The sequence below is a fragment of the Paracidovorax cattleyae genome, from assembly GCF_900104515.1.
Taxonomy (GTDB): Bacteria; Pseudomonadota; Gammaproteobacteria; order Burkholderiales; family Burkholderiaceae_C; genus Paracidovorax; species Paracidovorax cattleyae.
Genome location: NZ_FNJL01000008.1, coordinates 56,592 through 110,943, shown reverse-complemented (window position 1 = coordinate 110,943; position 54,352 = coordinate 56,592). Strand labels below are relative to the sequence as shown.

The window sequence follows — 54,352 nt, the reverse complement described above, 5'->3', positions numbered from 1 at the left end:
TGATCTCCTCGAAGGCCTTGGCCAGCGTCTTGGACTCGTATTCATGCGTGGTGAGGGTTTCGGAGACGACCGAGATGTCCTTCACGCCTTTGGCCTGCAGCTTCTTGGCGGCGTCGATGAACCACTTCATCTCGGCCATCTGCTGGTCCTTGCTGAGCGTCGAAGGCTGGAATTCGCTGTCGATCCACTTCTTGGCCTCCGCCTCGCCGGCCCATGCGGCCTGCCCGATCACCAGGGCCGTGGCGGCGAACGCCAGGGCGGTCAAACGCATCTTCATGACTGTCTCCTTGTTAGGTGGGTGTCCCCTGCTGCCGTTGCAACCGGCCGGCGGCCCCGGGGAGCGGGGGGCTGCGCGTCCGCGGAAAAAATCAGCCTTTGCGCAGGATCAGCGCGAGGACCAGCATCGACAGCACGAAGCTGATCCAGACGGAAGGCTCCTGCTCCAGCTTGAACCATTCGGCGAACCTGGCGCCCAGGCCCACGAAGATGAGGTTGATGTAGGCGGCCGAGAGCAGGCCGATGAAGAGCCGGTCGCCGCGCGTGGTGGCGATGGGCAGGAAGCCCTTGCGCAAGGTGGTGGGGGACTTGACCTCCCACACGGCCATCCCGGCGAGCATGAGCACGATGCCAACGAAGAACACGGCCACCGGGGTGGTCCACGCCATCCAATCGAACATGGCTTATTCCTTTCAGACGCGTCCCATCGCGAATCCCTTCGCGATGTAGTGGCGCACGAACCAGATCACGATGGCCCCCGGCACGATGGTGAGCACGCCGGCAGCGGCGAGCGTGGCCCAGTCCATGCCCGAGGCGCTCACCGTGCGCGTCATGGTCGCCACGATGGGCTTGGCGTTCACGCTGGTGAGCGTTCGCGCCAGCAGCAGCTCCACCCAGCTGAACATGAAGCAGAAGAACGCGGCCACGCCCACGCCGGCCTTGATGAGCGGCAGGAAGATGGTGAAGAAGAAGCGCGGGAAGCTGTAGCCGTCGATGTAGGCGGTCTCGTCGATCTCGCGCGGGATGCCGCTCATGAAGCCCTCCAGGATCCACACGGCCAGCGGCACGTTGAACAGCAGGTGCGCCAGCGCCACGGCGATGTGCGTGTCCATGAGGCCCACGGTGGTGTAGAGCTGGAAGAAGGGCAGCAGGAACACGGCCGGCGGCGTCATGCGGTTGGTCAGCAGCCAGAAGAAGACGTGCTTGTCGCCCATGAACTGGTAGCGGCTGAAGGCGTAGGCCGCCGGCAGCGCCACGGCCAGCGAGATCACCGTGTTCATCGCCACGTAGATCAGGCTGTTGATGTAGCCCGAGTACCAGGACTCGTCGGTGAAGATGGTCCTGTAGTTGTCCCAGGTGAAGTGCTGGGGCCAGAACGTGAACGTGGAGAGTATCTCGGCGTTGGTCTTGAAGCTCATGTTGACCATCCAGTAGATGGGCAGCAGGGCGAAGACCAGGTAGGCCAGCAGGAAGATGGTGCGTTTGCGGAAGCGGCGCTCAGTCATGGCGGCTATTCCTTCTCTCGTGGATCGGCATCGGCGTCGTGATCAGATGGCGGCTGTCGCATCAGTGCTCCACCTCGGGCTGCTGGGTGCCCACACGCTGCATCCAGTTGTAGAGGATGAAGCACAGCAGCAGGATGATGAAGAAGTAGATGAGCGAGAAGGCGGCGGCCGGCCCCAGGTCGAACTGGCCCACAGCCTTGGTGGTGAGGTACTGGCTGAGGAAGGTGGTGGCGTTGCCCGGCCCGCCGCCCGTGAGCACGAAGGGCTCGGTGTAGATCATGAAGCTGTCCATGAAGCGCAGCAGCACGGCGATCATGAGCACGCCGCGCATCTTGGGCAGTTGGATGTAGCGGAAGACGGCGAACTTGCTGGCGCCGTCGATGCGGGCGGCCTGGTAGTAGGCATCGGGGATGGAGCGCAGCCCGGCGAAGGCCAGCAGCGCCACCAGGGGTGTCCAGTGCCAGACGTCCATCAGCAGCACGGTGAGCCAGGCCTGGGTCTCGCTGCCGGTGTAGCTGTAGTCGATGCCCAGCTGCTGCAGGGTGCGGCCCATGAGGCCGATGTCCGCGCGGCCGTAGATCTGCCAGATGGTGCCCACGACGTTCCAGGGAATGAGCAGCGAGAGGGCGACGGTGACCAGCACGGCGGACGACTTCCAGCCCTGCGCGGGCATGGCCAGGGCCAGGCAGATGCCCAGCGGGATCTCGACCAGCAGCACCGACAGGGAGAAGCCGAGCTGGCGCAGTAGCGCGCCGTGCAGCTCCTCGTCGCGCATGACCTGGGCGAACCACTCGGTGCCCACGAACACGCGCCGCTCGGGCGAGATGATGTCCTGCACCGAGTAGTTGACCACTGTCATCAGCGGCAGGATGGCCGAGAAGGCCACGCAGAGGATGACGGGCAGGATGAGGAACCAGGCCTTCTGGTTCACGGGTTTGGTGGTTGTGCTCATGGCGGCAGCTCCTTCTCAGGGCAGCAGTTGCTCGTCGCGGTAGAAACAGGTGTGCGGGCCCACCACCTGCAGCCATACGGTGCCTCCGGGCGCGGGCAGGGCCTCGGTGGGTGCCACGCGGGCCTTGAGCGGCTGGCCGTCCAGCCGCGCCGTGAGGAGCTGGTAGGTGCCGATGTCCTGGACCTTGTCCACCACGCAGGGCAGTGCGCCCGGCGTGCCTTCGGCGGCGATCGCCAGGTACTCCGGCCGCACGCCGAGCTGCAGCGGACCTTCGGGCAGTTCGCGCGCCGGGCCCGGGAGGGTCCGGCCGCCGACGCGCAGGCTGCCGGCCTGCAGTTGCGCGGGCAGGAAGTTCATGCCGGGCGACCCGATGAAGTGGCCCACGAAAACGTGCGCGGGCCGCTCGAAGAGCGCATCGGCGGAACCCACCTGCACGGCGCGGCCGCGCGTCATCACCACCACTTCCTCGGCGAAGGTGAGCGCTTCCACCTGGTCGTGGGTGACGTAGATGAGGGTGAGCCTGAGTTCGTGGTGGATCTGTTTCAGCTTGCGCCGCAGCTGCCACTTCAGGTGTGGGTCGATCACGGTGAGCGGCTCGTCGAACAGCACGGCCGAGACATCCGGGCGCACGAGGCCGCGGCCCAGGGAGATCTTCTGCTTCTGGTCGGCCGAGAGGCCGGCCGCGCGCATGTCCAGCTGGTGGCTCATCTCCAGCATCTCGGCGATCTGGCCCACGCGCTGGCGGATCTGCGCCTCGGGCACCTTGCGGTTCTTCAGCGGGAAGGCCAGGTTCTGGGCCACGGTCATGGTGTCGTAGATGACCGGGAACTGGAACACCTGGGCAATGTTGCGCTCCTGCGGGCTGGCGCGCGTGACGTCGCGGCCGTCGAACAGCACGCGGCCGTGCGATGGCACGAGCAGGCCCGACATGATGTTGAGCATGGTGGTCTTGCCGCAGCCCGAGGGGCCCAGCAGCGCGTAGGCGCCGCCGTCGCGGAACTCCATGGTCAGGGGCAGCAGTGCATAGTCGCTGTCCTGCTGCGGGTCGGGCTTGTACGAGTGTGCGAGCTCAAGTTGGATGCGGGCCATGTCAGTCTTCCGTCGTGCTGCGCGCCATCCGCAGGGCGGGAGTCCGGCGCTGCCGTGCGCGTCCGGTGCCCGCGGAGCAGGCCAGGGTGTGTGTCGTCATCTCAGCGGCCTTTGCGCGCCGGGGCGCGCAGCAGTTCTTCGCCGGCGCCGAATACGTAGGCGTCGCCGGGCTGCAGGTGCAGCGTGAGGGCGGAGCCGAGCGCGAAGTCGTGCACGCCGGTGAATTGCGCGACCATCTCGCCCCAGGGCGTGTGGGCATGCACGAAGGTGTCGGAGCCGGCGATTTCCGCCAGTTCCACCGTGCCGGCGACCGCGATGTCGCCGGGCCGGGGCGTCACGCGCAGGGCGCTGGCGCGCACACCGACGGTGAGGCCGCCGGCCGCGCCGGCGGGCAGCGGTTCCGGGAGAGGCAGCACGTCGCGACCTGCCACGCGCACGCCTCCCGCCACGGCCTCGGCGGCCAGCAGGTTCATGGGCGGGTCGCTGAAGGCCCGGGCCACCCGCAGGGAGGCCGGCGCATGGAACACCTCGGCGGTGGGGCCGTACTGCAGCAGTTCGCCTTCGTGCAGCACCGCCGTGTACCCGCCCAGCAGCAGCGCCTCGCCAGGCTCGGTGGTGGCATAGACGACCGTGGAATCGCCCGCGGCGAAGAGCTGGCTGAGCTCGTCGCGCAGTTCCTCGCGCAGCTTGTAGTCGAGGTTGACCAGGGGCTCGTCGAGCAGCATGAGCGGCGCGCCCTTGGCCAGAGCCCGCGCCAGCGCCACGCGCTGCTGCTGGCCGCCGGAAAGCTCGGCGGGGAGACGGTCCAGGAACATGTCGATGTGCAGCCGCTCGGCCAGGGACCGCACGCGCTCCATGGCGTTCTTCTCGCCGCGCAGCCTGAGCGGGGAGGCGATGTTGTCCGCCACCGTCATGGAGGGGTAATTGATGAACTGCTGGTAGACCATGGCCACGTTGCGCTCGCGCACGGGCATGCCCGTCACGTCCGCGCCGTCCACCAGCACGCGCCCTTCGGTAGGCGCATCCAGCCCGGCCATGATGCGCATGAGGCTGGTCTTGCCGGCCTGCGTGGCCCCTAGCAGCACCGTCACGGCCCCGGGCTGGAGCGCCATGTCCATGCCGCGGAGCCAGGTTTGCGCACCCACCGTCTTGCCGATGCGCTCGAGTACCAGCTGCATCCCCGCACCTTTCGTGTTGTATGGAGCCGCAGGGCTTCAGCCCGCGTGTTCTTTGCCGAAACGCGCGTTCAACGCACTGATACGTTTCGATTTCGTTCATTTTTGTTCTTTTTGATTCGGTTTACCTCCAGGTTTACCCTCGGTTTTTTCCTTTTCGTTCGTTTTAAAGTCAGGCCTCCATCCGACCGACGCTCTGCGGCACAGCCCCCTCTCCTTTTTCGCGTGAACACCAACCCCCGACAGCTCCTGCTTCTCGAAGAAGTCCGCACCCGCCGCACGGCCACCGTCGAACAGCTCGCGGAAACGCTGGGCGTGACGCTGCAGACCGTCCGGCGCGACATCCAGCGGCTGGCCGACAGCGGATTGCTGCTGCGGTTCCACGGCGGGGTGCGCGTGCCGAGCTCCACCACGGAGAACCTGGGGCATACCCAGCGGGAAACGCTGCATGCCGAGGGCAAGGCGCGCATCGCGCGGGCCGTGGCCGAGGCCGTGCCGCACAACTGCTCCCTGATCCTCAACATCGGCACCACCACCGAGGCGATCGCGCGGGCACTGCTGCACCACCAGGGGCTGCGCGTGATCACCAACAACCTGAACGTGGCGGCGATCCTGGCGGGCAACCCCCAGTGCGAGGTGATCGTGGCCGGCGGCGTGGTGCGGGCGCGGGACCGCGGCATCGTGGGAGAGGCGGCGGTGGACTTCATCCGCCAGTTCAAGGTGGACATCGCGCTGATCGGCATCTCGGGCATCGAGCCGGACGGTTCGCTGCGCGACTTCGACCTGCGCGAGGTGAAAGTGGCGCAGACCATCATCGCCCAGGCCCGCGAGGTATGGCTCGCCGCGGACCACAGCAAGTTCGACCGGCCCGCGATGGTGCAGGTGGCCACGCTGGCGCAGATCGACCGGATGTTCACGGACGCGGCCCCGCCCGATCCCTTCCCTGCCCTGCTGCGCGACGCCGGGGTCGAACTCGACGTGGCGGCGTGAAGCCGCCCTTCCCACTCTTACAACACCGCATACCCTCCGGACGCCATGACCTATCTGCTCGCCCTCGACCAAGGTACCTCCAGTTCGCGCAGCATCGTTTTCGACGAGCATGGGCACATCGTCGCGCAGGCACAGCAGGAACTCCCGCAGATCTACCCGCAGCCCGGCTGGGTGGAGCACGACCCGATGGAGATCTGGCGCACGCAGCTGGCCACGGCCCGGCAGGCAATCGCCCAAGCGAAGATCGGCCCCGCAGACGTGCGGGCGCTGGGCATCACCAACCAGCGCGAGACCACGGTGCTGTGGAACCGCCGCACCGGGCAGCCCGTGCACCACGCCATCGTCTGGCAGGACCGGCGTGCCGAGCCGCTGTGCGCCGAGCTGCGCGAGCAGGGCCACGAGCCGATGATCCAGGAGCGCACGGGGCTGCGCATCGACGCGTATTTCTCGGCGACCAAGCTGCGCTGGCTGCTGGACCACGTGCCCGGCGCGCGCGCGGCGGCAGAGGCCGGCGAACTCGCCTTCGGCACGGTGGACAGCTGGCTCATCTGGCAACTGACGGGCGGCAAGGTGCACGTGACCGACGTGAGCAATGCCTCTCGCACCATGCTGTTCAACGTGCATTCCAACACCTGGGACGAAGACCTGCTGGCGCTGCTGCGAATTCCACGCGAACTGCTGCCGCGCGTGCAGCCTTCGGCGAGCGACTTCGGGGCCACGGACGCGGCACTGCTGGGCGGCGCCATCCCGATCGGCGGGGTGGCAGGCGACCAGCAGAGCGCGCTGTTCGGCCAGGCGTGCTTTTCCGCCGGCATGGCCAAGAACACCTACGGAACGGGCTGCTTCATGCTGATGCACACGGGCAGCAGCTTCCAGACCTCGCGCAACGGGCTGCTGACGACCAGCGCGGCGCAGATCACCCCGCGGGGCGGGTCCGGCCAGGGAACACCGGAGCCGGCCTTCGCCATGGAGGGCAGCGTGTTCGTCGGCGGCGCGGTGGTGCAATGGCTGCGCGACGGGCTGCGCGCCATATCGACCAGCAGCGAGGTGCAGTCGCTGGCCGAGAGCGTCCCGGACTCCGGCGGCGTGATGATGGTGCCCGCCTTCACCGGCCTGGGCGCACCCTACTGGAAGCCGGACGCGCGCGGCACCATCACCGGACTCACCCGCGGCACGACCATCGCCCACATCGCGCGCGCGGCGCTGGAGAGCATCGCCTACCAGAGCGCGGCGCTGCTGCAGGCGATGAGCCGCGACGCGGTGGCGGCCGGGGGCGCGCCCGTGAGCGAGTTGCGGGTGGACGGAGGCGCCTGCGTGAACGACCTGCTGATGCAGTTCCAGGCAGACCTGCTGGGCATTCCCGTGGTGCGGCCGGCGGTGATCGAGACCACGGCGCTGGGCGCCGCCTACCTGGCGGGACTCTCGAGCGGGGTCTATGCGGGCACGGACGCACTGTCCGCGCTGTGGCGCGCCGAGCGGCGGTTCCTGCCCACGCTGAGCGCCGCACGCGCCCAGGAATGCATGGCGCGCTGGGAGCACGCTGTGCGGCAGGCTGCGCTGGACTGACCGGAAGGAAGCGCTACCATCCGGTGCCGCGGCCTGCGGCGGAGCTCCGCTGCGGGCCTTCCCATCTTCCTCGGGCCGCCCGCCGGCCCCCCGCCCTTTCGCACGCATGACGCCCGACACCCCCTCCCCCGCATCCGCATCCGACCAGCCCGCGATCGCCTTCATCGGTGGCGGCAACATGGCCAGCGCCATCATCGGCGGGCTGATCCGGCAGGGCATGCCGGCCTCCGCCATCGAAGTGGTCGAGCCCTGGGAGGAAGCGCGGGTCGCCCTGCGCGCGCACCACGGGATCGAAGCCCTGCCGGAGGCCGGGACGGCCCTGGAGCGCGCCGGCGTGGTGGTGTGGGCGGTCAAGCCCCAGACATTCAAGGAGGCGGCGCGGCAGGCACGTCCCTGCACGGCGAATGCGGTGCACCTCAGCGTGGCTGCCGGGATCCGGTCGGACAGCATCGCCGCCTGGCTGGGCTCGGAATGCGTGGTGCGCGCCATGCCCAACACGCCCGCGCTGATCGGACGCGGCATGACGGCGCTCTATGCCCGCCCGCAGGTGAGCCCTGCGCAGCGCGCGGCCGTGCAGCAGGTGCTGTCGTCCACGGGTGAGCTGCTCTGGGTGGACGAGGAACCGCAGCTCGACGCCGTGACCGCGCTGTCGGGATCGGGCCCGGCCTATGTCTTCCTGTTCCTGGAGGCGATGGCGCAGGCGGGGGTGGAAATGGGCCTCGCGCCCGAGCAGGCGCACCAGCTGGCCGTGGGCACGTTCACGGGCGCGTCGGAACTGGCGCGCCGCTCGGACGAGTCGCCCGCGGTGCTGCGCCAGCGCGTCACCTCCAAGGGCGGAACCACCTTCGCGGCCGTCCAGTCGATGGAGCAGGCGGACCTGCCAGGCCGGTTCATCCGTGCGATGAAGGCTGCCCAGGCGCGCGCCCGGGAACTGGGGGACGAATTCGGCAGGTGATCCCGGCGAGCGGGCCGTGGCCGGCAGTGGTATCGGCAGGGCGTTGCCACTTTTACAATCGCGGGTCCTTCCACCAGAGCCCGCAACGCCCGCCTGCATGTCCGTCGCCACCACCGCACCGTCCAGCATTTCCTACAGAGCCGTCGCACTGCTGGCGGCGCTCTACGTTCTCGCCTGGTCGCTGCTGCCTCCCCTGCTGAGTCACAGCCTGCCGCTGGACGTGGTGGAAAGCCTGTCCTGGGGGCGGGAATGGGAGTGGGGCTACTACAAGCACCCGCCCCTGTCCCCCTGGGTGCTGGAGCTGTCCTACCGCGCGTTCGGCCGGGCCGGGCCGTTCCTGCTGAGCCAGTTCTTCATCGCCGCCACGCTGTGGCTGGTGTGGATAACCGGGTGCCGCCTGGTCTCGCGCGAGCGCGCCCTGCTGGGCACGCTGCTGACCATGGGGGTGGCCTATTACACGCGGCCGGCGCTGGAGTTCAACCACAACATCGCGCAGATGCCGCTGTGGGCGGCAGCGGGCTACTGCCTGCTGGTCGCGCTGCAGGAAGGCCGGCTGCGGCACTGGCTGCTCCTGGGCATCGTGGCGGGCCTGGGGCTGCTCACCAAGTATTCGGTCGGCCTGCTGCTGATGGCGCTGGCGCTGTACCTGCTGCTGACGCCCGCGCGCCGGGTGCTGGCAGGCCCGGGGCCGTGGCTCGCGCTGGCGGCGATGCTGCTGGTCTTCGCTCCCCACCTGCACTGGCTGCGGGAGTCCGGCTGGCTGCCCATGGCCTATGCCAAGGGCCGCGCCGCCGTCGAGGGCGCCGGGCCCATCGCGGCCCGGCTGGATGCACTGTCTTTCCTGGCCACGCAGGCGCTGAACCACCTGCCCATGGCCCTGATCGTGCTGGCGGCGCTGTGGAACACGCGCACGCAGCGCACGGCGGCACCTTTGCCCGGCGGGTGGCGGCTGCAGGCCCGCATGCCGGGCTACCTGCTCGTCCTGGCGCTGGGCCCGTGCCTGCTGGCCTGCGCACTGGGCATCGTGATGGGGCTGCGGCTGCGCGACATGTGGGGCGTTCCCATGTGGGTGTACAGCGGCCTGCTGGTGGCGGCATGGCTGCCCGAGGCCTGGCTGCCGGCCCTGCGGCCGCGGCTGCTGCGCGGGCTGGCCGTGTGGCTGGTGCTGGTTTCCGTGCTGACCGGCGCGTTCCTGGCCTATGGCGCGCAATGGCGCAAGCGCCCGGCACGCACGGACTGGCCGCAGGCCGAAGTGGCGCGGCAGGCGCGGTCGCTTTGGGAGGCGCATTCGCGCTGCCCGCTGGATTCCGTCTCGGGCGATTACTGGGCGACCGGCCTGGTGGCGGCACAGCTGCCCGACCGGCCATCGGTCTTCATCACCGGGGACGACCGGTTCTCTCCTTGGATCACCCTGGAGCGCCTGCAGTCGAATGGCACACTGTGGATCGGCCTGGGCGACCAGCCCCCCGTGCCGGCACTGCTCGAGCGACTGGATGACACCCCCGGAATGCGCGTGCACCAGGGACAGGTGCAGGTGCACTGGCCATACCGGGGCGCCGAAGCCCCGCTCACCATGCATTGGCGCGCCTACGTGCCCGACGCATGTGCCCGCTAACCCCGAACACCGGAATTGCTGACATGACGGCCTCCCCCTCCGACATCCTCGCCCCCCACTGCGGCAGGAAGCACGGCCTGACCGATGGCGTCCGGATCACCGGGTGGTGCCGCAACGCAGCCAAGTGGCACCCGATCGACCTGGCGGTCCGCAGCGAAGACCACGGCCCGCGAACCTGCGAGTGGCCGTGAACCAGCCGCGCCATACCGTCCTGTCCGTGTTGCGGCGCCTGCCGCAGGAGCTTCAGTTCGTCCTGGTGGGCGGAGCCGCCGCCACCACGCACCTGGCCGTGGCTGTCTCTTTGGTGGCGCTCGCCGGCATGGCGCCGCTGGCCGCCAACGTGCTGGCCTTCCTGGTGGCCTTTTCCGTGAGCTACAACGGCCACGCATTGCTGACGTTCTCCAGCGCCCGGGCAAAGGGCCCTGCGGTGGTGGCGCGATACTTCGCGGTCGCAAGCCTGTCCTTTGCCGCCAACGAACTGTTGTACTTCGTGGCGCTGCACGCCCTGGACTGGCATTACGCCTGGAGCCTGGTGGGCGTGCTGCTGCTGGTGGCCACGGGGACGTTCCTGATGAGCAAGTTCTGGGCGTTCAAGACTTACCCGGGTCCGCGGCCGTGACGCGCGCCGTCATCCTGTGCGCGGATGATTATTCGCTGCATCCGCTGGTGGACGCAGCAGTGGAGCAACTCGTCTTGGCTGGCCGCCTTTCCGCCACCGGCTGTATGACCACCGCACCGCAATGGCCCGCTGCGTCGCGCCGCCTCGCGCACCTGCGTCCGCGCCTGGCCGTTGGCCTGCATTTCAACCTGACCGAAGGCCACGGAGGTGCGCACGCAGGAGCCCTTCCCCTGGCGAAGGTGATCCTGCGGGCCTACGCGCGCCAGCTGTCCGCCGCGTCGCTGCGGGCCGCATGGCGCGCGCAGTTCGATGCGTTCGAGCGGGAGACGGGCACGCCGCCCGACTTCGTCGACGGCCACCAGCACGTGCACCAGTTGCCCCGCGCACGCGACACGCTGCTGGCCGAGCTGCAGGCACGCTATGCGGCCCACGAACGCCCCTGGGTGCGGTCCACCGCTCCCGCTCCCGGGCTGTGGCGCCACCCGAAGGCATCCATCATCGCGATGCTGGGCGGCTGGACGGCCACGCGGTACTGGCGCCGCGCGGGGCTGGCGACGAATCCCGGCTTCGGAGGGGTCTATGGCTTCGATGCGCCCGATGCCGCGGCCTATGGAGCGCACATGGCGAAGTGGCTGCCGCACCTGCCGGACGGCGGGCTGCTGATGTGCCACCCGGCCACGGATGTGGTGCATGGCGATGCCATCGGCGCGCAGCGGCCGGTGGAGTTCGCCTACCTGATGTCCGAGGCCTTCGGTGAACTGCTGCGACTCAACGGCCGGCACGTGCAGCAGGGGCCGTCCGCGCCGTAGCGCGAAGGGCCGGCTCCGGCGGCGGCTCAGCGCAGCGCGAACCCCGCCACGACGCCCGCGAACAGCGTGAAGCCCAGCCAGTGGTTGCTGGTGAACGCGCGGAAGCATCCCTCGCGGGTCCGGTGCCGGATGAGGCGCCAGTGCCACGCCACCTGGAGCAGCATGGCGGCCAGCGCGGCATGCAGGGGCCAACCCAGGCCGAAGGGCGCCAGCGCCCAGGCCCAGAGGGCCACGAAGGCCAGGTAGAAGGCCATCACGGCCGGCACGTCGTGGCGCCCGAGGGTGATCGCCGAAGTCTTCATGCCGATCTTCAGGTCGTCGTCGCGGTCCACCATGGCGTACTCGGTGTCGTAGGCCAGCACCCAGCAGAGGTTGCCCAGCACCAGCCAGGCGGCCAGCGGCGTCACGCTGCCGCCCAGGGCCGTGAAGGCCATCGGGATACCCATGCTGAAGGCCACGCCGAGCACGGCCTGGGGCATGGAAACGAAGCGCTTGGCGAACGGGTAGGCGATGGTCACGGCCAGCGCAGGCAGCGACCACGCGATGGTGGCCGCATTGGTGGTGAGCACGAGCAGGAAGGCCGCGAGGGCGAGCACGGCGCCCACGGCCAGGGCCTCGCGCACCGACACGGCGCCGCTGGTGACGGGGCGCTGCGCGGTGCGCTTGACGTGCCGGTCGAAGTCGCGGTCGGCGACGTCGTTCACGCAGCATCCCGCGCTGCGCATGAGGATGGTGCCCAGGGTGAAGACGGTCAGCAGGTGCCAGCCCGGAAAGCCCCCGGCCGCGACCCACAGCGCCGACAGCGTGGGCCAGAGCAGCAGCAGCCAGCCGGCGGGCCGGCTCCAGCGGATCAGGTCGAGGTACAGCGACAGGCGCGAGGGCTGGGGGGGGCGGTGCGGGGCGGTGCTCTGCATGGGCGGCGGGAATGAAAAACGCCCGCGGCGGGCGGGCGTGGCTGGAGCGGGAAGGACTCAGTCCTCCAGCAGCGAGCGCAGCATCCAGGCGGTCTGCTCGTGCACCGTCAGGCGCTGGGTGAGCAGGTCGGCCGTGGGCTCGTCTCTGGCCTTGTCGGCCACGGGGAAGAGTTCGCGTGCGGTACGGGCCACGGCTTCATGGCCTTCGACCAGGATGCGCACCATGTCCAGCGCCGCGGGCGGCGTGCCGGGCACGTCGGCCAGCGACGTCAGGCGGCCGAACTCGGCATAGGAGCCCGGGGCGGGATGGCCCAGCGAACGGATGCGCTCGGCCACCGGATCGACGGCATTCCACAGTTCGGTGTACTGCTGCATGAACATGGCGTGCAGCGAGTTGAACATCGGACCCGTCACGTTCCAGTGGAAGTTGTGCGTGGTCAGGTAGAGCGTGTAGGTGTCGGCGAGCAGGCGCGAGAGGCCCTGCGCGATGGCGGCGCGGTCCTTGTCGCTGATGCCGATGTTGATGCGCGGCGCGCTGGCGGGGGACCGGGTTGAGACGGACTTGCCGGAGGCTTTGGCCATGGAGGAGCTCCTTCGTTGGATGGACTGGGAATCGGAGGAAACTTTATCGCAATCGCACCGCCCCCGGCGCCCTGCGGGCCATCGGGGCAGGCCCGGGCTCCTCAGGACAGGCGGGTGACGCCCGGCAGCTCGCAGGCGTACACGGCGTTGCGCAGCGCCGCGATCGCCTCGTAGCGCGTGAAACTGCGGCGCCAGGCCAGGACCACGCGGCGCATGGGCGGCGGGCTGCCGTCGGCTTCCTCGATGGGCAGGTAGCGGATATGGGTGTCGTCGCTCTTGCGGCGCTTGGTGCCGGTGTGCAGCGCATCGCGCGGCACGGACAGGCGCGGCACCAGCGTGACGCCCATGCCGGCCGACACCATGTGCTTGATGGTCTCGAGCGACGATCCCTCGAAGGTGCGGCGGATGCCTTCCGCGTTGCTCGCGTAGCGCGCGAACTCGGGGCAGACCTCGAGCACGTGGTCGCGGAAGCAGTGGCCGGCGCCCAGCAGCAGCATGGTCTCGCTCTTGAGCTCGGCGGCCGAGATGCTTCTGCGCTCGGCGAGGGGGTGGGACGAGGGCACCGCCGCCAGGAACGGTTCGTCGTAGAGCGGCGCCATGGCAAGGCCCGTGTCCGGGAACGGCTCGGCCATGATGGCGCAGTCGATCTCGCCGGTGCGCAGCATCTCCAGCAGCTTCACGGTGAAGTTCTCCTGCAGCATGAGCGGCATCTGCGGGGTGCGGGCGATGGCGTGCCGCACCAGCTCGGGCAGCAGGTAGGGGCCGATGGTGTAGATCACGCCCAGCGTGAGCACGCCGGCCAGCGGATCCTTGCCGCGCTTGGCGATTTCCTTGATGGCCGCCGCCTGCTCCAGCACGCTCTGGGCCTGGCGCACGATCTCCTCGCCCAGCGGCGTCACCGACACCTCGCCCGCGCTGCGTTCGAAGAGCTTGACCTCCAGCTCGTCCTCGAGCTTCTTGATCGCCACCGAGAGGGTCGGCTGCGACACGTAGCAGGCGTCCGCCGCGCGGCCGAAGTGCTTCTCCCGTGCAACGGCGACGATGTATTTGAGTTCTGTGAGGGTCATTGTCTGAAGATCGGCAATGCGGAAGGTGCGATTGTGCGCCCGCCACGCGGAAACCCGGACGGTGCAGGCAAGCCGCCAAGTCTGCCACGGAAGCAGGGCCGCCGGATCAGGCCTTGAGGTAATCGGCCTTGCCACCGAGCCAGCGGCCCACGTGGCGAAGCGCGTCGCCAGGGTGGCCGTCGAGCATGCGCGGTGCCGTCTCGCGCGCCCATTCCAGCAGAAGGGTGTCGGTGGCGAGGTCGGCGAAGCGCAGCATCGGCGCGCCGGACTGCCGGGCGCCGAGGAATTCGCCCGGGCCGCGGATCTCCAGGTCGCGCCGCGCGATCTCGAAGCCGTCCTGGGTCTCGGCCATGGCCCGCAGGCGGTCGCGGGCGGTCTCGCCCAGCCGGCCGCTGTCGCCCGTCGAATAGAGGAGCACGCAGGCCGAGGCTGCCGACCCGCGGCCCACGCGGCCGCGCAGCTGGTGCAGCTGCGAGAGGCCGAAGCGCTCGGCATGCTCGATCACCATGAGCGAGGCATTGGGCACGTCCACGCCCACCTCGATCACCGTGGTGGAGACGAGCACGCCCATGGTGCCGGCGGTGAACAGCTCCATGACGGCCTTCTTCTCGGCCGGGGGCATGCGCGAGTGCAGCAGGCCGACCATGACCGGTGCCTGCCCGTGCGCCGGATCGCCCTGCAGGGCCTCGCTGAGCTCCAGGTGCGTGGCGGTGGCATTGGAGAGGTCCAGCGCCTCGCTTTCCTCTATCAGCGGGCAGACCCAGTACACCTGCCGGCCGGACGCCACCTGGGCGCCAATGCGCTCGATGACCTCGTCCTTGCGGCTGTCGGCGATCAGCTTGGTAACGATGGGCGTGCGGCCAGGGGGCAGTTCGTCGATGGTGGAGACGTCGAGGTCGGCGTAGTAGCTCATGGCGAGCGTGCGCGGGATGGGCGTGGCGCTCATCATCAGCAGGTGGGGCTCCATGCCCTGGTCGGCGAGCTTGCGGCGCAGCGCGAGCCGCTGCGCCACGCCGAAGCGGTGCTGCTCGTCGATGACGGCCAGCGCGAGGTTGCGGAAGCGCACCTGGTCCTGGATCACGGCGTGGGTGCCCACAACCAGGGCTGCCTCGCCGCTTTCGACGAGCGCCAGCATCGCGGCGCGCTCCTTCTTCTTCTGGCCGCCGGCCAGCCAGGCCACGCGCCGTCCGCTGGCCGCGAGCAGGGGCTCCAGCCAGCCGATGAGCTTGCGGAAGTGCTGCTCGGCCAGGATCTCGGTGGGCGCCATGAGCGCGCACTGCCAGCCGGCATCCATGCACACGGCCGCCGAGAGCGCCGCGACCACGGTCTTGCCCGAACCCACGTCGCCCTGCAACAGCCGGTGCATGGGCACGGGGCGGGCCAGGTCGGCCGCGATCTCCGCGCACACGCGCCGCTGGGCGGCCGTGAGGCCGAAGGGCAGCGCGGTCAGCAGGCGCTCGTGCAACGCGGGCCCGCCCCGCTCGCCCGGCACGGGCCGCAGTACCGGGGCACGCAACCGGTCGCGCTCGCGCTTGGCCTCCAGCTGCGAAAGCTGCTGCGCCAACAGTTCCTCGGCCTTCAGCCGCTGCCAGGCCGGGTGGCTGTGGTCCTCCAGCGTGGCCATGGCCACGTCGGGCGCAGGATGGTGCAGGAAGACCAGCGCATCGCGCAGCGTCCACCAGGAACGGCCGCCCCCGCCTTCGCCCAGAAACCGCGGAATCGGGGGCTCCAGGCCCGGCGGGATGGTTTCGGACAGGTCCACGCGCTGCAGGGCGCTGACGATGGCGCGGCGAAGGTACGGCTGGGGAAGTCCGGCCGTGGTCGGGTAAACAGGCGTGAGGGCGGCGGGCAGTTCACCGCCCGCCAGCCGGAACGCCGGGTGCAACATCTGCCGCCCCCAGAAGCCGCCCTTGACCTCGCCGCGGATGCGCAGGCGCGCGCCGACGGCCAGGGTCTTCTGGTGCGAGGGATAGAAACTGAAGAAGCGCAGCTCGCAGGTGCCCGTGCCATCTTCCACCGTCACCACCAGCTGGCGGCGCGGGCGCAACTGCACTTCGCTGGCCGTGACCGTGGCCTCGATCTGGGCCGTGTCGCCGTCCCTCGCGTTGCGCAGCGGAGTGATGCGGGTTTCGTCCTCGTAGCGCAGGGGCAGGTGCAGCGCGAGGTCGATGTCGCGCGACAGTCCCAGCTTCTGGAGGGCTTTCTGGGCGGGACTGGGCGCGGGAACGGGCATGGGCAAGGCAGCAGCGGCGGGAAAGCGTGGAACGGTAGCGCTTGGCAGTAAAATACTAAAAACCGCAATATTTGCAAAAATGGAAACGGCGCACCCGGCACTCCACGAGAGCACGCAAAAGGCTAACATGCTGCCGCAGCCCGGCCGTCCTTCCCGCACCAGCTACCCTTTCGCCCCCATGCTCAAGCGAATCAGCGTACAGCACCTCACCCTGGGCATGTACCTGCACCAGTTCTGCGGCTCCTGGATGGACCATCCGTTCTGGCGCACCGGCTTCGTGCTGCAGGATGCGGCGGATCTCGCGCGCATCCACGCGACGGCTATCCAGGAGGTCTGGATCGACGTGTCCAGGGGGCTCGACGTCGCTGCCGGGGTGGCCACCGTCACGCCCGAACAGGCCGAGGCCCGGCGGGAGACGGATTTCCAGAAGCTGCAGGACATGCCGGAACTCAGGGTGGCCGCTCCGCCGCCTCCGCCCCCGCCCGCCCCGGTCGTGCCTGCGCGCCCGCTGGGGACGGCGCCGACCAGCATGTCCGAGGAACTGGCCCATGCGGCGGCCCTGACCAGCCACGCCCGCCAGACGATGACCTCGATGTTCACCGAGGCGCGCATGGGGCGGGTGGTGGATTCGACCGAGGCCCGCAGCCTCGTCGAGGAAATCTCGGACTCCGTGACGCGCAACCCGTCGGCCCTCATCAGCCTCGCGCGCCTGAAGACCGCGGACGACTACACCTACATGCATTCGGTGGCCGTGTGCGCGCTGATGGTGGCGCTGGGCCGCCAGATCGGCCTGGAGGGCGAGCGCCTGCGCACCGCCGGCATGGCCGGCCTCATGCACGACATCGGCAAGGCGCGCATCCCGCTGTCGGTGCTGAACAAGCCCGGCAAGCTCACCGACGACGAGTTCGACGTGATCCGCAGCCACTCCGAGCACGGCCACCGGATGCTGCTGGCCTGCGGCGGCGTGGACGAGGAGGTACTGGACGCCTGCCTGCACCACCACGAGAAGATGGACGGCAGCGGCTACCCGCACCGGCTCGCGGGCGAGGACATCGGCCTGATCGCTCGCATGACGGCGATCTGCGACGTCTATGACGCCATCACCTCCGACCGGCCCTACAAGCGCGGCTGGGATCCGGCCGAATCGCTGCGCCGCATGGCCGAATGGACGCATGGGCATTTCGACGCACGGCTGTTCCAGGCCTTCGTCAAGAGCATCGGCATCTATCCCGTCGGTTCGCTGGTGCGGCTCGCCTCGGGTCGCATCGGGGTGGTGATGGAGCAGTCCGCGTCGCTGGTCTCGCCGCGCGTGAAGGTGTTCTTCTCCACCAGGTCCGACCTGCGCATCCCGCCCGAGGTGGTCGATCTCTCGTCGCCTGCGAGCGGCGACAAGATCGTCGCGCGCGAAGACCCGGACAAATGGCGCTTCCCGGACCTCGTCGATCTCTGGGCCCGGCCCGGGGGCGCCGCCGGATGAGCCGGGAGCGTCCGGAGCGCGCGCCCTCGGCCGTGCGCACGTATGCGATGGCGGAGCGCTCCCGGCACCTGGACTTCGACATCCGCGACCAGAGCGGCCGCACGCCCCTGACGCAGCCGCACAAGCACGAGTATTTCCAGATACAGGCCAGCCTCGAAGGCGCCACGCAGCACCACGTGGGCGGCACCGTGCGCCCCTTCACGCCGGGCACGCTGAGCTTCGTGCTGCCGCACCGCATGCACTTGGTGCCCCACCCGCCGGGCACGCGCTGGCTGGTGCTGAACTTCAGCCAGCGCTTCCTCTGGCCCGACCTGCGCGTGGACCCGCTGGACCTGGAAGACGTTCCCCTGGCGCTCGCGCCCGAGCTGGCGCCCTTCCAGTTCCAGGAGCACCTGGATTTCACCTTCGACAGCGCAGAATGGCAGGCCGTGCTGGCGCTGCTGGAGATGCTGCAGCACGAGAACACGGCGCGCCGGCTGGCCTCCGCCGCACGCATCCGCGGCGGGCTGCTGGAACTGCTGGCGCGCACCTGCCAGCGCTGGGAGGGCGAGCTGCGCGCCCTGGCGGCCACGCAGGCCCAGCGCGGCAGCCGCCGCGCGGCGCTGGCCCGGGTGCTGCGCTACCTGCGCGGCGAACTGGCGGGCGAGCCCTCGCTCGCGAGCGCGGCCGAGGCGGCCTGCCTGTCGCCCAACTACCTCGCCCACCTCATCAAGAAGGAAACGGGCCGCACCTTCACCGAACTGCTGACCGAGCGCCGGCTGGCGCTGGCGCAGGAACTGCTGCTGGCCACCGGCGAGCGCATCGGCGAGATCGCGCGGCGCTGCGGCTTCGCGGACGAGGCGTACTTCGCCCGACGCTTCCGGCAGTGGCACGGCCTGAGCCCGCGCGACTGGCGCACGGAGCGGCTGCGGGAACTGCAGGGCGACGCCGCGTCCGGCGATCGCGTCCAAGTCTTGCGCTGAATCGTCCGCATGCGGCGCTGCGCGCGCTCCTACAGTGGCATCCACCGGCCCGCGAGAGGCCGCACGCCATCCAGGACACAGGAGACACAGCCCATGCAACGCAGAGACATCCTCATGAACACCACTGCCACCCTGGGCGGCGCCCTGGCCGCCGGCTGCGCCAGCGTCGCCGCCACGCCCGCCGCCCCCTCGCCCTTCACCCTGCCCGTGCCCGCCGTGCCGATCGCCGGCGGCGCCGAGGTTTTCCCCGTGCACCGCATCTACTGCATCGGCCGCAACTACGCGGCCCATGCGCGCGAGATGGGCTCGGACCCGACGCGCGAGCCGCCCTTTTTCTTCCAGAAGCCGAACGACGCGATCCAGTTCGTGCCGCCCGGGCAGACCGTGGACCACCCCTACCCCGCCCTGACCCGCAACTACCACTACGAAGTGGAGTTGGTGGCCGCCCTGCACAGCGGCGGGCGCAACATCCGGGCCGACCAGGCCCTGCAGCACGTCTTCGGCTACGCCGTCGGGCTGGACATGACGCGCCGCGACCTGCAGAGCGACATGAAGGACCAGAAGAAGCCCTGGGAGATCGGCAAGAGCTTCGACCTCTCCGCGCCCATCGGCCCGATCCACCGCGTGGCACGCACGGGCCATTTCCCCCGGGGTGCCATCACCCTCGCGGTGAACGGCACCGTGAAGCAGCAGGCCGACCTCGACCAGATGATCTGGAGCGTGGCCGAGCAGATCGCCAAGCTCTCCGAAGCCTTCGAGCTCAAGGCCGGCGACCTGATCTACAGCGGCACGCCGGAGAACGTGGGTGCGGTGGTGAAGGGCGACGTGATGGTGGCGCACATCGACGGGCTGCCGGATCTGGCCTTGAAGGTGGTGTGAGCAGGCGCAAATCCTGTTGCCTGCCTATGGAAGGAGCCCGACGCTGCCCCCAACAGCTATATAAAGCCAGGTTATGCAAACCAGAACGGCACGAAATGATTCCCCTTCGTGCCGGTCTATAGACTGAATCTTTGCAGTCCTGCCCACTTGTATCGATGGTAAGCCTGCGTATCTGGAGCTCGCCATTGAAAAGAATTGTCCTCACCTCTCCTGTTGGCAGGACCGCAGGAAACAAGCCGCATGAAGTCCTGAGCGTTCAATGCGCTTTGAACAGGCACATGGCATGCAAGATGGGCTACAGGCTCATACCGGAAGACGGCCGCATCAGTCCAGATACGCGCTCCAGGCCATCCTGATCGTCCAGAAAATGGCTGGCATTCAGCCCGCGGATTCGATCATTTTTCCCAACGGACCGACGCATCAGGCGCTGTGCCGGGATCAAGTCAGAATGCTGCAGCCCACCATCGCATGCCGGATCGCCGATCACGCACAGATTCGCAAGGTGCTCGTCAGCAGGCCGGGCATCGTGGAGCGCTCGCAGTGGGGAGCGATCAACCCTTCTTCGGTACCTCATAGCGATTGGGACTATCGTGCCATCGCGCTTCACCACGCAGGCAACTCCTTCAGTTGCGAAATGAATGGCATTGAAGCTTTGCGCAAAGCGGAGAAAATCGATTTGAACAGCTTCGGGCAACTGAGCTATCACTATGCCATCGACTGCCAGGGCACCATCTACGAGGCACTGGACATTCGCCATCGAGGTGCACACATCGAGAAAGGCAACACTGGAGTCATCGGGATAGTGTTCCTTTCCGATTTCAGCCAACGAGGTGAGGCGGGCGACCATGGTCCTGGAGTCACACAAGCATTCAAGAAGCGGGGCATGCTTGGGGGAGTCTCTGAATTTCTGGGCGTGCAAAAAGACAAGCTCGATTTCTCCAACGATGAGCCCTCTGACTTTCAGCGAAGAGCGGCAGAAAATTTGGTGAGCACCTTGAAAGAGTTTTTCCCCATCAAGGCTTTGGGCGGACACCGGGAATTTGCCGCGGCGGCGGGCAGCAGAGCAGCCGCGCATGCCCGGGAGTTCACGGGCTCGCCATAGCCCAACAATTGCGAACCCACTTCGGACTCATGCAACCGTGAAGGTCCGAGCCACCCTGGGAATTGCCGCCCTGCTGCTGGTCGGCAGCTGGATGTGGATCGGCTTCGACAAATACATCGGAGACCACGAGGTTGGAAGCGCCTGGGAGCCATTTCTCAAGTCGCGTCCCACGTTCACCCTGCTCTTCACCAACCCTGCGCAACAGGGCCTGGACAGGGATGCCTTCGACACCATGGACTCAGCACGCCAACAAGCGTTCCGAGATTACTGCGCTGTCCGCTTCGGAATCGCAGACCCGTATAGGTGCGAGAAAGCCATCGAAGAACGCCGCCTGTAAGGCACCGGCGCCGATGGCATTCAGCAACCATCAACGGCCTCCGTGTCGACACAGGCCCGGCAAGGCGCGGGCCGCCCTCCGTGGGAGAATCGGGAGCTTCGTCTCCTGATCCCTCTTCTTGGAACGGGCCCGTCCGGCCCTCAAGCCCCGCATGTCCGCCAGCCAGCCGCCCCGCGCCTTCACCCTCAGCGATTTCGACTTCTCGCTGCCCCCCGAACTCATCGCCCAGCACCCCGCGCCCGAGCGCAGCGCCTCGCGCCTGCTCGATGGCCGCGCGGATGCGCCCGTGGATCGCATCTTCCGCGAGCTGCCGGACCTGCTGCAGGCGGGCGACCTGCTGGTGTTCAACGACACGCGCGTGGTCAAGGCCCGGGTGTTCGGCGAGAAGGCCAGCGGCGGCAAGGTGGAACTGCTGATCGAGCGCGTGCTCGTGGGCCCGGAAGGCGAAGCCGGCAACGAGGTGGTCGCGCACATGAAGGTGAGCAAGAAGCCAGCGGTGGGTGCCACGCTCCACATGGCCGGAGGCCCGGCGGGCGGCGGCTTCGGCGCCACGCTGCTGGGCCGCTGGCCCGACGAGAACGGCCCGCTGTTCCGCTTCGCCCTGTCGAGCCCCGATGGCGCGGGACCGCATGCGCTGATGGAGCGACACGGCCACATGCCGCTGCCGCCCTACATCGAGCGCCACCAGGACGGCGAAGACGACCCCGACGCGGCCGAGGACGCGGAGCGCTACCAGACGGTGTTCGCGCGCGCGCCGGGTGCGGTGGCCGCACCCACGGCGGCGCTGCATTTCGATGAAGGCGTGCTGGCGGCCCTGGCGGCGCGCGGCGTGGAGCGCGCGAGCGTCACCCTGCACGTGGGCGCCGGCACCTTCCAGCCCGTGAAGACCGAAAGCCTGGCGGACCACCGCATGCACAGCGAGTGGTACGAGGTGCCGCTGGCCACGCTGGCCGCGCTGGAGCGCTGCCGGCAGCGCGGCGGCCGTGTGGTGGCCGTGGGCACGACGACGGTGCGCACGCTCGAATCCTGGGCACGCAGCGGGCAGGCCACGGGCGATACCGACATCTTCATCACCCCGGGGTTTTCCTTCCGGGTGGTGGACCTGCTGGTCACCAATTTCCACCTGCCCAAGAGCACGCTCATGATGCTGATCAGCGCCTTCACGGGCTACGATCACGCCATGGAGCTATACCGCCACGCGATCGCGCAGCGCTACCGGTTCTTCAGCTACGGCGACGCGATGCTGCTGGCGCGCCGCTGAACGGACGGTCCATGCCCCGGGCGCCCGGCACCGAATCCACCGCCCCCGGCCGCGGGAATCCGCGCCGGGTGCTGGGGGGCATCGCACTCACCGTGGGGGCGTGCGCGTGCTTCGCGGTGCTGGATGCCACGAGCAAGCACGTCGCGCTGGCAGGCATGCCGGTGGTGATGGCGCTCTGGCTGCGCTACCTTTTCCAGGCCGTGCTGGCGACCGCGTACGTGCTGCACCGCGAGGGCCCCGCCGCGCTGCGCACCTCGCAGCCGCGGTTCCAGGCGCTGCGCGCGGTGCTTTTCGCGGCGACGAGTTTTTTCGCCTACCTGAGCCTGCGCTTCATGCCCCTGGCGGAACTCACCGCCATCGGCGCGACCACCCCGCTGTGCGTGACGCTGGTGGCCGCGTTCTGGCTGCGCCAGCACGTGAGCCCTGCCCGCTGGGCGCTGGCGGCCGTGGGCCTGGCCGGTGCGGTGCTCATCGCGCGGCCGGGCGGAGCGATCTTCACCTGGGCGCTGTTGCTGCCGCTCGGGATGCTGGCCGCAGGCACGGGCTACCAGGTCATCAGCAGCACCATGGCCGGGCGCGAGAGCCCGGCCACCACGCAGTTCTACACCGGCTGGCTGGCCACCGCGCTGGTATCGCTGGCCCTGCCCTTCGCCTGGCAGGCCGTGTCCGATCCCCGGCTCTGGGCGGGCACCTTCGCGATGGGCGTGGCCAGCGCGCTCGGGCACCTGATGCTGCTCAATGCCTATGCACGCGCCACGCCGACCACGATCGCACCCTTCCTCTACAGCCAGATCGCCTTCGCGGTCCTGGCGGGCTGGTGGGTGTACGGCCACGTGCCGGACCGCCCGTCGCTGCTCGGCATGGCAGCCATCGCGGCGAGCGGGGCAGCCGGCGCCTGGCTGACGGTGCGCGAGTCGCGCTGATGCGGGCGGGCCGTCGTCAACAGGCGACGGCATGGCCGTCCTTGCGCGGGTCCGAGCCGGCGGCATAGGCGCCGCTGTCCAGCCGCAGCACCAACTGCGCGCCACCGAAGGCGAACACGCCGTCGCCCTCTTCCACCGTCACCTCGTGGCCGCGGTCGCGCAGCGCCTGGACCACGGCGGGGTCGAAGCCCGGCTCCACCGCCACGCCCTTGCCGCCCGTCACGCGCCAGCGCGGCGCGTCGGCGGCAGCCTGGGGGTTCTGGCCGTAGCGCAGCACGCGCAGTGCCATCTGCGCGTGGCCCTGGCTCTGCATGGGGCCTCCCATGACGCCGAAGGCCATGCGCGGCGTGCCATCGGCGTCCATGGCGAAAGCCGGGATGATGGTGTGCGAGGGGCGCTTGCGCGGTGCCACCTCGTTCGCGTGGCCCGCCTCGGCGGTGAAGCAGTGGCCGCGGTTCTGCAGGCTGATGCCCGTGCCCGGCACCACCACACCCGAGCCGAAGCCCATGTAGTTGGACTGGATGAAGGACACCATCATGCCGCTCTCGTCGGCCGCGGCGAGGTACACAGTGCCACCCGGGCGCGGCGTGCCGTGGCCGGGATCGCCCGCGCGGGCCGGATCGATGAGCGCGGCGCGCTGGCGTACGTAGGCGTCCGACAGCAGGTCGCGCGCGGCCACGCGCATGGCGTCCGCATCGGCGTTATGGCGGTACAGGTCGGCCAATGCGAGCTTCATCGCCTCGATGCTCGCGTGCACCGTATCCACGTGGTCCACGGGCCGTGCACCGATGCCGTGCGCGTCCAGCATGCCCAGCGCCATCAGCGCCGCGATGCCCTGGCCGTTGGGCGGGATCTCGTGGATCACGGAGTCACCGAAGCGCCGGCTCACGGTGCCCACCCAGTCGGCCTGGTGGGCCGCGAGGTCCTCCTCGGTCATCGCGCCGCCGTTCGCGCGGGCGTGCGCCGCCATCTGCCGGGCCAGTTCGCCGCGGTAGAAGTCCTCACCCTCGGTGGCGGCGATGCGCTCCAGCGTGCGGGCATGGGCCTCGCTGCGGAAGATTTCACCCGCGCGCGGCGTGTGGCCGCCGGGCATGAAGCATTCGGCGAACCCCGGCTGGCTTCCCAGCCTGGCGGCTCCCAGCGTCCATTGCCGCGCGATGGTGGGCGAGACGGCGAAACCCCGCCGCGCGTAATCGATGGCCGGCTGCGCGAGCTGCGCGAAGGGCAGGCGCCCCAGGCGCCGCGACAGCGCCACCCAGCCCGAGACGGCGCCCGGCACCGTGACGGCGTTCCAGCCGGTTTCGGGAATGCCCCCGATTCCGGAGAAATAGCCAGGCGTCCAGGCGGCAGGGGATCGCCCCGAGGCGTTGAGGCCATGCAGTTCCTTGCCGTCCCACACGATGGCGAAGGCGTCGCTGCCGATGCCGCAGCCCGTGGGCTCGACCACGGTGAGCGCCATCGCCGCGGCCAGCGCTGCATCGACCGCATTGCCTCCCGCCTGCAGCATCCGCAGGCCGGCCTGGGCCGCCAGGGGCTGGGAGGTGGACACGACATTGCGGCCCATGACCGGGCTGCGGTGCGAGGCGTAGGGCAAGGTCCAGTCGATGGCGGGGCGGGCGCCGGGGGATGCGTTCATTGCGGAGTCTCCTTCATTCGATGTGCGGATGGAGACGGCATTCTTGCAGGCACCGGGCCAGACGGCCGCCCGTCCAACAGCGGCTCCAGATCCACGCGGACTTCGAAGAGAAGCCCCCGGCCATCCGGCGTATCGCCGTCCGAGGCCAGCCGCCGGGCAGCTCCCCGCGGCGCCGCCTCTTCCGAGTTCGAGCAAGCGCGTGAGGTGGGTCGCCCGCGGGAAGGGGTACTGCTTCAGCAGGTCGCGCTCGGCGGCGTCGATGTGCCCCTGCAACGCCTGGATACCCTGTATCCGGGCATCGATTTTCTCGCGCAGACCCTGCACTTCGGCATCCTTGTCCGCGCCCGGCAGGGACTGCAGTTGCGCGCTCCGCTGGGACCATACATCCGGTGCACCGAACCAATGGACGACCGCGGAACGCATCCAGGTGCTCCAGGGCGAACACCTCGGGCCCGGAGTAGTTCCTGAGCGTCTGCTTCAGGGCCTGGAGATAGGGTCGGAGGGATTTCACATCCTCGTCCAGTCCCTGGGTGAAGCGTTTCCAGGCCTGCTTCTGCCCCGGCAGGCCGAACTGGCAGGCGCTGCATTGCGTCCATGGCCTGCTGGGCCTGCTCGAATGCCGGGCGCGACAGTTCTCGGATCGCGTCTGCGTCCCGCGGCATTTGCAGCAGCGAGCGCTGGTGATCAAATACCTGGAGCGCTTCCTTCATGTTCGATAACCTCCCCGGCGCTCAGCGCCTGCGGGGATGGCCGCGCCAACATTCTCTCCAGGACATGGGTCCGCGGGACGGTGGCACGCGGGCGCTGCGCGGCCAAACCACGAAGAAGTGATGTATCCGGGGGCGAAGCGTGGGTATCGCCCTGCCGGCGTCAGGGGGTGACCATGCGGGCCTGCAGTTCCGCCAGTACGCGGGCAGACAGTGAACCGCGGTGCACCGGGCCCAGCAGGGCACCATTCAAGCGCTCCCAGTTGGCGCCCCAGCCGACCTGCTCGGCCGTCTTGATGTGCACCGCGTCGAGGTCCACGTGGCCGATCGTGCGCAGGGCTTGCGCCGCCACGGGCTCGCGGGTATGAAAATGCACGAAGAGCGGATCGGCCGCACGGCCATCCGAGAAAGGACGCAGGTCCACACGCACTTCGAACAGGCGGCCCCGGCCGTCTTCGGTATCGCCCTCGGACGGCAGGCGCCGCGGCACGTCCCGCAGCACGGCCTCTTCCAGTTCGAACAATCGCGCCAGGTGTCCGGCTTGTGGAAAGGCATACCGCTTTATCAGGTCGCACGCTTGCGTGCGCAACTCGTCGTGCAGTGCGCCCACCTCACGGATACGCGCGCCGACCTGCTCCCGCAGGCTTTCCACGCCGGCATCCACCTCCGTGGCAGGGAGGGACTGCAGTTGCTCCCAGCGCGCGGCCCAGACATCCGGCTCGCCCAGCCAGTCCACGAGCGCCGAGCGCATCCGTGCTGTCAGCGCCAGCGGATCCATGCCGCCGGCAAGGGCTTCGGTGATGTGGCGCGCATCCTTGCGCAGGGCCGCACCCAGGTCTGCGAAGTCGAGCCGCGCGCCCGCCGGCCGGGCCGGAGGTGCGGAAAACTCCCGCAGCCGCTCGCGCACCAGTTCGATGACGGCCGCGGCATGCGGCGAAAGCTGCGGTGCGGGGGCGGACGTGCCGGCATCCGACGTGCGGGCCGGGCCCGATGCCGAAGCGATGGGGCGCCGTGCTGCACCTGCCGCTGGCCGCTGCTTCGCCGAAACACGCGTCCGGCCTCCGCGATGCGAAGACGCGCGGCGGGGGCCCTCCGCCGCCTCGGCCGCTTCCCGTTCTTTTGCAGGCGCCGCAGAGGACTCCTGCGTTTCGCCCTCCTTCGGCAGCGCTTCGTAGCGAGCGCGGAACTGGGAGAGCGCATGCGCCAGTTCCAACGCCGCATGGCCTTCGGACGACTCCGTCAGGTCCTGCCCAGGCGGCAGGTAGCTCATGATTAACGCGATGTTGCCCTGGGTCTGCCGCTCCAGTTTCATCAAGAATTCGCTGTAGTCCTGCCGCTCGATGATGCCGATCTCGCAGATGCTCTCAATCGAAATTGCGGGCTTGGCCGGTATCTGAGAGACCAGGAATGGCGGGGCATTGGCAAACACGGCCTGTTCCAGCCTCTGCACACCCGTCGTGACCAGTGCCTGGCCAGCGCTGAGCGAGAAAGCCGTGGCCTGCGCGAGCCCGAGCCGCGCCAGTTCGAGATAGTTCTCTGCCTGGGGGATCACCTTGAGCACGGCCTGGCTGGAGTAGTTCTGCTGCGTCTGCCGCAATGCCTCCACATAGGGTTCCAGAGAAGCGATGTCTTCTTCCAGGCCCTGCTTGAAGCGCTCCCAGGCCGCCTTCTGTCCCGGCAGGCCGAGCCGCAGGGCATCCACCTGCGCCATGTCCCTGTCCAGCGCCCTGCGGCGCGGCAGGATTTCCTGCGTCCTGACCATGCCGTTGGCGGCATAGGTCCGCTGCTGCTCGAGAAAGGCGGGAATGCGCCGCTGGATCGCTTCGCGCTTTTGCTGCCGGTTCAGCCGTGCCAGCGCGTCCAGGCCCTGCCGGGCCTGCTCGAAGGCGGGAGCGGACAGGCGCCGGACCTCCGCGGCATCGCGGGGCAGGTCGAGTTGCGAACGTCGCGCAAAGAAGATATTGAGGTGGTCCACCGCCTCCTGGATGATCGCGTTCGCCGGGCGTGCCGGGGGGCGTGACTGCTCAGTCTCCGGGATGTGGGCGCGCGGCACTGCGGCCCGCGGGCGCGCGGCAGCCGACTCTGCCGGGACCGCTCCGGAGGCGGCGCGGGAACGCAGCCGCGGCTCGTCCAGCGCTGCCGTCGCCGAGCCTCCGGATCCTCCACCAGCGGCGGGGCGGGAAGACGACGATGCGCCGGCCGCACCTTCTTGCGGCTGCGGCGTTTCCAGGGGCCGGACGTGCGCCGCGGGACGGTCTCGCCGGTTCACATTTCCCGAGGACATGAAGAGGGCACCTTTCAATGAAGCGGAAAGTGCCGGCACACCATGCCACAAGGTGCGCACCATGCGCCAGCAGGGACGGGCGCCGGGGTTTCCCGGCCTCCTGGCATGTTGCGCCTGCCCGCGCCGCGACGCTGCGGCGAAGCGAAGCATGGGCCCGGATGGCGAAACCGGCGGCCCTGCCCCGCCCACGTGGCCCGCGGCCGGTCAGGCGCCGCCAGCCGCCCGGCCCGCATGCCGTTCGCGGAATTCGCGCGCCCGGCCGAAATGTCCGCAGCCGATGAACGGCACGGGTGGCCTCAGCGCGGACAGGGGCGAAGGATGGTTGGCGGTCAGCACGAGGTGGCGGCTGGCGTCGATGAGCGGCCGCTTGGACTGCGCATGCGACCCCCAGAGCATGAAGACCGCGGGCCGGTCGCCCTCGCCCACCTTGCGGATCACCGCGTCGGTGAGTTGCTCCCAGCCCTTGCCCGCATGGCTCGCGGGCTGGGCCTCTTCGACGGTGAGGCAGGTGTTGAGCAGCAGCACACCGTTCTTCGCCCATTTGACGAGGCTGCCGCCCGGCTCGGGCCAGGCGGGAAACGGTGTACCCAGGTCGCGCTGCAGTTCCTTGAAGATATTGCGCAGCGAGGGCGGCAGGGCCACGCCGGGCGCGACCGAGAAGGCCAGCCCCTCGGCCTGCCCGCGCCCGTGGTAGGGGTCCTGTCCCAGGATGACCACGCGCACCGACTCCGGCGGCGTGAGCTCCAGTGCGCGCAGCGGCCGCGGCGGGAAGATCACCGCGCCCGCCTCCAGCCGCTGGCGCAGGAAGCCCAGCAGCGCCTGCCCGCGCGGGCTCGTGAAGAAATCATCGACCAGCGGCTGCCAGCCGGGCGCCACCGGCCAGTCGGCGGGATCGGCGCTCTGCAGTTGCGAAAGCGGGGCGGATGGATCGTACGCGGTAGGGTTCATGGCCGGATGAATCAGGAGAACAGCTTTGCCAGCGCCGCCCCGGGCTCCTGGGCCCGCATGAAGGCCTCGCCCACGAGGAAGGCATGCACGTCGGCATCGCGCAGGGTCTTGACGTCCTGCGGCGTGAGGATGCCCGACTCCGCCACCAGCAGCCGGTCGGACGGCACTGCTTTGCGCAACGAGACGGTGGTGTCCAGCGACACTTCGAAGGTGCGCAGGTTGCGGTTGTTGATGCCCACCAGCGGCGTGCGCAGCTTGAGGGCGCGGTCCAGCTCGGCACCGTCGTGCACTTCCACCAGGGCGGCCATGCCCAGGCTGTGCGCGATGGCCTCGAACTCCGCCATCTGGGCATCCTCCAGGCAGGCGGCGATCAGCAGGATGGCATCGGCGCCCATCGCGCGCGATTCGTAGATCTGGTAGGCATCGACCATGAAGTCCTTGCGCAGCACAGGCAGCGCGCAGCTCGCGCGTGCCTGCTTGAGGTAGTCGGGCTGGCCCTGGAAGAACTGCCGGTCGGTCAGCACCGAGAGACAGGCCGCGCTGACCTTGCCGTTGCCCTCCGCGTAGCTCTGGGCGATGTCGGCCGGGATGAAGTCCTCGCGGATCACGCCCTTGCTGGGGCTGGCCTTCTTGATCTCGGCGATCACGGCGGCCTGGCCGGCGGCGATCTTCGCGCGCAGGGCGCCCTCGAAATCGCGCGTGAGCACGCGGCTCTCGGCATCGGCGCGCATGGCGGCCAGGGGCGTTTTCTTCTGCGCCGCCGCGATCTCCTCGCGTTTGACGGCCACGATCTTGTTCAGGATGTCACTCATGGTCAGGAGCCTTGTTGGAGGTTGGATCGGGCGTCGGAGCGCCCTGCTTCAAAACTTTGACGAAAACGCGGTGCATCGCGATGCCCACGACGATGAACAAAAATGAGATACCGACCGCAATCCATGCCACCGGGTCACGCCACATTTTCTGCTCCTACTCAAAAGACGGCGCAGAGGTGCCTGCTTCACGTCGAGGAGACGCGGTCAGGCGCCCACCGGATCGCCGGATATCCGGTCGCCGGTCAAGCAGGTGCACGCAATCGTCCAGGGCCGCCATTTGCTGCCCCAACGATGTGCCCGGTGACGCCTGGACTTCCAAGCTGAACAATGCGGCCACAGGGCCCTGACGCCTGTGGCGCAGCTCAAAGGAACAGGACCGGACGCCATGGGAGTACGGACTCAGCGTCAATCCGGTCAGACCACCTGCGCGTGGCTGCGGGCGACAAGCTGCTCCAGCTTGGCCGCTGCAGCGCCACTGGCGATGGCATCGCGCGCCTTCTGAATACCGTCGGCGATGGAACTGGCCACATTGGCGGCGTACAGCGCCGCGCCCGCATTCAGGCTGACGATCTCGCGCGCGGGGCCGGGCTCGCCGCGCAGCACCGACAGCAGCATCTCGCGCGACTGCTCGGGCGTCTCCACCTTGAGGGTGCGGTTGCTGGACATCGCCAGGCCGAAGTCCTCGGGATGGATCTCGTATTCGGTGATCTCGCCGTTCTTCAGCTCGCCCACCATGGTGGCCGCGCCCAGGCTCACCTCGTCCATGCCGTCGCGGCCATAGACCACCAGCGCATGCTCCGCTCCCAGGCGCTGCAGAGCACGCACCTGGATGCCCACGAGGTCGGGGTGGAACACACCCATGAGGATGTTCGGCGCGCCCGCGGGGTTGGTGAGCGGCCCGAGGATGTTGAAGAGCGTGCGCACGCCCAGCTCCTTGCGCACGGGCGCCACATTCTTCATGGCCGGGTGGTGGTTGGGGGCGAACATGAAGCCGATACCCGTGTCGGCGATGCAGCGCGCGATGGCCTCGGGCGGCAGGTCGATGTGCACGCCCAGCGACTCCATCACGTCGGCGCTGCCGCTCTTGCTCGACACGCCGCGGCCACCGTGCTTGGCGGTCTTGGCACCCGCCGCCGCGGCCACGAACATGGCGCAGGTGGAGATATTGAAGGTGTTGGCGCCGTCGCCGCCGGTGCCCACGATGTCCACCAGGTGGGTGGTGTCGGCCACGGCCACCTTGCGGGAGAACTCGCGCATCACCTGCGCGGCGGCGGTGATCTCGCCGATGGTCTCCTTCTTCACGCGCAGGCCGGTGACGATGGCGGCGGTCATCACGGGCGACAGCTCGCCGCGCATGATCATGCGCATGAGGTGCAGCATCTCGTCGTGGAAGATCTCGCGGTGCTCGATGGTGCGCTGCAGCGCCTCCTGGGGGGTAATGGACATGGCGGAAAGCCTTTGTTCTGGAGATCGGGAGATTCAGGGGCCGGGCCGTTCGGACAGCGCAAGCCTGATGCCGAAGCCGACGAACATGGCGCCGGCCGCGCGGTCGAGCCAGTGCATGCGGCGCTGCACCAGGGCGGCGCGGCGCGCCATCCAGGCAGCGGCCAGGGCCCAGCCCACGTTCACGGGAACCGCGTTCAGGTTGAACAGCGTGCCCAGCAGCACGAAGGCCAGAGCCTTGTGCTCCGCGCCCGGCGCGATGAACTGCGGGACGAACGCCAGGAAGAAGATGGCCACCTTGGGATTGAGCACGTTGGTCCAGAAGCCGCCCAGGAAGATCTTGCGCAGCGGCATGCCGGCCGCGGCGTCCCCCGCGGCAGAGCCCTCGCCCGCCGGGCCCGCGGTGCGGGCCACGGCCGCGAGGCCGCCGCCCGGCCGGGCGCGCAGCATGCGCACGCCCATCCAGACCAAGTAGGCCGCACCGGCCCACTTGAGCACGGAGAACGCGGTGGCCGATGTGGCCAGCAGCGCCCCCACACCCAGCGCCGCGGCGGCCACGTGGACGAAACAGCCCCCGGTGATGCCCAGGCCCGCAACGATGCCGGCGCGCGCGCCCGATCGCAGGGCATGCGCGACGATGTAGAAGACGTCGGGGCCGGGCGTGAGGTTCAGCAGCCAGCCCGCGGCGATGAAGAGCAGCAGATGGTGGAAATCCGGCATGGCGAATCCCTGCCGGCTACCAGCGGCGGCCGGGCTCGAAGCGGTGCAGGAAGGTAGTGATCGCGTCGCGCGGTGGCTGCACGCCGTGCACCGCCAGGATGCGCCCGGCCGCGCCGCGGTGGTAGGTGCCGTGCAGCAGCAGGTGGTGCAGCATTTCCGCGCGCGACATCGTGCCCGTGTCGCCATCGGTGAAGCGGAAGGCGATGCGCTCTGCGAGCGCACCGGTATCGAGCGCTTCCACGTACCGCACGAACCAGTCGTCGGACGCCTGCACCTCGGGCAGCAGTGCCTCCAGGGCCGGCGTTTCCTCGGTGTTGGTGGCCAGCGGGGCGCGCTGCGCATCGCCCGTGAGGTGCGCGCGGAAGATCCGGTCCACGCACCAGGTGTGGTTCAGCAGCCGCGAAAAGGTACGGAAGTCGTCCGCAGGCAGCTGGTCGCGCGAGGCGATGCCCAGCGCCAGCAGTTCGCCATTGGACCAGCGCTTGAACTTGAAGAGGGAAACCAGGGAGGCGTCCATGGCGGTCACGCCTTCGCCGAGAGGAAGTTCTTCAGCATGGCATGGCCATGCTCGGTGAGGATGCTCTCGGGGTGGAACTGCACGCCTTCGATGGGAAGCTCCTTGTGGCGCACGCCCATGATCTCGCCATCCTGGGTCCAGGCCGTGATCTCCAGCGCCTCGGGGCATGACTCGCGCTCGATGGACAGCGAGTGGTAGCGGTTCACGGTGAACTGCTCCGGCAGGCCGGCGAACACGCCCTGGCCGGTGGTGGTGATGGTGCTGGTCTTGCCGTGCATCAGTTCGCGTGCCCGGATGATGCGCCCGCCGAAGGCCGCACCGATGGACTGGTGGCCCAGGCACACGCCCAGGATGGACAGCTTGCCCGCGAAGTGGCGGATCGCCTCCACGGAGACGCCGGCCTCGGCGGGTGAGCACGGGCCGGGCGAGATGACGAGGTGGCGCGGATTGCGGGCCGCGATCTCCTCCACCGTGATCTCGTCGTTGCGGTGCACTTCCACTTCCGCGCCCAGTTCTCCGAAGTACTGGACGATGTTGTAGGTGAAGCTGTCGTAGTTGTCGATCATCAGAACTGTCATAGACTTAAGTCCTTGATTTAATTGATAAATTTTTCCGTGGCACTCGGAGATATACACGCCGATATACACATTCGCAGCGGATCTCAATGGCCTGGTCGCTCGACGCCATCGCAGTGCCTCTAAACCTGATTTGCCGTTGCACCGGCGCAACCTCCGCGGCCTGCAGGACGCGGACGCTTCTGCGCGCAGCAAGGCGGTGGCGAGTCGTCCATCCGCCTGGGATGTCCGGACCGCCGGCGCACGAGACCATTCCCCCGCTCGTCCGGCGAGAATGGCATAGAAGCGATGGGGTACTGGGGGCAAGACACTCTCCTTGGTGAGAGCCGCCGTGCCGGGAGCTGGGAACATGCCGCCACCGGTCAGGGCGGCAAACCTGCAGTCGTGAGGACCGCAGCGGTGCGCCGCTTCTACGAGAAGCGCCACCACTTGGCTACGTTGAACGATGCGCTGCAGGTCATGGTGCTCGGCCAGTTTGGTCGTTGGAGGATCAGCAGCCCTTGCACAGCCTGCGAACCGGATTCGCCCGAGTGTAATGCCCAAGGGTGGCACTGTCGATGCGATGCCCTCGCCGCGGCCCTATCGCTCCCGAATGCGGAGCGGCGCCTGCGCCCATTGCCTGCAGCCGACACCGCCCCGCGACTCCCATCATGCCCAACACGCTATGCATGAAAGGTGTGCTGTAGTCCGCCCGGATCGAGAACCGCGTGTGGGCGGCCGTGGTGGTCATCCTGTTCGCCGGCATCCCCTTCATCGACATGGATCTTTCGACGATACAGTTCGATGCCAGCCGCTCCCAGCAGTGCAAGGTCGATGTGGCCGTTCCCCAGGACACGCGCTGGTCGAACGCGTTCATCACGCGCAACAACCAGAGCGCGCGCGTGCCGGTGTGGTGGTTCTTACCGGCGATCGCACGATCCTGAAAAAATGGCTCAAAGCCGGATACATGGAAGATCGGCAACTTTTCTCAACCGAAGCTGGTAATCCGCAAGGAAGCATCATCCCGCCAACACTGGCGAATCTCGTTCTGGATGGCCTTCAGGCCGAACTGCGTGCAAGGATCGGAAGAACCATGTCACGTGGGAGGCATCCCTTTCGTTTCTTCTTTTATCTTTGAACGTGTGGTCGGCGGGCTGCAAGTGCGGCGAACGCGGGACTGCGCTTGAGGGTGGCGATGGTGCGCTCCCCCTCGGCCAGTGCAGCGGCACTGGTATGGACCGAGTAGGAGCCGTTGATAAGTGGATAGGGATGCCTGGCTGCCGAGCCAATCACGAATTCGGAGGCGCCCCGCGCGGCGATCTCGATGTCGCCCGCTCCGTCGGAAAAGACCGCCAGTTCCCGTTCGAGGACTGCGCCGCCCGCTTCCAGTTGACCGGCGTTCGTTGCGAGCCAGGCGATGTCATGGTCTGGCGCTGGGCGGTAGGTCCAGCTCTCGCCGTCGGCCAGCTTCACGTGCAGATAGGTCATCGAGGTTGGTGCAGCGATCGGGCTGACCGCGCCGCGGTAATGGCCAAGCAGGACGCGGGCTGGACCTTCATGGCGTATCTGATCGGCCTCGATGTACAGACTTTCAGCTGGCGTCAGTTCCAACTCAGGGGGCAAGGCCACCCACAACTGGAATCCGCGCGCGAGGCGGCCGGGAGAGGCTTCCCCTCCATGCCAGACGCCGCTACCGGCGCGCATCCACTCCACGGATTCATCGGTAATCGTGCCGCTTTTACCCGTTGTATCGCCGTAGGTCATACGCCCTTCGAAGAACGCGGTGAGTGTGGCAATGCCGGAGTGCGGATGGGGCACAAACCCCCTTCCCCCCGAAGATGTGAATTCAAAGAGATCCAGGAAAACGAACGGTTTCAGGTGCTCACCCAGATCGCCCGGGCTCACCAGGCGAGTGACCGGGCCTGCGCGATGCCCTGGGGTGCGATACTGAACAGTCCGCGATTTGCTGGCTTGGCCTCGTGTATGGGTCATGATAGTTACTCTATGAGCGTGGACGAGGGAGGTCGCGCAATGCGGGCGCCACTTGCGTTCCTATCAGTTTGATTGACCGGGCCATGGTCTCCACCCCCGCAGCGGCGGAACTCATCTGGAATGCCAGGCGGTCTACACCGCCAAGCGTTTTCGATATGGCCCGGGCCTTGTCGATCACTGTTTCAGGATCGCCGATAAGAAAGGCGCCAGACGGGCTGCACGCCGCGTCGAATTGCTCACGTGTCACAGGCCCCCATCCGCGTTCCTTACCGACCTGGGTGAACGCATGAAGCCATCCCGGATAGAAGGCATCTCGGGCCACCCTGGACGTGTCGGCCAGAAAACCGACGAGATGGATCCCGACCTTCAATTTCTCGGGTGGGTGGCCAACCTGGCGCCCTGCCTGGCGATACAGGTCTACCAGAGGACGAAAGCGCGCGGGGTCACCGCCAATGATGGCGACCATCAACGGCAACCCTGCTGCACCGGCACGAACGAAAGACTGTGGTGTGCCGCCCACGCCCACCCAGACCGGGAGCGTCTCCTGCAACGGTCGTGGATAAACCCCCTGGCCTGTGAGGGCGGCCCGGAAGCGACCGGACCAGGTTACGTGTGTTTGCCTGTTCAACTGCTGGAGCAGGCCAAGCTTCTCCGTGAACAAGGCGTCGTAATCATCACGGGCATGGCCGAACAGGGGATAGGCCTCGGCAAAGGAGCCGCGCCCGACCGTTATCTCTGCGCGGCCCTGGGAAAGCAGGTCCAGCGTGGAGAAGTCCTGAAACAGGCGTACGGGGTCGACCGTGCTCAGTACCGATACGGCGCTGGCCAGCCGAATTCGACGGGTGCGCGAGGCTGCTGCTGCGAGGATCACCGCAGGCGATGCATCGACATAGTCGGAGCGATGGTGTTCACCGATGCCGAACACGTCGATACCGACCTCGTCTGCCAGCGCGATCTCGTCGAGCAGGGCCGCCAGCCGCTGCGCCGGGCTGGGCACGTGGCCGGTGGATGCTTCCGGCAATAGCGCCGCAAAGCTGTGGATGCTGATCTCCATGCGGAAGTCCTTCCTGCGGATACTCTGCCGCCGCGATCCCGCACGCTCGTAACGTTCAGGACACGGCGGCGGTAGGGGTCAGTCGGAGATTGCCGCGATGCTGTTCTTCGCCTGAGCGATGGCCGCCCCTTTGGCGTCATCGCCGAGCGCCAGACCTTCGGCGCGAACCAAGGTCACGTCGGTCAGACCGATGAAGTGGAGTGCCGCCGTCAGCAGGCTTTCCTGGTGATCCAGGGCTGCTACCGGACTCGCGCCGGTGTAAACGCCGCCGCGGGCAGAGGCGATGAATACCTTTTTGCCCCTGGGCAGCAGACCCTCCGGACCTTGCTCCGTGTAGCGGAAGGTGCGACCCGCAACGAGCACACGGTCCAGCCATGCCTTGAGCTGGCTGGGGATCGAGAAGTTGTACATGGGCGAACCAATGACGATGACGTCAGCGGCGAACAGTTCGTCGATATAGCTGCCGCCCAGCGCGATATCCTTACCGAGCGCCGGGGAGGACGGCGCGGCTCCCTGGAACACAGCGAGGTGGCTGGGGCCGAGATGCAGCAAGGCATCTTCCACGAGGTCGCGGCGCAGGACGGACGCACCGGGATGCAATGCGCGTTGCCTATCGACGATATCCGCCGTGAGACCTCGGCTGACGGAGTGCTCGCCAAGGATGCTGGAATCGATGTGCAGGATGGTTGTCATGAAGTTTCTCCAGTGAAATAGGACGCTCCCGGGCATGGGCTGAACGGGTGATGGGATGATTCCACCCCCCGAAGCATCTGCATAGACGCTATATTCCTATGCATTCCATCTGAAATTTAGATACTTCTGGATATGGAGAAGGCATGCTCGAAGGTGTATCGCTCGACCAGCTCAGAACGTTCGTGGCTGCTGTGGACGAAGGCAGTTTCTCGGCGGCCGGTCGTCGTCTGGGCCGCGCGCAATCGGCCATTAGCGAACTGGTGCGCGGCCTGGAGGAGCAATTGGGTGTCCCGTTGTTCGATCGCACCGGCCGCTACCCCCAACTGACGGCCGCAGGCAAGGCGCTTCTCGGCAATGCGCGGGAGGTTCTGGCTGGAGTCGATTTAATGAAGTCCCGTGCCAGGGGGATGGCGGCAGGACTGGAGCCAGAGCTATCCGTCGTGGTGGATGTCTTCTTTCCGATCGAAGCGCTCGCAGCCGTGGCCCGGGAATTTCGCGTGCAGTTCCCGGCAGTACCCTTGCGCGTGTACGTGGAGGCTTTGGGTGCGACCTTCCGGCTTGTACTTGACCGGCAGGCCAGCGTGGGTATCGTAGGTTTCGTACCACTAACGCCGCCCGGCATCGTGACTGAACCCCTGGTGAATATAGCGTTCGCCATGGTGGCAGCCGCCGACCATCCCCTGGCTGCCTATGAGGGTGTTATCCCTCATGGCGAGCTTGCCAATCATGTCCAGTTGGTGCTGACAGACCGATCCGATCTGTCGAAAGGCCGGGATTTTGGCGTGTTGTCCCCGAAAACATGGAAACTGGCTGACCTCTTCGCCAAGCGGGCATTCCTGCTCAACGGGCTCGGCTGGGGAGGCATGCCCCTGCATACGGTCCAGGTGGATCTGGACAGCGGGAGGCTGGTGCGGCTTCGCATTGAGGAGGAACCCGCTGACGGGGTGAGTATGTCGATGTCGGCCGTCTACCGGGTTGACGCACCGCCGGGTCCGGCAGGACGCTGGCTCATCGAGCGCATCATCGCCTGCTCCGGAGATCATTATTAGCCTGGCGGCGCGGCTTTCCCCATGCGGCCCTTCCTTACACTTCTATCACCCGCCGCGGAGACTTCCAGCGGTCTTGCATTGCTGGAGCAATTCCTTCAGGCAAGGCAGATCGCCGGCAGTTCGTCCAAGGTAAGCGTTGGACCGCTTGGGTGTATGCGATGGACCGCATGAGTTGAGCACCGCGACCGGCAGCCAAGGTGTCATTCGCTTTAGCGATCGATTTCCTCCTGTGGATCACGTTCATTAGGGTGCCGGTCATCCCTCCGCCGTCACCCTCCCTGCCGTCTGTCCGGCCTTGCGTTTGTCCTTCAATCGGCAGCTCTCGCCGCGGATCTGCACGATGTGGGCGTGGTGCAGCAGACGGTCGAGCATGGCCGCTGTGAGGGTCTGGTCGTCGGCGAAGGGCTGCGCCACCGCGGGAACAGCAGGTTGCTGGTGAGCACCATCGAGCCGTGCTCGCAGCGTTTGGCCAGCACGTTGAAGAACAGATTGGCCTCGTCACGTTGCCGTTCCGCTGCTTCGGCGTGCTGTGTGGCTCGCTCATGCTGTGCATCGTGGTCGAGTGCGTGGGCATGGCGCCGTTCTGGCCGGACCAGGGATGGCGCCACGCGCTACACCGTGCTGGTGTTCATGGTGGACCTGCTCGTGCTGTGCCTGCCGCTGCCGCTCTTCATCCTGGCGGCGTTCGCAGGCTTCGTGGACGGACTGGTGCTGCGGCGGCGGTGCTGCTCGGGGTCGCGATGGATATCGCGGCTGGGAGCTTCAAAAAGTACCTCTGACCCATCGACAAGCCAGTCGTTGACATACCCGACGAGGATCAGAGCGCTTTTTCCCTATATTGGTGCCAGACCCGGTACGGGATGAAACCTTCCGCCGAGGCAGGTTCTGGCTCCGCGTAACTTCACTCCATCCCCAAGGCGCATGAAAAAGATCCACGGTCACCCCAGAAAAATGGCTTCAAGATCAACCTTGTCCTTCGTTCCATCCGGTTTTCTAAAGAACTCCTTCGTGTCCTTGAATTCCACGCTTTCTGCGTGAAAAGGCTCCCTGATCTTCAAATAAAATTCTCCCTTGTGTTCCCTCACGCCATCCAGCATCACGACGTGTCCGCCTTTTGAAATTATACAGGATCCCATTCGATCTATTTTCTCGCCGAGATCCCGAAGTGCATCTTTCCGGGTCTGATGCAAACCTCCCATCAGGTTTCTCTTGTAGATGATATTTTCGTAGCTGAACAGAGCAGGTTCTTTTCCAGTCTTCTCACGAAGAGACTTCACAATATCTTCCATAGTCCTTCGCGTACCCCCGTCTCGTGGGCCACTGCCGCTATCGATTAAAGTACTATCATGATCCAATCTCATCATCAGCTCACATGCGTACGTGCAATCGCGAAAACCAGGCTGAGGGACCATGAATTTACCATTGCGCATTAGATACGCGTCGAAGTCGCCGATACGTATCGGGCTCACCGCATAGCCATCCACCATAAACGCTAGCCGCTGATCACTGGTAGCTTCCATTGCGCCAAAGCGCTGAGTGACTCGATCCGAGGGAACGGTGTAAATAAAACCCGATTTAATGTGGCCTAGATAGTTCGGACTGGGTGAGCTCTCGAACGGCGGATATCTGCGGACGATGCCATCTGAGCACCGCACCATCAGCTCCGAGCCCCAATCGCGAGGGCCTGCGCGTAAAGCTTCCCAATCAGTTCCAGGCGTATCGATGATTCCGACCATGTTTTCTACATTTTTATACAGTTCTGAACTTTCCTTCGGATTGATTATCTTGTAAGTCCTATCGCTCGCCACCGGTGATTTATGAGGCAGGCTGGAAGATGATCCTGCCTCGTTTTGACGCCGTGCCTCGTGCGTCCCTGCCCTTGCTCTGGGCAGATTGGAGGCTCTTGGTCTGGCGGATGACCCTGAATAGCCATGCCCTTGCCTCAACGGGGATGGCATGCCGTGCGGTGTTGGCGTTCCCTGGGTCGATCCCCTATGTCTCGACTGTGACTCTGTTACTTGTTCTGACCGCTTCCACCGAGAACCCGTCGGCGTCTTGTTAACAGAGTAATCCATGGCCATTCCTTCTTGGGAAAAAGTAATTTTAAAGAAATGAAAAATCCTTGATGAGAGTGCATCAAGGTGACCGTTTGGCGGCGCTCCCATTTACACCATCGCGGACGCATCGGGCTATTCCGGATAATCGTTGCACACGGCCTTTGCCAACAAGCCAAGGCATCTGAACAGATTTCTCGGATTGCGAACAGGCAGCTTCGCAATTCGCTTCTGGTCACGGCCGACGTTTTCCCTGTGCGAGAACGTTCGATCCAGTCCTCGTCATCGCGCCTTGCAGACCGTCGAAGTTCGAGATATTCGCCGAATCGCCCGCACATATGACATCACCACCGAAGGGATGTATCCGGCGCCGGCAAGCGTCGGTCAGGAAGTGAAAAATTCATTGGAAGATAAGGGCCATGGCCAGGGCGGCACACATGGCGCTCGGGGTGGAAGCGGGGTAGCGCGCGGCCACATGTCAACGCCGATTCAAATCTGACCCACCCAGGGTCTGCTTCACTGGGCTTCTCGGCGGCGCAGGGCGAAGCCCATGGCAGCCGAGCAGCGCGGTGCCGGTCATGCCCCGCCGTCATCCCACCTCCGATCCATTATGTTTCAGATCGTTAATCATTATGCAACGCATGAATTTTGGTGTGATGTCGATGCATCATGCCGCCTCACCGCGAAAGCCGTTGCACGCTTCCTGGCAAGCCCCCCCGAAAGTGCAAGTGCAGTTGCGGGTATGCACGCTTGCTGACATGCCCCGCATTCTTCTGAGTAATCAGGCAGATCTGGCCGTCGCAGTTCTCCCGTTGGAGCACGTCAATCTGGAAGTCGAGGTAGTGAGTTCGGGACGGACAGGTGTGTGATGCCGGAGAACCATCCCCTGGCCTCCCGAGAGCGCATCAGCTTGCGGGACCTCACCGGGTTCCCCGTCATAGCTCCGTCGGCCCCTTCAAGGGACGGTTCCGGCACCCGGGCGAGCGGCAGTCGCGGCGCTTTCCGGACGGACTGAGGGGGATGGCGCCCGGCATGGGGCGCGAGGGGGGCCAGCGCGCAGGCTTGCGCCAGCGGAAACCGGAAAAGGTCGCCTGCCAGGGGTGGGAAGGGAACGCATGCGGACACAGCATGCGCTGCATTGTCACCCGGCCGCGCCGGAGGGCCGGCCGCTTCGCATCTTCTTACATGCCATCGCACGGCCTGCCCGCCACGCCGGGCCGCCCACGCACAGTGGAATCCGCGTTGGTCCACCGATCCACGATCCCCCTTGCGATGGTGAAAGTGCCTGGGTGCGCCGGTGCATTTTTCCACGTCAACCACCAGGAGCTACTACCTATGAGTGCCATCAAGAAAGCCTTCCAGGCGATAGGGAAGGGAATCGAAAAAGCCGTCCACAGCGTCGGCCAGATCGCCAAGGGAATCGTCACGCTGAACCTGAAGGCCGCGGCCCAGGGTCTCAAGAACCTGGCCGACGCCACCATGACCATGGCGCGCGGCGCCATGAACCTCATGCCGGCGGCCATGGCGGCCAACACACTGCTCGACGGAGCGCTCGACAAGATGCTGCGCAAGATGCAGAACACCGCGCAGAAGCTTGCCGACTCCGTCGTGGACAGCGTGGAAGGAGGCCTCTCCAACATCAAGGACGGCGTGGTCAACACGGCCAAGGGCATCGCCAAGGGCAAATTCGCCAAGGCGTTCAAGGGCCTGACGCAGTTGGCCATGGGGGTGATGGACACGGCGTCCAACTTCGGCCCCGGCGGCGTGGCCAAGAACATGGCCCGCATGGCGGTGGATGCCGCCATCGGGTTGGCCGGACAGGAGGCCACGAAGCTCGCCGCCAAGGTGCTGGATCCGCATGGCACCTCGCGCTTCGGCGCATTCGCCACCGACATGGTGGGCGCGGCGGTGGGCGGCGGCCTGGGTGGATCGCGCGCTGGCCGCTTCGTGGGCAGCGGCACGGGTGCCACGGGCATGCTGCAGGGCGCCAGGCACGCCGTGCAGGACACGGCGCGCACGGCCGCCCTCGGCTTCGCGCAGGAACAGGTGTCCACGCTCACGCTGAAGGTGCAGATGACGCTCGACCCCAACGGCGACTCGCGCGTGGGCGAAGCCGGGGCGAGCGCCTTCGACAGCGCAGCGAACGCCGCCCTCTTCCAGGCCACCGCCGGCCGCCGCCGCGCCGACGGCACGCGCGCCACGGCCGCCGAGCACCTCCGCGGCGTGCAGACCGCCGCGGCGGACGCCGCGCTCGCCAGCGTGAACTTCTCGGCGCAGAGCGCCGTCCAGGGCGCGATCTACCAGCAACTGTCACCGCTGGACGCAGGCACGGGTACGGGACTGGGCTCCAGCCTGGGCGCCATCGGCACGGAAGCCGCCGCAGGCGTGGCGGGCGCCGCGGTCAACCATGCCTTCACGGGCCGCCAGCGCGGCCTGGGCGGCGCAGTGCCGTCGATGTCGCCGTCCACCGCCCCGGCTGCGGCCAAGGGCGCCATCCTGCTCGCAGTGGACCAGTTCGTGCAGCAGGTGATGGCGCGCACGATCCTGGAAGGCATCCAGGGCGCACTCGGCCAGCTGGACGCATCGTCGCTCAAGGGCTTTGCATCCCTGTCGGAGGCGTCGGACAGCGATGCCCCCGCCGGACAGAGCCCGGTCGAGATGGCCCGCCGCGCGGCCGCGCAGATCCGGCAGCAGATGGGTCTGTCCATCGAACTGGCCATCGACCAGGCCACGCGCCAGGCCACCGATGCCATCGGGCAGCGCCTGCTGCAGGGACTGCAGGGCGGTGGCAGCAATGGCCGCGCCCTGGGCGGCGACCTGGCGGCCATCACCCGCAACGCAGCGCTGCAGCCCATCGAGCAGGCCTCGCGCAGCGTCTTCGACGCGGTGCAGGGCGCCATCGGCCTGGCCGCGCGCCAGAGCGTGGAGCAGGGCCTGGCCGGCAAGCTGCCGCCGGTCGACGGCTCCGCGGCGGCAACGCTGCAGGTGCAGATCGAAACCCAGATCAGCCACTACCAGATCCGGGCCTGAAGCGGCCCGGCTGCCGGACCGGGCGGCTGTACTCCGCCCCGGTCCGGCGCCCCATCCACTCCCTTTGCAAAGGCTCGCCAAGCCATGGACGAAACCCAACTTCCCGATGACCCCGTCGCCGCCCTGGCCGTGCGCCTGGTGGAGGCGCTGCGCGACGACCGCCTCGACGAGGCCGAAACGCTGCTCGACGAGATGAACGCACTGAGCCCCGAGACCGAGGAGCACCTGATCTTCCCGGTGCTGATCGCCATCCAGCGCGGCTACATCACCGAGGCCCTGCAGTACCTGAACACCCTGGGCGAGGACACCGCGCCGGAGCTCAAGGCCCTGTGCCTGAACATCCTGGGCGACCCGACATGGCACTACCACGCGCAGCAGTGCCTGGAAAGCGACGACTCGCACGTCCGCAAGGCGATGCGCCAGTTGCTGCAGATGGACCCCGAGGACGAACCCGCCGCCGCGGCGGCATGACCGCGGCCGCGCGCAGGGAGCATTCCATGCTGAAACTGACCGACCGGGCGGACCTGGGCGTCTTCTACGACGCCGATGCCGCCCGCTATGGCGAACAGGGCTATACGGAAACCGTGACACGCGAGCGCTTCGCGGCGTTCTACGCGGATTGCCCATCGATCGGCTTCGAGGCCGACGGACAGCCCATCGGCGGCATCCTGTTCGACGGCGAGGAGGCGCACATCGCCGTGCTGCCCTCGCACCACGGGCGCTGGGCCCTGCTGCTCAAGCCGGCCCTGGCGTGGCTGTTCGCGCTGCAGCCGGGCATCACGGTGGCAGTGGAGCGGAACAACGCCCGATGCCTGCGCTTCCTCGACCGGCACGGCTGGCAGCGCGCCGGCGAGCGCGAAGGCGACCTGCTCTACCGGCTCGAGCCGCAGGGCGGCACGCGCAAGACCGCCTACCCCTTCCGCCGCCGCGAGTGCGGCACCGTTTCCCCATCCACCGAGGTGGCACCATGCACGCACCCACACTGACCCCGACTCTCCAGCCGTCCGCCATCCCGGCGGCCTGGCGCTCCGGCGCGAACCGGCTCGTGTCCTGCGGAGGCCGGCCCGGCGTGCAGCTGCGGCTGGTTTCGCTCGTCGAGCCGCCGCTGCTGCTGGATGAAGGCTTTCCGCAGGCGTCGGGCCTGTGGGTGTCCTCGCAGCTGCGCTTCTCGCGCGGCATGAATTCGCTGGCGCTGCTGCACATGGCCATGCACGGCCTGCTGATCCGGCTGGAATCGATGGCCGGGGCCCGGCATGGCAAGGTCGCCAACCACACGCTGCGCATGCTGGTGGAAGGCCGCCTCACGCACGTGTTCGCCAGCACCGCCGATTTCCAGCGCCTGACCGGCCATGCCGATGACGGCACGGCATCGCTGCCCCGGCTCGTGGACATCGACCTGGAACACGACTGGCTGGTGGTGGATGCGCAGAGGGGTTTCGACAACGCCCGGCCTTCGCCCACGCTGATCGCCGGGCTGGTCCGCCTGGCCGAGATTCCCCGGGCCGCACGGCGCCTGGACACGCTGCCGGACACCGACCCCGCGGCTGCGGACGGCGACCGCCTGGCGCTGTTGCTGGAGGCCGCCCGCGCGCTGGCGCAGCAGGACCTGGGTGACCGGGCCGCGACGCTGTCGCAGGATGCGGGTGCCCTGGCATCGCGGCTCGGGGTCCGTACGCTGGTGCAATGGCTGCTGTCCGACCTGCCCCTGCCGGATGCCCTGGCGCCGGTGGCCTCACCCGCGCACAAGGAGGTCGCGGGCTTCCAGGGCCTGCTGCAGTAGGCGCGGCGAACACGGCCCTCGCGGGGCCGTCGCCTGGTGTCGTCGCCACACGAAGGCGGACCGCTCGGTCCGCCTTTTTTCTTCAGCGCTTCGCCATCGGGTACAGGTCGAGGACCTTGCGCACGTAGTCCTGGGTTTCGCGGTAGGGAGGAATGCGGTAGCCATGGCGGATGACCGCTCCCTCGCCCGCGTTGTAGGCCGCCAGCACGAGGTCGGTGCGGCCGCCGAAGCGGTCGGCCAGGAACCGGAGGTAGCGCACGCCCACATCGACGTTCACCGCGGGGGTGAGGATGTCGTCCTCGGAAGCGGCCCCGAAGCGCGCCGCCGTGGCGGGCATGAGCTGCATGAGTCCCATCGCGCCCTTGGGCGACCGGGCGCGGGGCGCGTAGCCCGATTCCACCTGGATGACCGCGCGCACCAGGTGGGGATCGATGGCGTGGCGCTGCGCCGCGGACTCGATGATGGGCGACAGCGCTTCGGCGCGGGGGCTGATGCCGGGCCCGCGCCGCGCGCCGCCCTCCGGCCAGCGCATGCCCGGCAGCGCAGCGCCGGCCGTGGGCGCGTAGATGTCGCGGGGCACCGGCGCATGGATCACGCGCGTGGCGGCGATCGAGGAGGTGTCGGGCCAGCCGGGGAGCGCGACGTCGCGTGCGGGCGTCCAGGCGGCCGCGTTGCACGAACTGCCGATGGAGGGAAAGCGCTGCGCGATGTCCGCGCCCACCACGAGCACGGCCGCACCGCCGGGCAGCTGGCAGTCGTAGGCACCCGCCGCCATGGCCGCGCCGGCCGACAGACCGAGCACGCCGGCCAGCAGGCGGCAGGCGGCAGGCATACGGTATGCAGGCTGCGCCATCACACCACCTCCAGGCGTCGCAGCAGCGGGGCGCGCTGCGCGAGGTAGCGCCGGGCGCTCTCCGCCAGCTCGGCGGCATCCAGCACGCCGTCGCCGCCCAGCGATTCCTCCACGGCGCGCGCGATGGCGTCCGGGTCGCCGCCATGGCGCTGCGCGGCGCGGATCTGCCCCAGCGCGGCGGGCGTCCATTCGATCGCAAGCCCGGAGGCTCCGCACACAAGGTGGCGCGTGCCGTCCGCACCGCAGCGCTGCAGCACCGCGGCGTTGAACCCCTGCACCGACGCGCGTGCCGTGGCGCGCAGCGCGGCAGGCAGTGCCGGCATCGCCACGCCGCTGCTGGACAGCAGCATCAGCGCCTCGTGAACGGACTGTGCAGGCAGGCCGCCCGGCAGCGGCCTGCCCATCAGATCGTGCAGCCGCACCGGCCCCCCGGCCAGCGCATCGAGCAGATCCGCGCAGGCCGCCTCGCCCAGCAGATGTCCGACCAGTCGCAGGGCCGCGCATTGCGGCAGGGCATCGCGCGGCACAGCCAGCAGCCACTCCCGCTCCAGCATGCGCGCGGTCTGCTCGGCAGGGGCGAGCGCCTGGGCGCCGCGCACGAACAGGTCCCGGCGGAAAGAGCGGTTGAGGCCGTAGTCGCGCAGCGTTTCCCGCAGCACGGGATCGGCCGTGGATTCCAGCAACGCGGCGAGTTCCTCGGGCACACAGGCCGCATCCACCTGTTCGGCCAGCAGAGCCGGAGCGGCGAACGACAGTCCGGCCGCCTCGAATTCCGCGGCCACCTGGTGGAAGTACAGCGGATGGGAGTCCGGACCGACGTATTCGTGCAACGCGTAGTTCGGTCCCTCCGCCTGCGCGTGCCGCAGGCGCTCGGCCACCGCGGGATGGGCCTGGACGTAGCCGCCCTCGCAGGCCGCGAGACGCTCGATGAAATCGAGTGCCCCCTGCAGTTGCTCTGCGGCACCGGACCCGGGGTCGGCCACGCGCGAGGCATGCAGGTGGAACAGCTCGCGCAGCGGCAGCAGCGGGGCCCAGCCGGGCAGCGTGTTGTAGCTCACATAGACCACGCCGCCGGGCTTGAGGCGGCGTTCGATGAAGCGCACGATCGCCTGCCGCAGCGCCGGGGACACCCAGGAATACACGCCGTGCATCACGATGCAGTCCATCATGGGCAGGTCGCGGTCGGGCAGCTCCTCGAATCCGTCCTCGAACACTTCCACGTTCGACAGCCCCGCATCGCGGGCCAGATCCCGCGCATAGGCCACGTGGGCGGGATTGAAGTCGTTGCCGAAGAATCGCATGTGCGGAAAGCTCGCCGCATTGGCGAGCAGCGAGACACCGAAGCCCATGCCCAGTTCGAAATAGCACAGCGGATCCTGCAGGTCGGGGGCGCGTTGCCCGCGCGACTCCAGCGCGGTGGCGATCACGCCGGGAGACAGGATCTCGTAGTAGCCATGGGTATAGACCAGTTCGTTTGCCGCGGTGCGGGGGAGTGACATCGTCGTTCCTTTCTGAAGGGGAGTGCCCGGGGCCGCGCAGCGGTCCGGGAGCGCAATCGAAGGGCACGGCCCGCGCGCGGGCGACAGGTCCGGCGCGCGGTGGTGCCCGCATCGCCATTGCAAACGGACGCTGTCCGGACAGCGGCTCCAGGCTCGAAGCGATGGCCCGAAAGGCGAAGGAGTCCGCCGCACGGCGCGCGGCGCAGAGGGCTTCGCAAGCCGTCGCGCGGCTTCGCATCCCCACGCGCCCCTCCCGGCACCGGCTCCTAAGCTGTCCCCTACACGAAGACACCGAACGGAGCGCTCCAGTGATGCCCAACTTTTCCGCCCCCCGACCACGGCACGTAGCCGCCGGCATGACCGGCGGCGTGCTGGCCGGCGCGGTGCTCGCGCTGGGCATGGCAGGCCTGCCCGCGGCCCAGGCCTCCTCGCTGCGCCTGAGCGCCAGCCTTTCGAGCCTGCCCTCGGCGGGCGCGGGCGCTGCCCTGGCGGTGCCGGCCGCAGAGCTGGCCACGTCCGGTACGGACACCGCGCCCTCCAGCCAGGCCGCCACGCCCGCCCCGGCCCAGCGCAGCGCCACCCTGCAGAAGGCCCAGCCGCGCAAGCACACCTCCTACCACGCGCTGGCCGCGGCGACCTTCTCGGCCGGAGCCGCCGGTGCTGCCGCCGCCAGCGCGCCCGCTCCGGCCGCCGCGTCCCCCGTGGCGATACCGACCATCCCCGCCACACGGGCGCTGGAGACGCTCGCGCCCGCCTCGCGGGCTTCGGACGCCCTCAACCGCGGACGCTTCGTGTACCGCGCCGAGAACAAGCGACTCACGGACGTCCTGCAGGATTTCGCCGCCAGCCAGGGTATCCCGGCCGTGGTGGCGGACGGGCTGGACGGCATCGTCAACGCGAACTTCGACGCCAGGCCCCGTGAGTTCCTCGACAGCGTGGCGCGCGCCTACAACATGCTCTGGTACCACGACGGCTCGGCGCTGTATTTCTACCCAGGCAAGTCCATCCAGAGCCGCATGTTCCGCATCAAGGGGTTCAGCCGCGACCAGCTCACGGCCATGCTGCAGTCCCTGGACGTGGGAGACAAGCGCTATCCCATCCGCTTCGACGCCGCCAGCAGCACGATCTATGTCTCCGGACCGCCCCGCCACGTGGAGCTGGTGAGTTCCGCGCTGGAGGCCCTGGACGCCGGCGTCACGGCCAGCGCAGAGCGCACGGTGCGCGTCTTTTCCCTGCAGTTCGCCTCGGCCAGCGACCGCTCGATGGGCGATTCCGTGGTGCCCGGCGTGGCCAGCACGCTGCGCAAGCTCTACAGCAAGGACGACGGTGAAGGGCTGGCGACGTCCAAGGCCACGAGCGCCGAGGTGATCGAGAAGATCCAGCAGCAGACGCGCCGCAAGATGAGCGCCTACGTGCCCGTGCCCGCGGCCAACCAGTTCCTGCCGCCGCTGCCGCGCGCCAACCCTTCCGAGGGCATGCGCCCGCCGGAGCCGGTGTCCCTGCCCACCGCCACCGCCGCGGACAAGTCCGAAGAGGCGCCGCCCCGGTTCGAGGCCGACGAGGGCACGAACTCCGTCGTGGTGTACGGCCGGGCCGACCGGATGGACGAATACGAATCGCTGATCCACCGCCTGGACCAGAAGCCGCAGCTCGTCGAGCTGGAGGCCACGATCATCGAGGTCAACTCCGACAGCGTGGATGCGCTGGGCGTGAACTGGTCGCTGCGGGCCGGCACGAGCAACATTGCCACCAACCTGCCGGGCCCGAGCACGCCGGCCGCGCTCAGCACCATCGTGCTCGACGCGGGCCGCCACCTGCTGGCCAACGTGAACGCACTGGAAGCGCAGGGCAAGGCGCGCATCCTGTCCAAGCCTTCCGTACTGGGCGTCGCCAACCGGGCGGCGGTGATGCGCGAAAAGCGCGTGGCCACCGTGCGCGTCGCCGGGAACCTGGAGGCCAACCTCTTCCAGATCGAGGCCGGCACCCTGCTGCAGATGACGCCGCAGGTCACCGCGGTGGAGGGCAAGAACAACATCAAGCTGAGCCTCTACATCGAGGACGGCGCGTTCGAGACCAACGTGGTGGACCAGATCCCCCTGGTCAAGAAGACCGAGATCCGCACCGAAGCCCACGTCCGCGAAGGCGAGAGCCTGCTGATCGGCGGCATCACCGTCGAATCGGAGAACACGCAGGACAACGCGGTTCCGGGCCTGTCCAAGCTGCCCGTCGTGGGCGGTGTCTTCCGCAACACGGAGCGCCTCACCCGCCGCACCGAGCGCCTTTTCCTGATCACGCCCCGCGTCCTGGCGCAGGGTGCTCCGACCACCGTTTCCTCGATCTCCCCGGAGGTTCGCAAGCCATGAAGCAACTTCGTATCCTGACCGGCCAGCACGCCGGGGCCCGCATAGATTTGACCCCAACGCGCCACCACATCAGCGCGGACGACACGGCGGACATCCAGTTGCTCGACTGGACCGCCGAACCGGTGGTCATCGACGCTGGAGACGACGGCATGGTCCACATCGCAACGGCAGCCGCAGGAGCGCAGGCCCCCGCCGTACTGGCCGACTTCACGCCCCGGCGCTTCGGCGACGTGGTGCTGTGCGCCGGCCCCGCCGACGCCACCTGGCCCGCCGATGCGGACATCATTGCCCGCCTGTCCCCCGCCGTCGTGGCCGCCGCACCCGCCGAGGTCCGGTCGATGTGGCCCCGCATCACCTCCGCGGTGGTCGGCACCGCCCTCATGACGGCAGCACTGAGCGCCGCCGTCGCCCCCCTCGGCCAGACCCCGGCCGAACGCAAGGCACTCACCTCGGTGCTGCCGCCCGAGCCGCTGAAGATGCGCGTGGAACGCGCCCTGGCCGAGACTTCCGTGGCGGGCTACGAAGTGGCGCAGCAGGGGGACGGCGTGGTGGTGCGCGGCCTGCTGCGCCAGCCCTCCGATGCCGACGCGCTGCGGCAGCGCCTGGCCACGTTCCAGGGTGACCGCATCGTGCAGTCCTTCGCACCGGCCACGGAAGTCGCGCAGAGCATCGCCGACGCGCTCGGCCAGCCCGGCCTGCGCATCGCGCACCAAGGCAACGGCCTGTTCACGATCACGGGAGAGGTGGCGAACCTTTCCGCGCTGCGCCAGAACGCGGCCCGCGTGGCCACCGACCTGGCGCCGCTGGTGCGCGGCATCGACGTGGCCGCGACGCAGCGGCCGCCGGCCAGCCCGCCCGCCATGAGCGCGCTGATGGAAACCGACGGCCTGCAGTACATGCAGACCCGGGACGGGGTGAAGCACCTCTCGCTCACGTCCGGTTCACGGATCGCTTCGGCAGACCAGCCGGCGTCCTTCCGATAACAAACCCAAGAGACCTTTTCAGACCATGACCGCATCCATCGAATCCACCATTTTCAGCGATCTGGAGAACCTCGAGCAGGCCCTGAGCGAAGACCTCAGCGGAGACCGCGCGCGCGCCATGATCCGCTACTTCGACGAAGTGGCCCGCGAAAGCAGCGCGATGCGGATCCAGGCGCAGATCGACGCCGAACGCCAGTTGATCGGCCAGCTGGTCGATGCGTTCCAGGCCTCGCAGCGCGTGATCCGCAAGATCTGGGAAACCCTGCACGGCACGACGCTGGCGGTGTGAGAAAGGCACGACCATGATCCACGCTCCCCACTCCGCACCCGCCCCGTACGCCGCCACGGGGGCGACGTCAGCGCCCTACCCGGTGATCTACCGCAACCTGATGAGCGTCGCGCTGCTGGGCACCGTGTACCGCGTCGACAGCGATGCGGAAACCATCAGCCGCGCCGTCGAGGCCACGCTGGAGGACTCCAGCACCTACCTGCTCTACCGCAACATCGTGCTGGCCATGGCCGGCCAGCGGGGCAAGGAGCGCGACCAGCTGCTGCACCACGTCGAGACCCACCCGGAAGACGGCGTGAGCAAGGTCGCCCTGGCGCTTACGCTGCTCTTCAACGGCGACCCCGCCTGGCGGCACTGGATCGACAACGTGCTGGCAACCAGCGCGGACCAGCCGGTGCGGCAGGCCGCGCAGGGCGTGCTGCACTTCCTGGGCCGGGTCTCCCACAAGCCCGTCGTCCACTGACCGGCGGGCCACGCACCACAAGACACGGCGCGGCGGCAGGGCCGGCGCGCCTCCCGGATGGAGACCGCATGGTGCGGTCTTCGCTAACCGCGGTTCGCACCGCAACATTCTCTCTAGGAGCTTTCTATGTCCATCTCCGGCGCAGACGCATCGACGCAGCGTTCCATCGCACTGCAGGAACAGAACATGCGCAACCAGGAGGCGCTGACCGACGCCAGCACCCGCAACATGGCCAAGCAGGCCCTGCTCAACTTCCAGAAGGAAATGGCGGAAATGAACGCCAAGACCGTCGGTGCCATGGGCAAAGGCTTGTCCGGCCTCGCACCCAACTGACGCGCCATGCGCCGCGCGCGGCCGCCCCGCGGCGCGCTGCGTGGCGCCACGCCGTCCTTCACGTCATCCTTTCACATTCACTTATCCCGAGGAGCCACACCATGTCCATTTCCGGCGCAGACGCATCGACGAAGCGTTCCATCGCACTGCAGGAGCAGAACATGCGCAACCAGGAGGCGCTGACCGACGCCAGCACCCGCAACATGGCCAAGCAGGCCCTGCTCAACTTCCAGAAGGAAATGGCGGAAATGAACGCCAAGACCATCGGTGCCATGGGCAAGGGCCTGTCCGGCCTCGCACCCAACTGACGCGCCATGCGCCGCGCGCGGCCGCCCCGCGGCGCGCTGCGTGGCGCCACGCCGTCCTTCACGTCATCCCTTCACATTCACTTATCCCGAGGAGCCACACCATGTCCATTTCCGGCGCAGACGCATCGACGCAGCGTTCCATCGCACTGCAGGAGCAGAACATGCGCAACCAGGAGGCGCTGACCGATGCCAGCACCCGCAACATGGCCAAGCAGGCCTTGCTCAACTTCCAGAAGGAAATGGCGGAAATGAACGCCAAGACCATCGGTGCCATGGGCAAGGGCCTGTCCGGCCTCGCACCCAACTGATGCACGCGGTACCCCGCGCAGCCCGAGCCGCCGATCCAGGGACGACGCATATGCCGTATGCCGTGTTCTTTGCCGTGGCCACGCTCTCCTGCGCGGCCTACGCGGTTCTGGTGCACTCCGGCACCGAAGCGGCCGCGCAGCCCGCGCTGCGCGAATCGCCGGCCCCCGCCGGGCCGTCATTCGACCCGTCGGACGCACCCCCAAAATCCTCCAGGGAAACCGCTCCATGACCCCCAAAATCTCTCGACGAGAAGTGGTCGTCGGCCTCATCAATCTGGCGACCAAAGCCGTCGAACTCGAACTCACCGACGACGCCGCCGAAATCCTCCAGGGTGCGCGCATCCTGCGCCCGCGCATGGTCGAGCTGGACCTGCTGGAAGGCTGGATCTGCATCCAGCGCGGCCAGGTGGATGAATGCATCCGCCTCATGCGCAACGTGGAAGGCAGCCCCACCCACTGGGGAATGGCCAAGGCCCTGATGGCGCGCTGCCAGCGCTTTCTGAGGGACCCCGCCTGGCGTGGCAATGCCGACGAGGTGCTGGCAGGCTGCAAGGACTCGACGGCCCTGTACCTGGTGAAGCAGTTGTTCGCCGAGCAGGCCGGTGAAGCCGGCGGCGATGCCGCAGGCCAGGACACCGCGCCCCGGGAGCCCGGCGAGACGCCCGATCCGCAGTCCGCCGCCCGCCCGCGCAAGTTCGCGCCGGTGGATCCCCTTACCAACCCCTTCGTATTCCAGTTGCGCGCCTGACCGCCGCGCGCAATGCTCCCCCTTCCTCACAGGACAACGCCATGAACGCCCTCCAGCTGCCCGTATCCCCTGCGCCGGCCATCGAATCCGGCGCCGCCCAGCCCAGCCACCTGAGCGCGCTGGCGGAGAAGTTCGCGCGCCTGATGGAAGGCAAACCCCAGTCCACCCTGTCCGAAATGGCCCCGGACTCCACCGTGGGCAACGCGCTGATGCAGCAGGACGAGTCCATGCGCAAGGCGCTGCAGGACATGCACGCCCTGGCCCATGCGCAGAAGGACAACTCGATGAACGACATCGACATGACGTCCCGCCAGATCGAACTCATGTACCGGGTGTCGGGCATGCAGTTCCAGTTCCATGCCATGGTCTATCTGGCCCAGAGCGGCAAGAGCGGCCTGCAGACGCTGATGCGCAACCAGTGAGCGGAGCCCGCCATGACCCATGACATGCTTTCACCGCGCGCCGCCTCTTCGCTTCGCCGGTGGCTCGCCCCCCTGGTCCTGCTGCTGGCGCTGGCCGGCTGCAAGGACGACCTCTACACCAAGCAGACCGAAGCCGACGCCAACGACATGGTGGCGGCGCTGCTGGAAAGCGGCATCGACGCAGGCAAGGCGACGTCCGATGCCGGCAAGACCTGGAACGTGCAGGTCGAGAAAGGCGACGTGGTGCGCTCGCTCGCGGTGCTGCGCTCCTACGGGCTGCCGCGCGAGCGCCACGCCACCCTGGGCGAAATGTTCAAGAAGGAAGGCCTCATCTCCACGCCGACGGAAGAGCGCGTGCGCTTCATCTATGGCGTCGCCCAGCAGCTGGAGGCCACGCTGTCGCAGATCGACGGCGTGGTCACCGCGCGGGTGCAGATCGTTCTGCCCAACAACGACCCGCTCGCCTCCACCGTCAAGCCCGCGAGCGCTTCGGTCTTCATCAAGTACCGGGAGAACGCGAACATCGCCGGCCTGACGGCCGGGATCAAGAACATGGTGGCGCGCAGCGTCGAAGGCTTGGCGTACGAGAACGTCACGGTCACGCTCGTGCCGGGCATGCCGATCGGCCCCGCGCCGGAGCGGGAAGCCTCCCGCGCCGGGCTCTGGGCCGCGCTGGCCGCCGCCGTGCTGCTGGTGCTGGGCGGCGCGGCGGGCTGGGTCGCCTGGAAGCGTCCAGCCTGGCTGCCGGCCGGGCTGCGCCGCAAGCAGGAAGAAGCCGCCACCGCGGAACTGGCCGCGGACACCACGCCCGCGGCGCCCCTGCCCTCGGCGCCCGGCATGGCCAAGGGGCTTGCCGGATGAGCCGCGCTCGCGATCTCGCGCGGCTGGCCTGCGAACTGCAGGCCCGCATCGATGCGCTGCCCGAACACGTCGATCCCAGCTGGCTGCGGCCGGCCTCCGATCCCACCCTGCCGCCACAGGTGCAGGAGACCCTGTCCAAGGACTGGTTCGCCCGCCACTGCGGCCCTCTGCCGCCGCTGGAGCGGCTGGAGGATGGCGGCGCGCGCCTGGCCCTGATGGACCGGACCTCCCTGCTCGCACGCCTGTGCGCCCTGGCACTGCTGGGCCGGCCGGGCGTGCTGCGATGCTGCGTGCAGCGCAGCGCGCGCATGGCGCTGCAGGAAGCGCTGGGCCCGGCCTTCGCGCCCCTGCGCGCGCGAGACGGCGGCGGCGCCGTCCTGCCGGAAGTGGCCGGCTGGCCGCCGCTGGCCTGGTCCTGGGTGGGCTACCGCGAGCTGGTGCGTGCGGGTGCCTGGCCGGACCGCGCGCTGCGGCGCATGGTCCGGCTGGCCCTGCCGGCATCGCGCTCCGGCGCACCCCGCCCGCACCTGGTTCCACGGGCAACGGCGGCCGCCCGCGAGCGCCTGCAGGCGCTCGACACGCTGTTCCCGGAAGGACATACATGCTGATCTGGTCTTCTCCACGGGGCGCCGGACTGCAC

Annotated in this window: 60 protein-coding genes and 4 pseudogenes (2 of these 64 only partly in view); 37 read left to right on the top strand and 27 right to left on the bottom strand. The window is 68.1% G+C overall.

Going from position 1 to position 54,352, the window contains the following annotated elements; translation table 11 throughout:
* The 6 genes from BLR05_RS08395 to BLR05_RS08370 form a co-directional block, all read right to left on the bottom strand.
* Positions 1-277: the 5' portion of an ABC transporter substrate-binding protein gene (locus BLR05_RS08395; RefSeq protein ID WP_092833676.1), read on the bottom strand. Its footprint begins 1,457 nt before the window's first position; 277 of the gene's 1,734 nt are visible here — the first part of the coding sequence; the start codon lies at positions 275-277; its stop codon lies off the left edge, out of view.
* A gap of 91 nt (positions 278-368) precedes the next feature.
* Entirely contained in the window at positions 369-677 is a 309-nt protein-coding gene (locus BLR05_RS08390) for a DUF2160 domain-containing protein (protein ID WP_092833674.1), read from the bottom strand.
* Between the two features lie 12 nt (positions 678-689).
* Entirely contained in the window at positions 690-1,502 is an 813-nt protein-coding gene (locus BLR05_RS08385; RefSeq protein WP_092833672.1) for a carbohydrate ABC transporter permease, read from the bottom strand.
* A 61-nt stretch (positions 1,503-1,563) separates the two neighbouring features.
* Positions 1,564-2,454, bottom strand: coding sequence for a carbohydrate ABC transporter permease (locus BLR05_RS08380; RefSeq protein WP_092833670.1), 891 nt, complete (start codon positions 2,452-2,454; stop codon positions 1,564-1,566).
* A 15-nt stretch (positions 2,455-2,469) separates the two neighbouring features.
* Positions 2,470-3,543 (bottom strand): ABC transporter ATP-binding protein, encoded by a 1,074-nt coding sequence (locus tag BLR05_RS08375; protein ID WP_092833668.1) that lies wholly within the window; start codon positions 3,541-3,543, stop codon positions 2,470-2,472.
* 101 nt (positions 3,544-3,644) lie between these two features.
* Positions 3,645-4,721: an ABC transporter ATP-binding protein gene (locus BLR05_RS08370; RefSeq protein WP_092833666.1), complete on the bottom strand. Its 1,077-nt coding sequence runs from the start codon at positions 4,719-4,721 to the stop codon at positions 3,645-3,647.
* 222 nt (positions 4,722-4,943) lie between these two features.
* Between BLR05_RS08370 and BLR05_RS08365 the strand changes: the two genes are divergently transcribed.
* From BLR05_RS08365 to BLR05_RS08340, 7 genes are all read left to right on the top strand, one after another.
* Positions 4,944-5,708: a DeoR/GlpR family DNA-binding transcription regulator gene (locus tag BLR05_RS08365; RefSeq protein WP_013593062.1), complete on the top strand. Its 765-nt coding sequence runs from the start codon at positions 4,944-4,946 to the stop codon at positions 5,706-5,708.
* A 45-nt stretch (positions 5,709-5,753) separates the two neighbouring features.
* Positions 5,754-7,274, top strand: coding sequence for a glycerol kinase GlpK (gene glpK / locus BLR05_RS08360; protein ID WP_092833664.1), 1,521 nt, complete (start codon positions 5,754-5,756; stop codon positions 7,272-7,274).
* A 106-nt stretch (positions 7,275-7,380) separates the two neighbouring features.
* A complete protein-coding gene (gene proC, locus BLR05_RS08355; protein ID WP_092833662.1) occupies positions 7,381-8,229 on the top strand; it encodes a pyrroline-5-carboxylate reductase in 849 nt (282 codons plus the stop codon).
* A gap of 97 nt (positions 8,230-8,326) precedes the next feature.
* On the top strand, positions 8,327-9,844 hold the full coding sequence (locus BLR05_RS08350; protein ID WP_092833660.1) for a glycosyltransferase family 39 protein: 1,518 nt from the start codon (positions 8,327-8,329) through the stop codon (positions 9,842-9,844).
* 23 nt (positions 9,845-9,867) lie between these two features.
* The gene (locus BLR05_RS26500) at positions 9,868-10,035 is read left to right on the top strand and encodes a hypothetical protein (RefSeq protein ID WP_167361220.1); all 168 of its coding nucleotides are present in this window, start codon (positions 9,868-9,870) and stop codon (positions 10,033-10,035) included.
* A complete protein-coding gene (locus tag BLR05_RS08345; RefSeq protein WP_092833807.1) occupies positions 10,032-10,463 on the top strand; it encodes a GtrA family protein in 432 nt (143 codons plus the stop codon). The genes BLR05_RS26500 and BLR05_RS08345 overlap by 4 nt, the downstream gene beginning before the upstream one ends.
* Entirely contained in the window at positions 10,460-11,272 is an 813-nt protein-coding gene (locus BLR05_RS08340; RefSeq protein WP_092833641.1) for a ChbG/HpnK family deacetylase, read from the top strand. Before BLR05_RS08345 ends, BLR05_RS08340 begins: the two co-directional genes overlap by 4 nt.
* Before the next feature lie 26 nt (positions 11,273-11,298).
* Here BLR05_RS08340 and ubiA read toward each other — a convergent pair whose 3' ends face one another.
* The 4 genes from ubiA to recG form a co-directional block, all read right to left on the bottom strand.
* Entirely contained in the window at positions 11,299-12,186 is an 888-nt protein-coding gene (gene ubiA, locus BLR05_RS08335; protein WP_092833639.1) for a 4-hydroxybenzoate octaprenyltransferase, read from the bottom strand.
* 57 nt (positions 12,187-12,243) lie between these two features.
* Complete coding sequence (locus BLR05_RS08330; protein ID WP_092833637.1) at positions 12,244-12,768, bottom strand: Dps family protein; 525 nt, start codon at positions 12,766-12,768, stop codon at positions 12,244-12,246.
* A gap of 101 nt (positions 12,769-12,869) precedes the next feature.
* Positions 12,870-13,835, bottom strand: coding sequence for a LysR substrate-binding domain-containing protein (locus tag BLR05_RS08325; RefSeq protein WP_092833635.1), 966 nt, complete (start codon positions 13,833-13,835; stop codon positions 12,870-12,872).
* A 106-nt stretch (positions 13,836-13,941) separates the two neighbouring features.
* Positions 13,942-16,068: an ATP-dependent DNA helicase RecG gene (gene recG, locus BLR05_RS08320; RefSeq protein ID WP_092833633.1), complete on the bottom strand. Its 2,127-nt coding sequence runs from the start codon at positions 16,066-16,068 to the stop codon at positions 13,942-13,944.
* Positions 16,069-16,246: 178 nt separating this feature from the next.
* Here recG and BLR05_RS08315 point away from each other — a divergent pair, with 178 nt between their 5' ends.
* From BLR05_RS08315 to BLR05_RS08285, 7 genes are all read left to right on the top strand, one after another.
* Positions 16,247-17,545, top strand: a complete 1,299-nt coding sequence (locus tag BLR05_RS08315; RefSeq protein WP_092833806.1) for a cyclic di-GMP phosphodiesterase — start codon at positions 16,247-16,249, stop codon at positions 17,543-17,545.
* Positions 17,542-18,507: an AraC family transcriptional regulator gene (locus BLR05_RS08310; protein ID WP_092833630.1), complete on the top strand. Its 966-nt coding sequence runs from the start codon at positions 17,542-17,544 to the stop codon at positions 18,505-18,507. The genes BLR05_RS08315 and BLR05_RS08310 overlap by 4 nt, the downstream gene beginning before the upstream one ends.
* A 93-nt stretch (positions 18,508-18,600) precedes the next feature.
* Positions 18,601-19,386, top strand: a complete 786-nt coding sequence (locus BLR05_RS08305; RefSeq protein ID WP_092833628.1) for a fumarylacetoacetate hydrolase family protein — start codon at positions 18,601-18,603, stop codon at positions 19,384-19,386.
* A gap of 259 nt (positions 19,387-19,645) precedes the next feature.
* Entirely contained in the window at positions 19,646-20,488 is an 843-nt protein-coding gene (locus tag BLR05_RS08300) for an N-acetylmuramoyl-L-alanine amidase (protein ID WP_092833626.1), read from the top strand.
* Between the two features lie 37 nt (positions 20,489-20,525).
* Positions 20,526-20,825: a hypothetical protein gene (locus BLR05_RS08295; RefSeq protein WP_092833624.1), complete on the top strand. Its 300-nt coding sequence runs from the start codon at positions 20,526-20,528 to the stop codon at positions 20,823-20,825.
* Positions 20,826-20,976: 151 nt separating this feature from the next.
* Positions 20,977-22,086, top strand: a complete 1,110-nt coding sequence (queA, locus tag BLR05_RS08290; protein WP_092833622.1) for a tRNA preQ1(34) S-adenosylmethionine ribosyltransferase-isomerase QueA — start codon at positions 20,977-20,979, stop codon at positions 22,084-22,086.
* 11 nt (positions 22,087-22,097) lie between these two features.
* Positions 22,098-23,009, top strand: coding sequence for a DMT family transporter (locus BLR05_RS08285; RefSeq protein WP_092833620.1), 912 nt, complete (start codon positions 22,098-22,100; stop codon positions 23,007-23,009).
* Between the two features lie 16 nt (positions 23,010-23,025).
* On the opposite strand, the gene BLR05_RS08280 is transcribed toward BLR05_RS08285, so the two are convergent.
* Both BLR05_RS08280 and BLR05_RS27830 read right to left on the bottom strand, forming a co-directional pair.
* Entirely contained in the window at positions 23,026-24,645 is a 1,620-nt protein-coding gene (locus BLR05_RS08280) for a gamma-glutamyltransferase family protein (RefSeq protein WP_092833617.1), read from the bottom strand.
* A 195-nt stretch (positions 24,646-24,840) separates the two neighbouring features.
* Positions 24,841-25,068, bottom strand: a pseudogene (locus BLR05_RS27830) (T3SS effector XopP-like protein); the annotation flags it as partial.
* A 107-nt stretch (positions 25,069-25,175) separates the two neighbouring features.
* On the opposite strand from BLR05_RS27830, the gene BLR05_RS25790 reads away from it, so the two are divergent.
* Entirely contained in the window at positions 25,176-25,364 is a 189-nt protein-coding gene (locus BLR05_RS25790) for a hypothetical protein (protein ID WP_143015878.1), read from the top strand.
* A 151-nt stretch (positions 25,365-25,515) separates the two neighbouring features.
* Here BLR05_RS25790 and BLR05_RS08275 read toward each other — a convergent pair whose 3' ends face one another.
* From BLR05_RS08275 to BLR05_RS08245, 8 genes are all read right to left on the bottom strand, one after another.
* Positions 25,516-27,327, bottom strand: a complete 1,812-nt coding sequence (locus BLR05_RS08275; RefSeq protein ID WP_092833615.1) for a T3SS effector XopP-like protein — start codon at positions 27,325-27,327, stop codon at positions 25,516-25,518.
* 513 nt (positions 27,328-27,840) lie between these two features.
* Entirely contained in the window at positions 27,841-28,584 is a 744-nt protein-coding gene (locus BLR05_RS08270) for a uracil-DNA glycosylase (protein ID WP_092833613.1), read from the bottom strand.
* Between the two features lie 11 nt (positions 28,585-28,595).
* Positions 28,596-29,396, bottom strand: a complete 801-nt coding sequence (gene trpC / locus BLR05_RS08265) for an indole-3-glycerol phosphate synthase TrpC (RefSeq protein WP_092833611.1) — start codon at positions 29,394-29,396, stop codon at positions 28,596-28,598.
* A complete protein-coding gene (locus BLR05_RS26495) occupies positions 29,389-29,541 on the bottom strand; it encodes a hypothetical protein (RefSeq protein WP_167361219.1) in 153 nt (50 codons plus the stop codon). The genes trpC and BLR05_RS26495 overlap by 8 nt, the downstream gene beginning before the upstream one ends.
* 269 nt (positions 29,542-29,810) lie before the next feature.
* Positions 29,811-30,842, bottom strand: a complete 1,032-nt coding sequence (gene trpD / locus BLR05_RS08260) for an anthranilate phosphoribosyltransferase (protein ID WP_092833609.1) — start codon at positions 30,840-30,842, stop codon at positions 29,811-29,813.
* Between the two features lie 33 nt (positions 30,843-30,875).
* Positions 30,876-31,559 (bottom strand): LysE family translocator, encoded by a 684-nt coding sequence (locus BLR05_RS08255; protein ID WP_092833607.1) that lies wholly within the window; start codon positions 31,557-31,559, stop codon positions 30,876-30,878.
* A 16-nt stretch (positions 31,560-31,575) separates the two neighbouring features.
* On the bottom strand, positions 31,576-32,076 hold the full coding sequence (locus BLR05_RS08250) for a DinB family protein (protein ID WP_092833804.1): 501 nt from the start codon (positions 32,074-32,076) through the stop codon (positions 31,576-31,578).
* 5 nt (positions 32,077-32,081) lie between these two features.
* Positions 32,082-32,654, bottom strand: a complete 573-nt coding sequence (locus BLR05_RS08245) for an anthranilate synthase component II (protein WP_092833605.1) — start codon at positions 32,652-32,654, stop codon at positions 32,082-32,084.
* A gap of 683 nt (positions 32,655-33,337) precedes the next feature.
* Between BLR05_RS08245 and BLR05_RS08240 the strand changes: the two are divergent.
* Positions 33,338-33,571 (top strand): annotated as a pseudogene (locus tag BLR05_RS08240) (conjugal transfer protein TraG N-terminal domain-containing protein); the annotation flags it as partial.
* 187 nt (positions 33,572-33,758) lie between these two features.
* On the opposite strand, the gene BLR05_RS08230 reads toward BLR05_RS08240, so the two are convergent.
* The 3 genes from BLR05_RS08230 to BLR05_RS08220 all read right to left on the bottom strand — a co-directional run bounded on the left by BLR05_RS08230 (position 33,759) and on the right by BLR05_RS08220 (position 36,369).
* Positions 33,759-34,622, bottom strand: coding sequence for a pirin family protein (locus tag BLR05_RS08230; RefSeq protein ID WP_092833601.1), 864 nt, complete (start codon positions 34,620-34,622; stop codon positions 33,759-33,761).
* Between the two features lie 10 nt (positions 34,623-34,632).
* Positions 34,633-35,676 carry an LLM class flavin-dependent oxidoreductase gene (locus tag BLR05_RS08225; RefSeq protein ID WP_092833599.1) on the bottom strand — a complete coding sequence of 348 codons (1,044 nt, stop codon included), beginning with the start codon at positions 35,674-35,676 and terminating at the stop codon, positions 34,633-34,635.
* Between the two features lie 78 nt (positions 35,677-35,754).
* Entirely contained in the window at positions 35,755-36,369 is a 615-nt protein-coding gene (locus tag BLR05_RS08220; protein WP_092833802.1) for an FMN-dependent NADH-azoreductase, read from the bottom strand.
* 143 nt (positions 36,370-36,512) lie between these two features.
* Between BLR05_RS08220 and BLR05_RS08215 the strand changes: the two genes are divergently transcribed.
* A complete protein-coding gene (locus BLR05_RS08215) occupies positions 36,513-37,418 on the top strand; it encodes a LysR family transcriptional regulator (protein ID WP_092833597.1) in 906 nt (301 codons plus the stop codon).
* Positions 37,419-37,673: 255 nt separating this feature from the next.
* On the opposite strand, the pseudogene BLR05_RS08210 reads toward BLR05_RS08215, so the two are convergent.
* A pseudogene (locus BLR05_RS08210) lies at positions 37,674-37,921 on the bottom strand (ATP-binding protein); the annotation flags it as partial.
* Between BLR05_RS08210 and BLR05_RS27745 the strand changes: the two are divergent.
* Together BLR05_RS27745 and BLR05_RS27740 are read left to right on the top strand one after the other, a co-directional pair.
* Positions 37,871-38,029: pseudogene (locus tag BLR05_RS27745) on the top strand (TIGR03747 family integrating conjugative element membrane protein); the annotation flags it as partial. The pseudogenes BLR05_RS08210 and BLR05_RS27745 overlap by 51 nt on opposite strands.
* A gap of 19 nt (positions 38,030-38,048) precedes the next feature.
* Complete coding sequence (locus BLR05_RS27740; protein WP_434802838.1) at positions 38,049-38,282, top strand: hypothetical protein; 234 nt, start codon at positions 38,049-38,051, stop codon at positions 38,280-38,282.
* Positions 38,283-38,356: 74 nt separating this feature from the next.
* Here BLR05_RS27740 and BLR05_RS25785 read toward each other — a convergent pair whose 3' ends face one another.
* On the bottom strand, positions 38,357-39,154 hold the full coding sequence (locus BLR05_RS25785) for a hypothetical protein (protein ID WP_143015877.1): 798 nt from the start codon (positions 39,152-39,154) through the stop codon (positions 38,357-38,359).
* A 610-nt stretch (positions 39,155-39,764) separates the two neighbouring features.
* Here BLR05_RS25785 and BLR05_RS25780 point away from each other — a divergent pair.
* The 5 genes from BLR05_RS25780 (at position 39,765) to BLR05_RS08185 (ending at position 44,282) form a co-directional block, all read left to right on the top strand.
* Positions 39,765-39,971, top strand: a complete 207-nt coding sequence (locus BLR05_RS25780; protein ID WP_143015876.1) for a hypothetical protein — start codon at positions 39,765-39,767, stop codon at positions 39,969-39,971.
* Positions 39,972-40,807: 836 nt separating this feature from the next.
* Positions 40,808-42,502, top strand: a complete 1,695-nt coding sequence (locus BLR05_RS08200; protein WP_092833595.1) for a hypothetical protein — start codon at positions 40,808-40,810, stop codon at positions 42,500-42,502.
* A gap of 84 nt (positions 42,503-42,586) precedes the next feature.
* Positions 42,587-42,973, top strand: coding sequence for an HrpB1 family type III secretion system apparatus protein (locus BLR05_RS08195; RefSeq protein WP_092833593.1), 387 nt, complete (start codon positions 42,587-42,589; stop codon positions 42,971-42,973).
* 26 nt (positions 42,974-42,999) lie between these two features.
* The gene (locus tag BLR05_RS08190) at positions 43,000-43,488 is read left to right on the top strand and encodes a GNAT family protein (RefSeq protein ID WP_092833591.1); all 489 of its coding nucleotides are present in this window, start codon (positions 43,000-43,002) and stop codon (positions 43,486-43,488) included.
* Positions 43,470-44,282: a hypothetical protein gene (locus tag BLR05_RS08185; protein ID WP_092833589.1), complete on the top strand. Its 813-nt coding sequence runs from the start codon at positions 43,470-43,472 to the stop codon at positions 44,280-44,282. The genes BLR05_RS08190 and BLR05_RS08185 overlap by 19 nt, the downstream gene beginning before the upstream one ends.
* An 82-nt stretch (positions 44,283-44,364) precedes the next feature.
* On the opposite strand, the gene BLR05_RS08180 is transcribed toward BLR05_RS08185, so the two are convergent.
* A complete protein-coding gene (locus tag BLR05_RS08180) occupies positions 44,365-45,135 on the bottom strand; it encodes a lytic transglycosylase domain-containing protein (protein WP_092833587.1) in 771 nt (256 codons plus the stop codon).
* A complete protein-coding gene (locus tag BLR05_RS08175) occupies positions 45,135-46,634 on the bottom strand; it encodes a class I SAM-dependent methyltransferase (RefSeq protein ID WP_092833585.1) in 1,500 nt (499 codons plus the stop codon). The genes BLR05_RS08180 and BLR05_RS08175 overlap by 1 nt, the downstream gene beginning before the upstream one ends.
* A 311-nt stretch (positions 46,635-46,945) precedes the next feature.
* On the opposite strand from BLR05_RS08175, the gene sctC reads away from it, so the two are divergent.
* The 13 genes from sctC to BLR05_RS08110 all read left to right on the top strand — a co-directional run.
* The gene (gene sctC / locus BLR05_RS08170; protein WP_092833583.1) at positions 46,946-48,997 is read left to right on the top strand and encodes a type III secretion system outer membrane ring subunit SctC; all 2,052 of its coding nucleotides are present in this window, start codon (positions 46,946-46,948) and stop codon (positions 48,995-48,997) included.
* Positions 48,994-49,980 carry an HrpD5 family protein gene (hrpD5, locus tag BLR05_RS08165; RefSeq protein WP_092833581.1) on the top strand — a complete coding sequence of 329 codons (987 nt, stop codon included), beginning with the start codon at positions 48,994-48,996 and terminating at the stop codon, positions 49,978-49,980. Before sctC ends, hrpD5 begins: the two co-directional genes overlap by 4 nt.
* A gap of 25 nt (positions 49,981-50,005) precedes the next feature.
* The gene (locus tag BLR05_RS08160) at positions 50,006-50,269 is read left to right on the top strand and encodes a hypothetical protein (RefSeq protein WP_017438943.1); all 264 of its coding nucleotides are present in this window, start codon (positions 50,006-50,008) and stop codon (positions 50,267-50,269) included.
* 13 nt (positions 50,270-50,282) lie between these two features.
* Positions 50,283-50,732, top strand: coding sequence for a hypothetical protein (locus tag BLR05_RS08155; RefSeq protein ID WP_092833579.1), 450 nt, complete (start codon positions 50,283-50,285; stop codon positions 50,730-50,732).
* A gap of 126 nt (positions 50,733-50,858) precedes the next feature.
* On the top strand, positions 50,859-51,065 hold the full coding sequence (locus BLR05_RS08150; RefSeq protein WP_092833577.1) for a hypothetical protein: 207 nt from the start codon (positions 50,859-50,861) through the stop codon (positions 51,063-51,065).
* A gap of 101 nt (positions 51,066-51,166) precedes the next feature.
* Positions 51,167-51,373 carry a hypothetical protein gene (locus BLR05_RS08145; protein WP_092833575.1) on the top strand — a complete coding sequence of 69 codons (207 nt, stop codon included), beginning with the start codon at positions 51,167-51,169 and terminating at the stop codon, positions 51,371-51,373.
* Between the two features lie 101 nt (positions 51,374-51,474).
* A complete protein-coding gene (locus tag BLR05_RS08140) occupies positions 51,475-51,681 on the top strand; it encodes a hypothetical protein (RefSeq protein ID WP_048857558.1) in 207 nt (68 codons plus the stop codon).
* A gap of 50 nt (positions 51,682-51,731) precedes the next feature.
* A complete protein-coding gene (locus BLR05_RS08135; protein ID WP_092833573.1) occupies positions 51,732-51,911 on the top strand; it encodes a hypothetical protein in 180 nt (59 codons plus the stop codon).
* Positions 51,908-52,429 carry an HrpB1 family type III secretion system apparatus protein gene (locus BLR05_RS08130; protein ID WP_092833571.1) on the top strand — a complete coding sequence of 174 codons (522 nt, stop codon included), beginning with the start codon at positions 51,908-51,910 and terminating at the stop codon, positions 52,427-52,429. Before BLR05_RS08135 ends, BLR05_RS08130 begins: the two co-directional genes overlap by 4 nt.
* Positions 52,430-52,470: 41 nt before the next feature.
* On the top strand, positions 52,471-52,851 hold the full coding sequence (locus BLR05_RS08125; protein ID WP_092833569.1) for a type III secretion protein: 381 nt from the start codon (positions 52,471-52,473) through the stop codon (positions 52,849-52,851).
* A gap of 12 nt (positions 52,852-52,863) precedes the next feature.
* The gene (sctJ, locus tag BLR05_RS08120) at positions 52,864-53,712 is read left to right on the top strand and encodes a type III secretion system inner membrane ring lipoprotein SctJ (RefSeq protein WP_092833567.1); all 849 of its coding nucleotides are present in this window, start codon (positions 52,864-52,866) and stop codon (positions 53,710-53,712) included.
* A complete protein-coding gene (locus tag BLR05_RS08115; RefSeq protein ID WP_092833565.1) occupies positions 53,709-54,320 on the top strand; it encodes a type III secretion protein HrpB4 in 612 nt (203 codons plus the stop codon). Before sctJ ends, BLR05_RS08115 begins: the two co-directional genes overlap by 4 nt.
* Positions 54,314-54,352, top strand: the 5' end (the start) of a protein-coding gene (locus BLR05_RS08110) for a FliH/SctL family protein (RefSeq protein ID WP_092833563.1). The gene runs 789 nt beyond the window's last position; the window shows 39 of its 828 coding nt (coding positions 1-39); its start codon is at positions 54,314-54,316; its stop codon lies off the right edge, out of view. Before BLR05_RS08115 ends, BLR05_RS08110 begins: the two co-directional genes overlap by 7 nt.

Bases quoted from the DNA above. Each gene is read 5' to 3' on its own strand.
- BLR05_RS08135 (WP_092833573.1), top strand. From the start codon at position 51,732: ATGCCGTATGCCGTGTTCTTTGCCGTGGCCACGCTCTCCTGCGCGGCC.
- BLR05_RS27740 (WP_434802838.1), top strand. From the start codon at position 38,049: ATGGTGGACCTGCTCGTGCTGTGCCTGCCGCTGCCGCTCTTCATCCTG.
- BLR05_RS08215 (WP_092833597.1), top strand. From the start codon at position 36,513: ATGCTCGAAGGTGTATCGCTCGACCAGCTCAGAACGTTCGTGGCTGCT.
- BLR05_RS08390 (WP_092833674.1), bottom strand. From the start codon at position 677: ATGTTCGATTGGATGGCGTGGACCACCCCGGTGGCCGTGTTCTTCGTT.
- BLR05_RS08370 (WP_092833666.1), bottom strand. From the start codon at position 4,721: ATGCAGCTGGTACTCGAGCGCATCGGCAAGACGGTGGGTGCGCAAACC.
- BLR05_RS26500 (WP_167361220.1), top strand. From the start codon at position 9,868: ATGACGGCCTCCCCCTCCGACATCCTCGCCCCCCACTGCGGCAGGAAG.
- trpC (WP_092833611.1), bottom strand. From the start codon at position 29,396: ATGAGTGACATCCTGAACAAGATCGTGGCCGTCAAACGCGAGGAGATC.
- BLR05_RS08375 (WP_092833668.1), bottom strand. From the start codon at position 3,543: ATGGCCCGCATCCAACTTGAGCTCGCACACTCGTACAAGCCCGACCCG.
- BLR05_RS08385 (WP_092833672.1), bottom strand. From the start codon at position 1,502: ATGACTGAGCGCCGCTTCCGCAAACGCACCATCTTCCTGCTGGCCTAC.
- BLR05_RS08285 (WP_092833620.1), top strand. From the start codon at position 22,098: ATGCCCCGGGCGCCCGGCACCGAATCCACCGCCCCCGGCCGCGGGAAT.
- BLR05_RS08115 (WP_092833565.1), top strand. From the start codon at position 53,709: ATGAGCCGCGCTCGCGATCTCGCGCGGCTGGCCTGCGAACTGCAGGCC.
- BLR05_RS08300 (WP_092833626.1), top strand. From the start codon at position 19,646: ATGCGCTTTGAACAGGCACATGGCATGCAAGATGGGCTACAGGCTCAT.
- BLR05_RS08380 (WP_092833670.1), bottom strand. From the start codon at position 2,454: ATGAGCACAACCACCAAACCCGTGAACCAGAAGGCCTGGTTCCTCATC.
- BLR05_RS08200 (WP_092833595.1), top strand. From the start codon at position 40,808: ATGAGTGCCATCAAGAAAGCCTTCCAGGCGATAGGGAAGGGAATCGAA.
- BLR05_RS26495 (WP_167361219.1), bottom strand. From the start codon at position 29,541: ATGTGGCGTGACCCGGTGGCATGGATTGCGGTCGGTATCTCATTTTTG.
- trpD (WP_092833609.1), bottom strand. From the start codon at position 30,842: ATGTCCATTACCCCCCAGGAGGCGCTGCAGCGCACCATCGAGCACCGC.
- BLR05_RS08350 (WP_092833660.1), top strand. From the start codon at position 8,327: ATGTCCGTCGCCACCACCGCACCGTCCAGCATTTCCTACAGAGCCGTC.
- BLR05_RS08125 (WP_092833569.1), top strand. From the start codon at position 52,471: ATGAACGCCCTCCAGCTGCCCGTATCCCCTGCGCCGGCCATCGAATCC.
- recG (WP_092833633.1), bottom strand. From the start codon at position 16,068: ATGCCCGTTCCCGCGCCCAGTCCCGCCCAGAAAGCCCTCCAGAAGCTG.
- BLR05_RS08330 (WP_092833637.1), bottom strand. From the start codon at position 12,768: ATGGCCAAAGCCTCCGGCAAGTCCGTCTCAACCCGGTCCCCCGCCAGC.
- BLR05_RS08185 (WP_092833589.1), top strand. From the start codon at position 43,470: ATGCACGCACCCACACTGACCCCGACTCTCCAGCCGTCCGCCATCCCG.
- BLR05_RS08250 (WP_092833804.1), bottom strand. From the start codon at position 32,076: ATGGACGCCTCCCTGGTTTCCCTCTTCAAGTTCAAGCGCTGGTCCAAT.
- BLR05_RS08325 (WP_092833635.1), bottom strand. From the start codon at position 13,835: ATGACCCTCACAGAACTCAAATACATCGTCGCCGTTGCACGGGAGAAG.
- BLR05_RS08220 (WP_092833802.1), bottom strand. From the start codon at position 36,369: ATGACAACCATCCTGCACATCGATTCCAGCATCCTTGGCGAGCACTCC.
- hrpD5 (WP_092833581.1), top strand. From the start codon at position 48,994: ATGAAGCAACTTCGTATCCTGACCGGCCAGCACGCCGGGGCCCGCATA.
- BLR05_RS08155 (WP_092833579.1), top strand. From the start codon at position 50,283: ATGATCCACGCTCCCCACTCCGCACCCGCCCCGTACGCCGCCACGGGG.
- BLR05_RS08150 (WP_092833577.1), top strand. From the start codon at position 50,859: ATGTCCATCTCCGGCGCAGACGCATCGACGCAGCGTTCCATCGCACTG.
- ubiA (WP_092833639.1), bottom strand. From the start codon at position 12,186: ATGCAGAGCACCGCCCCGCACCGCCCCCCCCAGCCCTCGCGCCTGTCG.
- BLR05_RS08245 (WP_092833605.1), bottom strand. From the start codon at position 32,654: ATGACAGTTCTGATGATCGACAACTACGACAGCTTCACCTACAACATC.
- BLR05_RS08270 (WP_092833613.1), bottom strand. From the start codon at position 28,584: ATGAACCCTACCGCGTACGATCCATCCGCCCCGCTTTCGCAACTGCAG.
- BLR05_RS08310 (WP_092833630.1), top strand. From the start codon at position 17,542: ATGAGCCGGGAGCGTCCGGAGCGCGCGCCCTCGGCCGTGCGCACGTAT.
- BLR05_RS08180 (WP_092833587.1), bottom strand. From the start codon at position 45,135: ATGGCGCAGCCTGCATACCGTATGCCTGCCGCCTGCCGCCTGCTGGCC.
- BLR05_RS08280 (WP_092833617.1), bottom strand. From the start codon at position 24,645: ATGAACGCATCCCCCGGCGCCCGCCCCGCCATCGACTGGACCTTGCCC.
- glpK (WP_092833664.1), top strand. From the start codon at position 5,754: ATGACCTATCTGCTCGCCCTCGACCAAGGTACCTCCAGTTCGCGCAGC.
- BLR05_RS08305 (WP_092833628.1), top strand. From the start codon at position 18,601: ATGCAACGCAGAGACATCCTCATGAACACCACTGCCACCCTGGGCGGC.
- queA (WP_092833622.1), top strand. From the start codon at position 20,977: ATGTCCGCCAGCCAGCCGCCCCGCGCCTTCACCCTCAGCGATTTCGAC.
- BLR05_RS08315 (WP_092833806.1), top strand. From the start codon at position 16,247: ATGCTCAAGCGAATCAGCGTACAGCACCTCACCCTGGGCATGTACCTG.
- BLR05_RS08230 (WP_092833601.1), bottom strand. From the start codon at position 34,622: ATGACCCATACACGAGGCCAAGCCAGCAAATCGCGGACTGTTCAGTAT.
- BLR05_RS08190 (WP_092833591.1), top strand. From the start codon at position 43,000: ATGCTGAAACTGACCGACCGGGCGGACCTGGGCGTCTTCTACGACGCC.
- BLR05_RS08130 (WP_092833571.1), top strand. From the start codon at position 51,908: ATGACCCCCAAAATCTCTCGACGAGAAGTGGTCGTCGGCCTCATCAAT.
- BLR05_RS08225 (WP_092833599.1), bottom strand. From the start codon at position 35,676: ATGGAGATCAGCATCCACAGCTTTGCGGCGCTATTGCCGGAAGCATCC.
- sctJ (WP_092833567.1), top strand. From the start codon at position 52,864: ATGACCCATGACATGCTTTCACCGCGCGCCGCCTCTTCGCTTCGCCGG.
- BLR05_RS08145 (WP_092833575.1), top strand. From the start codon at position 51,167: ATGTCCATTTCCGGCGCAGACGCATCGACGAAGCGTTCCATCGCACTG.
- BLR05_RS08195 (WP_092833593.1), top strand. From the start codon at position 42,587: ATGGACGAAACCCAACTTCCCGATGACCCCGTCGCCGCCCTGGCCGTG.
- BLR05_RS08140 (WP_048857558.1), top strand. From the start codon at position 51,475: ATGTCCATTTCCGGCGCAGACGCATCGACGCAGCGTTCCATCGCACTG.
- BLR05_RS08160 (WP_017438943.1), top strand. From the start codon at position 50,006: ATGACCGCATCCATCGAATCCACCATTTTCAGCGATCTGGAGAACCTC.
- proC (WP_092833662.1), top strand. From the start codon at position 7,381: ATGACGCCCGACACCCCCTCCCCCGCATCCGCATCCGACCAGCCCGCG.
- BLR05_RS08255 (WP_092833607.1), bottom strand. From the start codon at position 31,559: ATGCCGGATTTCCACCATCTGCTGCTCTTCATCGCCGCGGGCTGGCTG.
- sctC (WP_092833583.1), top strand. From the start codon at position 46,946: ATGCCCAACTTTTCCGCCCCCCGACCACGGCACGTAGCCGCCGGCATG.
- BLR05_RS08175 (WP_092833585.1), bottom strand. From the start codon at position 46,634: ATGTCACTCCCCCGCACCGCGGCAAACGAACTGGTCTATACCCATGGC.
- BLR05_RS25785 (WP_143015877.1), bottom strand. From the start codon at position 39,154: ATGGTCGGAATCATCGATACGCCTGGAACTGATTGGGAAGCTTTACGC.